Origin of the sequence: Micromonospora sp. NPDC023814, assembly GCF_040639595.1 — a bacterium.
In the GTDB taxonomy this organism is placed as follows: domain Bacteria; phylum Actinomycetota; class Actinomycetes; order Mycobacteriales; family Micromonosporaceae; genus Micromonospora.
Genome location: NZ_JBFAAF010000023.1, coordinates 16,146 through 73,816, shown reverse-complemented (window position 1 = coordinate 73,816; position 57,671 = coordinate 16,146). Strand labels below are relative to the sequence as shown.

Below are 57,671 nucleotides of genomic sequence, written 5' to 3'. Positions count from 1 at the left end.
CACCAGGCGCGGAACGACCCGGTTGTAGATCGCCCGGTTACCGTCGATCTTCTCGACGTGATCCATGCCCAGGCCCGCGCCGGGACGCCACCACTGCTGGCGGCTGCGATCCTTCGCCGGTTCCACCACCCCGTCCGCGATGCTCGGCGCGGGCGCGCCCATGGCGTCCAGCAACGCGACCATCCGCTGGCTGAGGGTCCGCTTCTTCTCGCTACCCGCGTCAGGCTTCGCCACCTCGGCCTGCATGCGCTCGACCAGTTTCGGGTTGGGAACGAACAACCGCTGCCCATCGGCGCGGCGCAGGTTGTACACGTCCACGGCGGCCAGCAACGCGTCGGCGGAACCGCCGTCCACCACCACGTTGTCGATCCTGGACGTCACCTCACCGTCGCTGGTCACCACCACGTTGAGCTTCGGGGCGAAATCGAAACCGACGGCCTGCAGCAGACCACCGAGCCGCTTCGACGACGTGATCAGAGCCCGGTGATTACGGCCCGCCTCCTGGCCCCGATGCCTCCGATGACGTATCCCGAACCCGAAGCGAAGACCACGGGGAATCTTGATCTGGCCGAAGAGCCCGCCACCGGCCCGCCGCCCCCGGTCCGCGCCGGCCATACTACGCGCAATGTTTCCCCGGATGTCGTCGAACCGCAGCTCGTTACTCATGTCGACCTCGCTGCGCTTGATCAGCGAGGTGATCTGCGCATCGGTCAACGTGAGGTTCAGACTGCGGCCACCACGCACCTCGTTGATGCGGAACATCCGCTGAATGTCGTCGCCCGAGTACCGGAGCTTGTCCAACTTGATCGCGAGATCAGTGTTGTTCAGCTTGCCCTCGACGACCGGCCCCCAGAAGGCGAAATCGTCCGGCGACAACTGCTGACGCAGCACTGTCATCACCCGCGCGACCAGATCCAACCTGGTGACAGCGAAGTCAAGCTTCTCCAGCGGAAACTCGGAAGGATCGCTGATCTGTTTGGGCACCAGGTAGTCCGGGTCCACCAGATGCGGATGGGCATTCGGCCCGGTGGTCGCCGGGTCCGACGGGCCGCCATTGTTCCGCAGCGTCTCGTCATGCGGCAGCAACGCCTGCGCCACCAGATACGGCAACGTGTCACGGCGGACCTCCCCCTCGGCGGTGGTGAACGTGAAGTCCCGCCACCTGCCGGTCGCACGGTCCTGCACCCGGGCCACCCACGCCACATCCACCTCGACCCGGCCACCGTCCTCCTTCATCCGCAGAAACTGGTACCGCGCCGGATTGTTGGACACGAACGACCGGGAACCCCACTGACGTGAGTGCAACGCCAGCCCGCCGACCTCGCCCTTCACCCCCACGCCGGCCTGATAACCCCCCAAGAACTCACCAAGGAACAAACTCCCGTCAAACCGAGAGCCACCCGCCTCCCGGTAGGCGAACCAACGCAACTCCGCCTTGCCCGCCGCAAGAGTGCTCCCGTCCTTGCCCCGCTTGACCCAGTTCCCCGCACCGCTGACCGGCTTATCCACCGGCACCGGCCACAACCGGACATCAAACGAACCATCAGCCGTCTCCAGCGCGATCCCCTCATCGAACGCCTTCCCCAACGACGACTTCAGCTTCTGCTCCACCACCCCCGCACTGATCGAACCCTTCGACGCCGGCGTGATCCGATTCAACCAGCCCGCCACATCCGGCACGAACGACGAAATATCCAACACATTATGGAACGACGTGATCAATTGACTACGCTCGGCGATTTCCTGCGGCATGTGACCAGGCAACGACGGCCGATACGACGCCGCCCCCTGATGATCGGCCGGCGACTTCCAACCCGCCGTCGCCAACTCGATCAACGTGCGCTCGTAGTGCACCCTGTCCCGGGCCGCCTTGTAGGCGGCGACAGCCGCCCTGCCCCCGACCAACCGGGCGACGGAACCCGCCGCGCCACCGACCACCCGGACAGCCGAACCCGCCGCCCCGCCGACAGTCCGGGCGGCAGAACCCGCCGGGCCACTGACGGCCCGGGCGGCAGAACCGGCCGCGCCCCCGACGGCGTTGGCGACCGTACCCGCCGCGGCCTCGGCCGCCCGGAAACCCGCCTCCACCTCAGCCCTCACCCGAGCTCTGACCGACGTGTCAGCCTCGGCAGCCGGCGCCTCGGACTCCCGCCCCCGCTCGTCCGGCGTCGCAGACTGGTACCCGTCCGACTCCGCCAACGACGCGGGCCGCGAGCCCTCCACGACCACCGGCGCCGGCGCCGACTGCGACGACGGCGCAGGCGCCGACTCGGTCCTGACCGGCGCACCGACCCCCGCGCTCGATTCCCGCCACCAGTTCCGGACAGTCACCGCATCGACCAGGCCCCCGGACAACGCCGCCACCGTCGCCTCGTCGTGCAGATAGCCGTCGAGGGCCACCTCACCCCGCAGCCCCTCCACCCAGGGCCGCACATATGTTTCCGCCTCCGGCCCCAGCCGTCCGTTCTCATCCAGACGCAGGGACACCCAGGACGGCAGGCGCTGGCTGTTCAGGAAATCGCGGAAACTGGTGGGCCCCCTACCATCGGCAGACGGCCGCCACCCCACCACCTCCGGCGACGGAGCCGCCAACATCGCCGCCAACCGCTCAATGTTCTGCGCATCCGTCCGGGTGTCATTCAGGAACTGCTGCGTCATCCACCGGTAATCAGCGAACCCGGAATCCTCCGTGAACCACCGGTTCCGATAATCCGCGAAATACTTACGGCGCACCCGCACCAACTTTTCGATCTGCCCGTCAGGAACCTTCCGACCAGAATCGGTGGTGTTCAACAACTCCCGGACCCGCGACTGCTCATTCCGCCGTTCCGCCGGCGAATCCGCCATCCCCTCCCACTTCTCCGCCCTACGCTGGAACAGCGTCACCACCTGGCGATAACCACCATCCAACCAATGCCAACGCGCACCACCACCCGCGAACTCCGACTTACCGAACGAACGCTGAACCTGACGACGCGCCCACGCCTGGAACGCGTGCGACTGCTCCCACTTCCGCCGCGCCCCCGACTTGTCCGCCACCAACCGCAACACGTCCATCGACAACGGCGCCGAATCGCCAACCCCCAACTTCACCTCGACCACACGACGCAAAGCCGGCACACCCAACGGCCCCAACGGCCGCACACCCCGGAAATCCTTCCGATACTGCCGGTGCGCCAACTGCACCACCGTGTCCAGAACCCGCGCATCATCCGGACCCGTGACCGTCAACCCCGCCTGCCGCGCCAGCCACCGCACCTCCAACACGCGCTCCGCCCACGGCACATACGACGACGGCGCCTCCTCCGCCCCCGCCGGACTCCGCAACCCCGACACATACTCGTCAACAAACTGGTCAGGAGTCTTCACCCCCGCCGCAGAACCCGCCTCCGGGCCGGTGTCCTCCCCCGCCACCCGGCCGTCCACGGACCTCACCGGCCCCAACACCGTGCCGAGAGTGCGGAATCCCGCCGCCCACAACAGCCCATCGCGATCCACCGACCGCTTCGCCGCGTTCAGCCGATCCACATAGCCGTCAAGCACCGCCACCTGCTCAGCGGTAACCGACTCGACCCCACCATCCACATACTCACGAACCAGCGGCAGGAACGCACCAAGACGATTCGACCCATCCCCCGACGCGCCCCTGCCCGCCCCCATCTGGACCACCGTGGCAAGCCAAGAATCATCCAACAACCCAACGAGCGAACCGCCAACCCCCTTCGTCAACTCCTGGCGAAGCCCATCCACACTCGCCCGCACCGCCGGATCGAACTCACCCCCACGCCAGTGATGCACCCGCGGCGCCCACTCCGCATCACCCAACAACAGTTCCAGGTTCGCTTTATACGCTGCCCGCACCTCATCACGAGCAGCCTCAAGCCCCTCCACCCCACGACTGATCTGAAAATCAAGAGCCGCCAACTCCGACTTCAAATCAACAAGCTCAGAGAACACCTCCTCCGGCGACCGAGGCGCAGACGGCGCAGGCAGCGTCACGGGCGCAGGCGAATGCGGGACGGCCGGCTCATCCTGCGGCAGCGGCGTCCGCGACGCCTGGTCAAAAGCCTCCCGCGACGAGTCGGGCTCCGCCGTCCGCTGCGACCCAGACGGCGCGCCGGCCAGATCCTCGGCGTCGACCGGACTGCCGGGGTCAGCCGGAGGGGGCCATTCCTCCGGTACGGCATCCAGCGTGGGCGAGTAGTCGGATCCGTCCGGGCTCGAATTCGGGTCCTCGGGAAGCGGGCCGAGCTCGGCGTCGGTCGGGTTCAGTGCGGTGTTGCGCCGGGTCGGGGGCACGAGAATGCTGGCGATCGAGCCGGTCAGGCTGCCCGCCGGGCCCGTGTTCATGCTCGAGAGGCTGGCCGCGAGATCGGCGACCGAGGATTCGCTGTCCGACTCCTCCTGTTTGTTCTGCGCGTACTCGAGCACGGCCAGCATCTGGTCCAGCCGGGCCAACGGGTTGTCGACGGTCTGGCTCTCCCACGCCATCGTCATTTTCCTGGTGAGGCTCTCCGGGCTCTCCATGACCTCGGGCTGGTTCGCGTCCGACACCACGAAGATGTAGTTGCTGTCCTTCCGTTCGAGCGGCGGGAGCTCGGGAAGCGAATCCTGCAGACCGATCCGGTTGTACTCCTCCCGGCGGTAGGTGAGCTGTTCGTAGAGCCGTTGCTGGTGCTCGTCGAACGTTTTCGAGGTCTTGCCCTTTTCGAGCTTCGGGACCCGCTCGTCGTAGGACCCCTGGGAACGGACGACGTACTCGCCCGCCCTCTCGATCTTGTTCTCGCCGACGAACTCCCACGCGACGACACGCAGGCCCTCGATTTCGCGCCGGTCGACCTTCTCGAAGAGAATCTTCGCCTCGGTGTTGTGCAGGACGCTCGGTATCATCACCCCCCGGTACACGTGGGCGTCGATCATCCCGTCGGTGACGGCCACGAGCTGGTGGGAGAACTGTTCCCACATCCGGTTGAACCCGGGCGGGTAATTGAAGAAGCTGCCGGTGCCGAGCATGATGTTGTCGAAGATCTGCCCACCGGGCGTCGCCTCGAGCATCCGGTTGCCGCTCTGCTCGGTGATCCGTTCGGCGACGGCGGGGCCGATCTTGCCCCAGAGGGCGAGCTTCGACCGGAAGTATTGCACGGCTTCTGGGAACTGGACGTCGAAGTCGGTGTCGTGCTGGTGCTCGAACCACCACTTGGCCCGGACGGAGAAAGCGTGGTTGTCCGCCATCAACTGCGCGAACGGGGCGACCCGGTCAGACCCGAACCGCTTGACGACCTCGGCGTCGATCTCGTCGTTGGTCCTGCCCGCAGCCTTCAGCCGGAGCTCGAACTCCATCTGTTCCTTGAAGCCCTGGTAGGCGGCTCTCAGTTCGGGGTTGTTCCACAGCTTGTCGTAGCGGGACATGCGGAACTCGATCTTGCGCCAGTCTTCCTCGGCCCTCCCGAAGTCGATCGTCGAGCCCTGCGGGGGCCCGGCAACCCCGCCCATCGCGGCCAGATCCTCATGCTCCGCAACGGTCGTGGTCGCGGCGTCCCCCACCCTCGACGGCGGTCGTGGGGTGCCCACGCCGTCGGTGGTCGCCACGAACCGCAACCGGCCAGGCTCAGCCGGCCCCCAAGCCAGCCCACCCCGCTGACCGTCGAGGAACACCACCTTCCCGTCATAGGTGCGCATCACGTTCACGGCATGGGAAACCGTGTCGCCCTCACCAGTCGTCACCAGCACACCCCGGGCGCCGGGCTCCGCCGCGGCCATGACCTCCGCCACCGCGTCGTAGTCGGCCACCTCCACCAACGGCCGACCCGCGTACCGCTGCAACCACGCCACCGGCAACATCTTCTCGGGCGGCACCTGCCAACCCACTGCGTCCGCCAACGACATGTCAGTACCGATCGCCGTCAAGATGCAGTTGGTCTCGTAACCGTCAACGTCAACGTCAACGCCACCAGGGCGCTGGTTCACATCGCCCAACCAGGGGAACCAGATCGACACATCAGCCGGCGACATCTGACTCGGTAGCAGCACATCCCCGCGCCCCGACACACCAGCCACATCCGGTGGGGAGTCCGACCCGACCGATTCAGGGCCGTTTTCCGCGGCAACCGGCCCAGCCGGCACGTCGGACAACCCCGCCGGCCCGGCAGCACCATCGGACACGGACCACAACTGCACCGTCGAGTTCGCGGCGCCGCCGGCCATCCCCCACCGGCCCGGCCCCACCTGCCACGACGTCAGCGCCAGCAACCCGGCGGGGGCTTCCACCGTCTCGATCAACTCGCCGCTGTCCGCGTTCCAGATCCGTACCGTCCCCTCCGCGCTGGCCGCGGCCACCAGCCGACCCGTCCCCGCCTGCCACGACGTCACCGTCGCCCACTTCGTGCCGTCGGTGGTTCCCAAGGTCCGCAGCAACTCGCCGCTGTCCGCGTTCCAGATCTGCACCGTCCCGTCGACTCCGGCGGAGGCCACCAGCGGCCCCGACTCCGACGGCCACGACGTCAACGCGTACACCGAGCCGTCGTGGCGGGTGAACCTTGCGGTCTCCACACCACGGTTCGCGTCCCAGACCAGCACCAGCCCGTCGCCGTCGGCAGAGACCAGCAGCGGGCCCGACGCCCCCTGCAACGACGTCATTGCCAACACCGGGCCCTCGTGGCCGGGCAGCCTCCGCTCCACACCGCTGGCCGCGTCCCAGATCCGCACCGACCCGTCCATGCTGGCGAAGGCCACGAGGCGGTCCGGCCCCGCCTGCCACGACGCCACCGCCGACACCGAGCGGTCGTCGTCCTCCAACCTCTGCCGCTCCACACCGCTGGCCGCGTCCCAGATCAGCACCGTCCCGTCATTGCCGCCGGAGGCCACCAGCCGCTCCGCCCCCGCCTGCCACGACGTCACCGCCGCCACACCGCCGTCGTGGCCCTCGAACGTCACGAGCGGCTGACCGCTGGCCACGTCCCAGATCCGCACCGACCCGTCCTCGCTGGCGGAGGCCACCCGTGGGCCCGGCTCCCCCTGCCACGACGTCACCGCCCACACCATGTCGTCGTGGCCGGTCAGCGGACCCCGCTCATCCGGCACAACGGACATCTGTCCATCGGACACGGACCACAACTGCACCGTCGAGTTCGCGGCGCCGCCGGCCATCCCCCACCGGCCCGGCCCCACCTGCCACGACGTCAGCGCCAGCAACCCGGCGGGGGCTTCCACCGTCTCGATCAACTCGCCGCTGTCCGCGTTCCAGATCCGTACCGTCCCCTCCACGCTGGCCGCGGCCACCAGCCGACCCGTCCCCGCCTGCCACGACGTCACCGTCGCCAACATCGTGCCGTCGGTGGTTCCCAAGGTCCGCAGCAACTCGCCGCTGCCCGCGTTCCAGATCTGCACCGTCCCGTCATTGCCGGCGGAGGCCACCAGCGGCCCCGACTCCGACGGCCACGACGTCAACGCGAACACCGGGCCCTCGTGGCCGGTGAACCTTGCGGTCTCCACACCACCGTTCGCGTCCCAGACCAGCACCAGCCCGCCGTCGTCGGCAGAGACCAGCAGCGGGCCCGACGCCCCCTGCAACGACGTCACCGCCAACACCGAGCCCTCGTGGCCGGCCAGCCTCCGCTCCACACCGCTGGCCGCGTCCCAGATCCGCACCGACCCGTCCATGCCGCCGGAGGCCACGAGGCGGTCCGGCCCCGACTGCCACGACGCCACCGCCGACACCGAGCGGTCGTGGCCCTCCAACCTCCGCCGCTCCACACCGCTGGCCGCGTCCCAGATCCGCACAGTCCCGTCATTACCGGCGGAGGCCACCAGCCGCTCCGACCCCGCCTGCCAAAACGCCACCCCCATCACACCGCCGTCGTGGCCCTCGAGCGTCACAAGCTGCTGACCGCTGGACACGTCCCAGATCCGCACCGACCCGTCCTCGCTGGCGGAGGCCACCCGTGGGCCCGACTCCCCCTGCCACGACGTCACCGCCCACACCGGGCCGTCGTGGCCGGTCAGCGGACCCCGCTCATCCGGCACAACGGACGCCTGTGGTGTGCCGGCATCGGTTCGCGCCTGTTCGAGGTGCCGGTCCAGTTCCGCGGCCGCTGTCTCGACCTGGCCGAGCCGGTCCCTCAACCCCCCAAACTCGGTCGCGGGCAACGAATCGACGTAGGCGTCCACGGTGCGCGGCATCCGCGCACGGCTGAGATCCTGCATCGCCCCGAGGTACCGGTCGGACAGCCCCGTCAGCGAGCTGTCGTCCTGACGAAGTTCGCGCACCCGCTGCAACACTCGGTCAGCGGCGCCCATACGTGTCGCGTGGCCGGCGGCGAGAGCCCTCCACCGGCGGATCAGATCCGCACGCGCAGCAGCGACCCCGACGTCGGAAACGGACACCGCCTGCTCACCCGACCCGACCGCCACCGCTTGGCCGCCGGGCTCGGTCGGCCTCCCGCCGAAGGTGGCCGCACCATCCCCGGCCCGCCCCGGCACCGCCGGCCCCACCGGCAACGACGAGATCTGCTCCTCCAACCACTGCCGCGCCAGGCCGAACGCGCTCACCGCGGAGAACAACTCCGCCCGCCACCGCTCGGACACATCCGGCACCCGCCCCGCCACGCCCACCCACCCACGCGTGTGCCCGACCAGCCGCTCGCCCAACGCCACCAACTGATCCACCCGCTCACCCACCCGGCGATGCTCCTGCGCCCCCACCGCCGGATCAGTCACCGTCACATCGGGAAGCGCCGCCACCAACTCCTCGCGCCGGGCCACCCAACTCCGAGCCGCCCCACCCGGCCCTTCCACCGCCTCCGCGATCCCCACCAACTCCGCCCGCACACGAGCCCAACCCTCGGCCTCGACCTGATCCCGCGGCTCCCGAAGGCCGCCAACCGCCGGCTCGCCGATGGCCAGCTCACCCATCCGCACCGGCCACAGGTCATCCTCAGCCACATGCGCCAACACCACCGTCGACGTCCACCCACCGAACCCGTGCACCACCACGTACACCGGCTCCCGCAACCCCGACCCCGCCGGCGGCAACGCGGCATTCAGGAAAGTGTCGAAGATCGATGACACGACCGCCCCGGGGTGCACCGGATGCGGCCCCGGCACACCCACCACCAACACCCGCGCACCATCCGGCACCCACCCCTGTCCCACATCCGGCGCCCCCGCCAGACTTCCCCCCGCACGCGCCGCCGCAGTCTCTCCGGCAAGCAACCCCGCCGGCCGCACCTGCGTCACCCGCAAACCACGCTCCGACGGCACAGTCGGAAGGAACACCCAATCCCGGAAGTACGAGAATGCCGGCTGCCCCAACCGCCCCCAATCCATATTCAGCGGCAGGAGGTACGGCCCATGCTCGGCGGGCAATTGGGCATCCACCCGACGCCGCCGATACGCAAGATCAGCCCCCGGAAGGTTCGGATGCGCCTGGAACTCCCACCACAACGGCCCACCCGGGAACGTCTCCCGGCCCGAGAAATCGAAAGCTTTCAGACCCGGCGGAACAACCCCCGAATCCGCCACATACTGCCAACGGGCCGCCACCGCCCCCGACTGGCCCATCGCCGCCCGGAACTCCGCAATCGCGACCAACGTCCGTGACTCCACCGCCGTCCGTGACTCAATAACGGGAGCAAACGGCAACGGGTCAGCCGGCAACGCACTGTACGGCGACAGCTCGATCACCGCCGCCTCAGGCACATTCACGTCCGATCTCAGGTCACCGAGAAGCAACCGCACCACGAGATCCAGCGCGTCCTCATGCCCACCGTCCTCGTACGCCAACACCACCCGCCAGACCGCATCACCCGCAGGCCGTTCCTGCCCCGTCCTCGCCGCCCACGCCTCGGCATCCGTCACCGCCTGCTCCCGCGCAAGACGCTCCACATCAACCCCAGCGCCCACACCATCGGGATGCAGCACCACCCACCCGTCACCCGACGCCACCGACCACTCCGCCGCCTCGGGAACGTCGTCAGACCCCCGGGACAGAATCGGCCCGAGCGAGGCCATCACGTCCGGAAGACCCAACGAGGACGCCGGCCTCGACGCGAACAACCTCTCCTCCGAATAGACATCCGAACCCAAGGCAGGGGAATCAGGCCCCGTCCGGAACTCCTCCTCCGGCGCCGTCCCGTCCATCCCGGCCAGATCCGCTTCTTCCGGGACGGTCCTGGTCGCGGCGTCTGCCACCCTCGACGGCGGTCGTGGGGTGCCCACGCCGTCGGTGGTCGCCACGAACCGCAACCGGCCGGGCTCGGCCGGCCCCCGGGCCAGTTCGCCCCGCTGACCGTCGAGGAACACGACCTTCCCGTCATAGGTGCGCATCACGTTCACGGCATGGGAAATCTCGTCCCCCTCACCGGTCGTCACCAGCACACCCCGGGCGCCGGGCTCCGCCGCGGCCATGACCTCCGCCACCGCGTCGTAGTCGGCCACCTCCACCAACGGCCGACCCGCGTACCGCTGCAACCACGCCACCGGCAACATCTTCTCGGGCGGCACCTGCCAACCCACTCCGCCCGCCAACGACATGTCAGTACCGATCGCCGTCAAGATGCAGTTGGTCTCGTAACCGTCAACGTCAACGTCAACGCCACCAGGGCGCTGGTTCACATCGCCCAACCAGGGGAACCAGATCGACACATCAGCCGGCGACATCTGACTCGGCAGCAGCACATCCCCGCGCCCAGACACACCAGCCACATCCGGTGGGGTTGGCTGCCGGTGTCGGTTCAGGTCCTCCACCAGGGCGGCCACGGCCGTGGCGAAGTCGTGCCGCGACTCGATCTCCGCCTCGTGCAGGATCTCCAGCCGGGAGTTCACGTCGGGCCGGCCCCGGTGGGCGGCCAGGTCGTCCTGGACGCGCTGCGGCAGCCGCCGCACGGCGTCGTCGAGGGTCTCCGGGCGGCCGGTGATGTCCAGCCGCACCACCTCTCCACCCGGGTAGGCGAGGTACGGCGGCTCGGCGCTGGTGCCGCCGTCGACCCGTAGTTCGACCTTGACCGCCAGGGTCGCGGCGAGGTCCCGGGCCAGTTGTACCCGGTCCCGTTCGTGTACGGCGGTCTCGTCCGCCGGGGCGGTCGCGGCGTTGTCGGCCTGCCGGGTCGGGTCGGTGCTCAGCACCACGCGCGCCGGGACCGTGCCGCCGTGCAGGGTGCGTACCGTGCGTTCCAGTTCCAGGATGACGGACCGGCCCTGGCCGGAGCGGGCGATCTCGGCCAGCGCCGTGTCCACGTCCACGACCGGGGTGCCGCGCGGGACCGGCGGGACCGGCAACGCCATCGCGTCCACCTCCTGTTGCGCCGCGTCCCGGGCGGCCTCGCGGGCGGTCCTGGCCACGTCGAGCATCCGTACCGTGTTGGTGTGCACCTGCGCCGAGACGTCGCGGGCCCGGAACTCCTCGCTCGCGGTCTCGACCTGTCGGCGCAGGTCCGGCAACTCCGCGCGAACCCGGTCGAGATCCGCTCCGGCGTCCCGGAGGTCGCCGGTGGCCTTCTCCAGCGCCGTCCGGGCCGCGTCCAGTTCCCGCCGCGCCTGGTCGAGCTCTGCCCGGGCGGCGGCCAGCCGTGACTCGTCCTGGCTGGTGGCGGGGTCGTCGACGGTCTGCCGGGCTGCTGACTCCAGCCTCTCCCGTCGCGTCACCTCCGCTTCGAGTTCCGGCATCGCCCGGTCGAGGTGGTCGATGTTCGCCGCGAGCCGGGCCCGTTCGCCTTCGGCCCGGGTGACGGCGGTCCTGGCGGCGTCGAGCGACGCCTCCGCGGCGTCCCGGGCACCGTGGGCGACGGCCTCGTCCCGGCGGGCCTGGTGGAGGTCGTCGACGGTGCGCTGGAGTTCCTGGGTGGCCTGCTGGAGGCGCTCCCGCGTCACCTGCCGCACCCGGGCCACCTCGGCGTCCGAAGCGTCCGAAGCGTCCGGGCCCGGATCGGGATCCGGTGCCGTGGTGAACAGCCGGTCGGCGAGGTGACCCAGTGCCGGCCCACGGGTGCCGGTGGCGTTGTCAGCGAGGTGGCGGATCGTCTCGGCCCACTGTTGCCGCTGCGGCGCGGAGAGGGTCTGACGCGCGACCCGCACCAACGTGGTGACGGCGGCGTCGGCGATGTTCAGGCCGGCGAGCGCGTCGGCGGTCAGGTGCAGGATCGCCGCGTCCACGGCGTCGACCGGACCGTCGAGGGTGGCCGCCAGGTAGCCGAGGGCCGACACAGCGGCCGGGTCGGCCACGTCCGGCCGGGCCAGCAGGTTGGTCAGCAACTCCTGCCGCCCGGTCGGCGCTCCCGGCAGCGGGGCCGGGGTCCCGGCCGCTGCCGACGCCGGTGGGGTGGGGCCGAGCAGGTACCGGTATCCGTCGTCGAGGTGGCCGTAGCGGGCCAGGGTGAGCAGCGCGTCGCGGGCGGCGAGGTCGACGTCGTGGGGCAGTCCCGCCCGGCGGATCTGAAGGGCGCTGTGCGCCCGGTCGGAGAGCAGGTCCGCCCCGTGGCTGTCGAGGAAGGCGCGGGAGTCGTCCCAGTTGTCGATGGCGAGCCACTTGTCGAGGGCGGCGGTGACCGGGGGCATCGGATGGTGCACGACGTCGGCCGGCGGCAGTGAAGTGTCCGCCGTGCCGGCCCAGGTGGCGGCTGGTGGGGGCAGCGCCGGGATCAGGTCAGCGGCGGTGGAGACGTCCCGCCACGCGTGGGCCAGGTCGGTCGCGGTCGTCCCGGACGCGGTCACCGCGGCGTCGAGCGGGGCGGCGTGCGGGGCGGCGTCGTCCGAGGTCAGACGCTTGAGCAGCCTGGCGACGGGAAGGTACCGCCCCCGTTCGTTGACGTCGAGAACGTGGCGTAGGGTCGCCGCGTCGCGGCCGGCTGCCGTGGGCAGCTCTGCCAGGGCTTGCAGGGTGTCCGGCCAGTTCTGCGGGGGGTTGATGGTCTCCACGGCGGAGGCGATGGCCCGGAAGGTGTCCAGTGCGCCGACGGCCGGGTCGAGGATGTCGGCCACGGCCCGCAGGATGCCGGCGTCGGAGACGGCCTCCGGCTCCGGCCGGGGTCGGGTCACCCGGGGGTCGGCATCGACGAGGTCCGCCAGGGCCCGCAGCCCGGCCGGGGCGGCCGGGTCGGTCGGCACCACGGCGGCCACCGCGCCCGCGAGCACGCGGTGCCGGGCCGCCGCGTCGGCGGTGTCGAGGTAGTCGTACGCGGCGGTCAGTTGTCCGGCACGGATGGCGTCGAGCAGGGCACGGTGCCGGTCGAGGACCGGATCGCCGGCGGGTGCCGGGGTCGTCTCGGTCCGGGTCGCGTCGGGCCGGGCCGGCGCGGTCGGGGGTGCCGCCGGCCGGGCCTGCTGCTGGTCCTGCGTCAGCCGCGTCGCGGTCGGGTCGGCGCGCAGCACCGAGAGGTTGGCTTCCGCGAACTGCCGGGACGCCGCCCAGTCGCCGTCCTGGAGCAGCCAGCTCGTCAGCACGTCGGGCTCCACGAGGGTGACGGGCTTCGGCGTGGCGATTTCGCTGACCACCGGGAGTGCGGCGAGGGTCACCGCCTCCTGGAACTGCGCGGCGGTGAGGGTCCGCTCGTCCGTCCCGAGGGCGAGCGGGTCGTAGAGCCGGTAGGTGCCGTCGGCGTCGACACGCGCCGCGAAGGCACCCTGGGGGCGGGTGATCCACAGTCGGGTGCCGGGGCGCAGCGTGGCGGGCACCTCGGGTAGTGGCCCGGTGGTGGTCCATCCCGGCGGCAGGACGGGAGCCAGCAGCCGCCGCGCCTGACCGGCCCGCGTCTGCGGGCTGTCGGTGTCGTGCCGGGAGACGTGCGCCCCGAGCGGGTTCGCCGATCGGGTGGGCAGGCCCTCGGTGATCCACTCACGGGCCAGGTCGTCGGCGTCGGCGCGGGCCTGCCGGATGTGCGTCTCCAGCTCCGGACCCAGCTCCGCGGCCGCGTCCATCTGCACCGGGGTACGTTCCAGCAGCCCGCGGTAGATCTCGCGTTGCTGCGACGCGCCAATCGCGGCACTGAAGGCCCGCAACTTCAGATCCCGGTCGAGCCCGTGGATCACCTCGGGGGCCGTGACCGGGGCGAACGTGCCGTCCGGGCGCTCCCGCAGTTCGACGATCCAGCCCTGCGGGTCGATCCGGTACCGGCTGGCCGTGCCCTGGTCGTCGGTGACGGTCAGGTCGAGGTGGGTCTTCAGCTCAAACGCCACCACCCGGGCCACGGTGCGCGGGTCCTGGGCGAGCAGCTCCACCTGCTCCGGTGGGGTGACCGACGCGGGGCCCGGCGGCAGCACCGCCTGTACCCGCTCGACGATCTGGGGGATCCGCTCGGCGAACTGCCGCACGTCGGCGGCGGACAGCGCGGCACCGACCGCGAGGTTCTTCCAGGCGGTCAGCTCGGCGAGGTCGGCGGCGGCCTGCTGCGCGGCGTTGAGCCGCTGGAGGTGACCCACCGCCCAGTCCAGTACCACCTCGTACCGGAGGCGGGTCTGCTCGGCGGCACTGGCGGTGAGCCGGAGCGGGCTGACCGGGTCGTAGTGGTTGCCGAGCTGGTCACGGATCAGCAGAGCCACGTGCTGGGGCGCCTGGCCGGGGTCGAAGGTGCCGGCGTCGATGACCCGGCCGGCCACCGGGGCGGCGGCCATGCCCGCCGGGGTCGCGCGTTGTAGCAGACCCTCCAGGCCGATCGTGGGGGCGTCTGCCGCTGGTGCGGGCCAGCCGGCCGGGTTGTTCGCCTTCCAGTCGTACCGTTCGGAGAGCGCGCGCTGGAGCTTGTGTACCTCGCCGGCGTACATCTCGTAGAACCCGTCGCCGCTCATCCAACCGGTGCCGGGGGCGTCGTCGGCCTCGAACCGCTCCGGTCCGATCGGCGCCAGGCCGGCGTCGCGGTGGAACGCGCTGTGCCAGTGCGGGACCGCGACGAAACGGGCCTGGGTGCGGATCCGGACCAGGTACGTCACCCCCTGCATCTTGAGGTGGTTCTCGAGCCGCTTGGTGTCGTCGAAGGTGGCGCTGTGGCTGGCCGGCGCGGTCCGGTTCGCGCCGGTGGAGATCTTGCCGGCGACCGTCTTGTCCTCCTGCACGCCGATGTTCGTCGTCCCGAACGGGGGCAAACCGTAGGACATCTCCGCGTCGAGGTTGGGCCGCCACCGGTTGCGCGACTGGGTGGCCGAGGTGGTGGACGCGAACTTGGCGTATCGGCCGGTGCCGGTGGTGGTGAGCCTGCTGATGATCTCCAGCGAGTGCAGCTTGACGTACATCCGCATGGCGACCCGGTTGTTGGACGCGCCGGCGACGAACAGGTGCGAGCCGAGCAGGTATCCGCCGTCGCCCAGCCCGCCGGAGAGGTGGTTGTCGACGTTGAGCCGGGACAGCAGGCCGTCGAGCGCCACGCTGCCCCGGTAGGCCGGGTCGTTGGCGTGCGAGCCGAGCACGTTGCCCATGAGGTGCCGGGCGGCCGGGTAGAGGTCGTCGACCAGGGCGCCGCTGACGTAGGCGTCGCCGGGCAGCGACGGCAGCGCGCGCAGGTCCAGTTGCGGCGACCGGGGCACGGGGGTGGCCTCGGCCAGCCCCCGGGGCACCTTGAAGTCGATCCGCCCCTCGTAGTGACGGGTCAGCACCGGCTCCACCGGCGCGAGGGAGACCCAGTCGGCGAAACCGGCGGGCGCGTGGTGCAACGCCCAGTCCGCCGCGTCGTTCAGGGCCGTCATCACGTGGTTCACCACGTAGCTCGGCTGCCAGCCGTGCATGTGCACCCGGCTGAACTTCAGGGTGAGGCCGATGAGGGCCCTGGCCAGGTAATGCCCCGTCCAGTCGTAGACGGTCCGTTCCCGGACGACCTGCGCGGCGCCCTTGACGCCGCGCCCCCCGCCCGGCGCGAACGACAGCGACCCGGCGGTGGACACCGGGACGCCGTCGATCGAGAAGCCGAACTTGGCCGGCATGAGGTTCCAGCCCAGCGCCTGCCCGATGATACGAGCGGTCGCGCCGTAGGCGTGCTCGTAGTTCTCGATGCCGTAGTCGGCAACCCAGTCGGTGTACCAGGGACTGTCTCCCAGGGTGGCCGAGATTTCCAGCTTGAACATCTGGGCCGCCACCGGGTTGCGCTGGTCGACCAGGTAGAACGACACGCCGTTGTAGCGGTGCAGCATGTCGGCGAACACGATGTTGGCGCGTTGGCCGGCGAGCGTGGACTGGAGCGTTTCGAGGCCGCCGGGCAGCGCGCCGACCACCGACTCGTCGGGCGAGACCATCAGGACGCCCCAACTGGTCCCCGCCCCCGGCCAGTTGTCGTGGCTGGCGCCGAGCAGCCCGGGCCGGCCGGCGTCCACCAGCTCCCGGACGGCGTCCAGCACGGTCGTGGTGGGGCGTGGCCCGCCGTCGGCCGGTGCCGGCCCGGTGAACAGCGTCACCTCGTCGACGCCCGCGTGGCCCAGCGTCCGGTCACCGGTACGGGTCAGGTAGGGCGGCATGGTCAGCGCGCTGAACGGGTTGACGTTCGGGTCCAGGGTGATCCCGAAGTCGGTGGTGAACTGCGCGCGGCGGCGCGGGTCGAGCACCGCGCCGCGCTGGGCCAGGTCCACGTGCCGGTCGGCGAGCGTGTGCGCCCACGTCTGGACCCGGTGCTGGATCAGGTACGTGCCGAGGTCGGGCAGACCGGCGGCGGTGCGGCTGGCGGCGCGGTCGGCCAGTTCGCCACGCCACCGGCTGAGCAGCCCCGCCACGGTGTTGCCGCTGAGCACCAACTCGCCGCGGGACCACCGGCCCATCGCGTCGAGCAGCTGCACATCGCTGATCGGCAGCTTTCCGGCCGCGTACTGCGCCAGGGCCTCCGCCTCGGGCAGGATGAACTGCATCATGCGGCCCCGCAGGTCGGCTCCGGGTGGCACGCTGACCCGGCTGACGACGAACCCGACCTGCTTGTGGATGCCGGCGCGGACGTTGATGTCGTATTCCGCCTCGAAGGCGTACCCCCGGCCGAAGGCCAGCTTGAGCATCTCCAGGCCGCCGACGCGCTTGGTCTCCGCCGACTCGCTCTCGCTGAACCGCACGCCCGCCGACTCGCCGAAGCTGAACTTCAGCGGACCGAAGTCGTGGCCGAGGCCGATGTTGGGCAGGTTGAACACCTTCGCGAACGACCGGTTGGCGACGTTGACGGTCTCGGCCAGGTACAGCTCGATCAGGCCGGTGACGTACTGGTCCGGGGTGGCTCCGACGAACCGCGCCCCCCGGATACGGGGCACCTTGACCGAGAGCGCCGCTCTGGTGTTCGCCACGAAGCCCGGCTCGACCAGGGTGGTCGCGCCGTACTGGCCGAGCACGGCCTCCTTGAACCGCGACTGGAAGGTGATGTGGTTGGTCAGACTGGCCACCGGCCCGGTCATCGGCTGGCCGGCCTGGGTCAGCTCCCGCGGCAACTGGTCCTGCGCCGCGGCGTGCAGGCCGTGCGCGTCGACGAAGTACACGATGCCCTGGTTGAGCACCGACGGTTCGGTGTCGCCGGGGGCCACCTCGCTGAAGGTGGCCGGGTCGGTGTTGAACTTCAGCAGCGCGGCGTGCACGTTGGCGCGGATCAGCTCCGGCGAGACGATCGGGGTGGCCCGGTCGCTGATTTGGACCACGAAGCCCAGGTCGTACGGCAGGTTGACGAACATCACCCGGCTGCTGGTCTCCTTCAGCTCCGGCCGGTTGACCACCCGGGTCACCCGCTCGGCGGCGCCGACGTTGCGGCTCACCGACCCGCCGAGGAGTCCGACGGACCGGAGCTCCTTGACGCTCGGCGGCATCGCGGTGTTCGCCCCGGCCTCCGCCAACCAGCCCTGGTTGCCGCTCGCGCCCTGGCCGGCGATGCCGAGCGACATCCCGAGGGTGACCGTGCTCACCTCGTCGCTGAGCCGTTCGAAGTGCACCGAGTTGCCATCCGCGTCGACGTCCGCGGAGATCCGGGGGATCGCGTAGACGGTCACATCGGCGGTACGCATCACCCCGTTGCGCCAACTGTGCAGGGTGAGCGGCATTCCCGCTTTCGGGGCGGGCGCGTCCGGGTCGTCGACGAGCGTGGCGCCGTCCTGGCCGAGCGGGTCGAAGTGCGACTCCAGGCCGTCGCCGCTCACCATCTTGATGAGCAGGTCCAGATTGTCGATCGCGGCGTCGGTGTCGCGGTGGACGACCTCGTCGTAGGCGTCCCGCACCCCGTCGACCATCCGACCCAGCAGCGGCCGTTCCTCGAGGGGCGTACCGGGATCCGGGGTCGCCGGCCGGCTCTGCTTCCCGTGCGCCCACGGCCGGTCCGGGTCCGCCGGGAGGAAACCCTCGTCGGCCAGCACCCGCATGAGACCGGCCCGGAGCTGCCGCACCGCCGGCTTGTCGATCCTCGGCAGGGACTGACCCAGCAGGCCCCGCCCCTGAAGGACGTGCCGGGGCAGCACGTTACCGCCGGTGTCCTCCGGGTGCACACCGGTGTTGCGCAGCCGCTGCCGCCACTGGTCGTGCGGCACCGACCGGGGTCCTCCGCCTGCCGGCACCACCGCCAGGTCACCGTCCGCAAGACCGGGCATGGGATCGGGGGCGAAGGCGTCCGCGTCGACGCTGAACCCGTAGTCGAAAGCGTCCGGCTCGGACATCCGGAGCACCGCCGACCCGCTCACCACCGGCGTCGGATGCGGCCACTCACGCGGCCGGCGGGAGGTGATTACCTCGGCGTGCCACTCGAACGGCACCTCATGGCCGACCGTCTGACCGGTGTACCGGCCGACCACGACGTTCAGCGACGCCACCGTGACGCCACCACCGTCGTTGCTGGTCCAGCTCATTCCCCCACGGGCGGATAGACCGAGCTTGGCGTTCTCCTTGTACACCTGTGGATCGTCGAGACGCCTGGCCAAGGGCAGGTCTACCGCGCCACCGAGGGACAGCCCGGCGGACTGCTGGAGGGTGAACTCGCCGCCCTGCCCCACGATGCCGGTACGCACCTGCTCGATGTGGGCCTTGTCGCTGCTGGCGCCCACCCGCGTGGAGCCGCCGCCGAGGCCCACCTGCACGGAGCCGCCGAGACGACGGCCGTAGACCCGGATGCTGGCAGCCGCGTGCCCGTCGTCGTGCAACGTGAACGCGTAGCCCCGGGTCAGCGCGCCGGCGTCGCCGTCCGTCTCCGGCGTCCGCCGGTTGTTCACCGCCTCGTCGAAGTGGGTCTCCAGGTTCCACAGCTTGCGCTGCAACTCGTTGCGCATCGGACTTTCGATGGACATGTCGAAGCCGTCGGCGCGCAGCCGGTCGATGACGAGGTCGTACAGCTCGTTCAGGCCGGTGATGTTGCTGGCGGAGAAGAGCTCCGGGACCCGCGTCAGGTTGTCCCGCATGTGCTCGGGCAGGTCGGCGACCACCTGCTCGCCGGCGTTCTCCAGCAGGTGATCGGGGATCGCCACCACCAGCCGGGCCGGTTCCTGCCCGTCCGGCGGCTCCGGCACCTCCACCGCCTGCCACGGCTGTTCGTCGCCGCGCGCCTCGATCAACCACCCCGGCTTGTACGAGTAGAACGTCGAATCCGCGCGGGTGTCGAACACCCGACCCTTCTCCGCGTCGATCAGGTAGGCGGACTTCTGGTCCACCTTGTTGAGGGTGGCGTTGAAGCGGGGCCCCCAGTGGGTCGTCGGGCCGAGCGGCACGTCGACGTTGAAGTCACCCCGCAACCGCACCGCCCGCGTCGGGGTCCCGTCCGACTGGCTGTGCGCACCGGTCTGGAAAACACCCTGGGTGAACTGGTTGGCGTGGAAACGGCCGTTCTCACTCGTCAGGCCCTCGGTGTCGTCCAGCGACGGCCCGGACGCCTCCGTGTCGAACGAACCCGCCGGGTTCGACACCAACTGCGGGTCCTCCGGCCGCAGGCGGGCCCGCACCTCCATGCCACCCAGCGTGAACACGTACCCGTCTTCGGAGACCACCTGCGGGTAGTTGTTGAGCAGCCGCTCATGCAACTGTTCCCATTCGTTGTCCCCCACGGTGACGCCCCGCCGGGTCGCCTCCGCGCGCAGCCCCTGCTCGATGCGGTCCAGGTCCGGCAACGCCGCCTTGGGATCGCCCAGTGCGAGCGCCCGCCGGTCCGGGTTGGCCGGCCGCGCCGGGGCCTGCGCAGACGACCCGTCGGGATCGGGTGCGGCCGGTCCGGCGCTGGCCTCGTTGCCGAAGACCCGCACATCCCGGTCGGCCTCAGGAACACCGGACAGCAGCCGGGTGGCCGCGTCGGCCACCTCGCGCGGGATGGGACCACCCCGGGACTGGACAACCACGGCCACCCCGGTCGCGGGGGCCGCCAGGGCATCGGGGGACAGCGTGTCCGGGCTGGTGCCGTTCTGCGCGAACAGGACGACCCCCCGGTGCTCCCGGACCCTCCAACCCCGGTACACCTCGAACCCACCGGCGGCAGCCGGTCGCAGGCCCAGCGGCCCCGGCTGCCGAGGCGGTGCCGGACGCAGCGGCACCCGCCAGGCGTGCGCGGCGGCCGGGAAGGTCTCCTGCCCCCGGGCGTCGATCGGGATCAGCTCGTCGGCGCCGGCGGGCTGCCGGCCCACCACGGAGACCGGCAGGACCAGCTCCAGCAGGCCGCTGAACCGCTCCCGCAACCGGTCCGCCACCTGCGCGGCGCCCACGGCACCGGGCGGCGTGCCCGGGGTGCCGGCGGCCGGGGGCGCCACGAACACCTGGAGCGAACCGGCGCCCGGGGGAAGTGCCTGGCTCACGGCCTCCACGACGGCGACCGGGTCGCTGACCGACCCGTCCAACACCAGCCGGGGCCGGTCCGGGGTGGTCAGGTCAGACCAGTGCAGTGTCGTGGCACCGGCCGGCGGCCGTGGACCGGTGTGGGCGAGCACCCCACCCGGGACGTGGCTCAGCTGGACCCCGGCCGGCAGGCCGGACACCTCCGACGGGACGAGAGTACGTCGGTCCAGCCCCATCCCGGAGGTGATGAGGTGCGTCGGTGGCGCGGCCGGCATGCCCCCGAAGATCCGACCGACCCGGTCGCGTACCCGCTCGGGCAGCGGAGCCGCCCTCCAGCCCAGGAACACCGCCGGCTCGGCCAGCCAGCCACCGGTGCCCGGCAGCAATCGCCGCGCCCGGTCAAGTTCGGTCTCCGGCCCGATCCACAGGTGGCTGCCGCCGTCCCAGACCACCCAACCGTCACCGAGCCCGTACACGCCGGGCGACCGCTCGGTCAGCCCGTACGGGGCGGGCCGGAGCGGTGCGCCGGCGACCTCGGGCAGGAACAGATACCGCTCGGGCCGCCCACTGAAGAACGTCACCTCGCCGTTGGCGTCCAACGGGACGACCCGCGGACTGGGCGTCGGCCGGTCCCGCAGCGCCGACCGCGGCACCGACAACATGGCCTGCGGCCCCAGCCCCTGCGCGGTGACCTCCAGCGCCCGGGCCACGCTGACCGGCTGGTCCTGCGGCCAGTGCAGGACAGCCATGGTGGCATCCTGCGCCCGCAACCCCGCCAGCGCGGCACCGAGACGGTCCGGGTCGAGCACCGAGGAGTGCAACAGAATGGCCGGACCGGGACCGGTCGGGGCCAACACCCGCGAGCTGATCGGGCCGGGCGCGGTGTCCCTGTCGTGCAGCAGCACACCGCCCACCGCGCGCTGGAGCCGCAGGTTGTCCGGCAGCCCCTCGGCCATCACGACCAGCGGCGCGTCCGCGGACGCACTGGCCGACTGGACGACCTGTTGTTGACCGTCGTCGGCGGCCGGGGCCGGCGGTTGCGGGGTCGGCGCGAGCTGCTGCGGGGGTACGGCCGGCGGCTCGACCGCCGCAGGGGTTTCCGGCACCAACGCGTCGAAGTGGACGCCTGGCCGCTCCGGGTCGGCCGCCACGCGGGCCAGACTGACCGGATCGCCCCCGGCCGGGCCGTACCCGCCCGCCGGCCGCACCCCGTCCGGGGCGACCTGGGAAATCTGCATCCCGGCACCGGTCGCGTGCGCCAGCAACGGTGCCAGGAACTGGCCGGCCGGGGTGGCCGACAGGTTCGCCCAGTCAGTCACGGCCGCCTTCACCGCGGCCAGTTCCCCGGGGTCGAGCTGGCGACCGGGGTCGGTCAACAGCTCGAACAGGTGACGGCCGGCGTCCGCCGGATTCGCCCGCATCTCGTCGAGACGTGCCCGAGCGGTGTCCGGGTCCAGGAGACCGGCATCCACGAGTTCATCGACGCGCCGCAGCGCCTGGTCGGGGCTCAGCGCCGCCACGTCCCGCTCGTACTGCGGCCGGAAGGCGAGCCGCTGCGCGGTCACGTCCGCCGGCAACCGCCCCGCGTTCTCCGCCAGATAGTCCGACACGTGGTTTCGCAACAGCTCGGTGACCCGACCAAGCTCGGACCCCTGCGGCACACCGGTACGAACCGATTCGGCGACAGCGGCCCGCACCCCGGCCGGATCGGAGAGGAACTCCCGCAGGTCCGCCGGCAGCCGCGCGTCCAGCGCGGTGCGGACCAGGGCCGGTTCGGAGGCGACGAACGAGGACAACAGGTCGAGGCCGTCGCGGGGCACGCCGAGCGGGACCAGAGCCGGCCGGGGTGCGACCGTGGGAGCGACGTACGAAGCGTCCATCTCGCGGATCTGCGGCTCCCAGTCCGTGGGTAGCGCCGGTGTTTTCATGTCCAGCGCGTTCAGATCCGGGTCCGCGTCTTGGAATCCCTGATCAACGAACGCGGGGCCGGTGCCAGGCGCATCGTCCATCTCCGCCGGGTCGGACGGCTGCCAGGGGAAGCCGGACGGTTCGGGGGAGGTGGCGTCTGCCTGCATCGCCTGGGACGGGCCGCGTGGCGTGGTGGTGGAGGCGAGCAGGATGGCGCTGGGGTCGATGCTGGTCGTGGTGGTCGGCTGCGGGTGTGCGGTGGTGCGGTCGGGAAGAAGGTCGGCGATCGTGGTGGGTCGCCCGGTGCTGTCGAACGCGGCGAGTCGGGTGCTCGATGCGAACAGGTGCCGGAACCACGCGTCGCGTGCCGGATCGGTCGGTTCGGGTCGGTCCTCGGCGCCGGGCACCAGGCCGTCGCGCACCTTGATCGTCGGTGGTCCAGGTGGTTGTGGCTCGCTGTGGAGGGCGAACACGTGTTGTGGTTCGTTGGGCGGTGCGGCCCTGACCACGACCATCGATCCCGGTGCCGCTCGCAGCGCGGCGAGTACGTCCTCCGATCTGACTCCGCCGGGGTGGGCGACGCTCTCGTCTGTCGCGCCGAGGATGTCCAGGAGTTGCGGCCAGCTCCGCGTGGGTGCGGGTCGGCCGTCGGGTCCGATGATTCGGTCGTCGAGTACCGCCCGTTTGCCCGGCCGTCCGTACGCGGTGGTGTAGGCGTCGAGGGTGGCCTGCACGCACCACCACCACGGGTCGTGGCTGTTGTCGGGGCCCACCGGTGTCTGCTCGACCCAGTCGGCGACCCGCCGCGCGGACTCGGCCGCCGCGACGGGCTGCCCCGTTGCCGCGACCGCCGGCTCCGGTGCCGTGCTGGCCGGCTCGCGGCGTCCGCCCGGGTCACCACCGACCGACTCGTCCAGCGAGGACACATTGCTGAACGAATCCCTGCCGCCGACATCGCGCCCGACCGGGTCGCCACTGACCGAATCCCCGTCGATGACGTCGCGTTTGACCGGGTCGCGGCTGATCGGCTCGTCCAGCGAGGAGAGGTCGCTGACCGTCATGGTCTCGTCGCGGTCGGTCCGACCGTCCTGCGAGGAGAGATCGCTGACCGTCATGGTTTCGTCGCGGTCGGTCCGACCGTCCTGCGAGGAGAGGTCACTGACCGTCGTGGTGTCGGTGAAGCTGCTGTCGCGGCTGAAGATGCCGTCGCTGGGGACGGAGAGTTCACTGACCGACGTCTGGTCGCTGGCGTCGTGGTGACTCGGCGTGCCGTCGGTGCGGGGGGCCGCGCCACCCGGCACCGTACTGCGGACGCCGGCCGCATCCGGCGTGCCCGAAGTGCCCGGCGCACCCGGCGTGCCGGGCGTGGCCGGCACTCCCGACGTGCCGGGCGTGGCCGGCACTCCCGACGTGCTGGACGTGGCCGGCGCGCTGGGCATACCCGCCGTGCCGGGGGTGTCGGTGGCCTGGGCGAGTACCTGGTGGTATCCGTCGACCCAGTCCTGTCGGAAGGATCCGGCGAGGGGGTCGTGGTTGCCCGGCTCGACGCCGTACTTCTCGGCCAGGGCGGTGAACTGGGATTCCGCCAGGCTGGTCGCTGCTGCGGTGTGCTGCTCCGGGGTCACCGGCACCGTCGGCACGTCGGTGCGCCGGTTTGCCGGTTTGTCCGTGCCGGCTGGGGTGGCGTCCGGTGCGGTGGTGTCGGGGATGACCGCCGCCGTGAAGCGGGCGGGCAGGTCGGTGACCACCTGCCGGACCACGTCCGCCACGGCGTTGACCTGCGCGACGCCCGGACCGGCCACCCCAGCCGACGGCACGGTGGACGGCATGGTGAGTGGTGTGGTGGGTAGCGGATTGGTGCCGAGGATCGCGTCCAGGCTCCGGTCCACGTGGGCCCGCACCGCCGCGCGCACGGCGTCCGACGGCACCGCCGCCGCCCCGGCGGCCCCCGGCACGCCCGCGCCACCCGGCACGCCCGGGGCCCCCGGCGTACCGACGACCGCCGGCAGGGCAGCACCGCCCGGCACGCCACCCGCCCCCGGCACACCAGCGGTTCCCGGCACCTGAACGGCCCCGGGCAGGACCAGTCCGCCCGGCAGGGTGGCGGGCGTCGATGTGCCGGTGGCGAGGTACTGGTCGATGTGGTGCTGGGTGGCCAGATGCACGGCCGAGCGCAACGCCTGCCGGTCGAACTCCGCCGGCAGCGCGGCGACGACCTGCTCCGGCCGTACCGCCGCCGGGATCTGCCCGCCGGTGGTGACCGACTGTGCGAGGGCTTCGGTGATACGGGCGACGGCCTGGTCCCGGACACCGAGCAGGTACTGCTCGGTGAGCGCGGTGGCGGGCAGACCGATCCGGGACAGGAAAGCGGGAACGGCCGGGTCGTTCTGCCGGGCGTCGGCCCACTCGGTGAAGACCTGCTCGACGGGCACGGGAAGCCCAGCCAGGAACTGCCGCGCCTGCCCGGTCCCGGCCAGCAGCCCACCGTAGTGGTCCACCAGCTCCCGCTGGAACCGCTGCCACTGCTCCACCACCGGCGCGCCAGCGGTGGTGACCCACTCCGGCACCGGCACCGCCGGCACCGCCGGCACCGCCGGCACCGCCGGCGCGGCCGGCGCGGGCAGGTTCGGCACGGACCACGACGGCACCGGCAGGTCCGGCACCGACCACGACGGCACGGACAGGTCCGGCGGCGACCACGCCGGTACGGGCGGCACCGGTTCAGGCGCCACTGGTGCCGGTGCCGACAGCGACGGTGCCGGCACCAGCGGGACGGGCACCGGCGCCGGCCCGCCGGAGCCCGCACCCGCCGGATCGCCGACCTCCGGCTGATACGCGGACGGGTCCGGGGTGACCGGGATGGGCGGCGGCACCGGCGCGACCGGCCTACCGTCCGCGGTGAAGCCGGTGCCACCGGGCATGTTCCACCGGGGCCGGGTCGGGTTGAACCCCAAACCGACCGCCACGCGACGCGCAGCGGCCCCGGCTGCGGTCCCGGCCAGCTCATTTGCCGCCGACAACCCCCCGGACGCCGCGGCCAGAGCAAGACCACCGGGGTCGTAGGTCCCGTCGACCATGTAGCTGACGACGATCTCGCCGCCCACCTCCAGGCCGACCTCCGACACCGGCACCATCCACAGACGAGTCAACAGGTCACGCGTGGCATCCGACACCCCGAGGTACGCCAGACCACCACCCACCGCACCGGCGAACCGGCCCATCGCCGGCCCGGCCGCCGTGGTGACACCCGCCACCGCCAACCCGTACAACGCCTGCTTACCGACCTGCGCCCAGTCGATCCCCGGCATCAGACCATCAGCCAGCATGCTGATCTGCGCCAACAACGACGACCCCGGCATGAACAACATCTGGATCGCCGTGCTGCTCGCCGCCGCCCGCACCATCGACGACCGCAGGATCGTCTGGATGATCGTCCGAACCTTCACGATGTGCGCCGCCGCCTCCACCGGCAGGAAGAACGCCATCGCGAACGCGACCGCCAACTCGGTCATCATGAAGATGAACATGACCAGCGCCTGACGATCCGTCAGCTCCATCTGGTTGAGGAAGCCCCGCATCGCCTGGGCCAGGTTGACCTTCAGATCGGCGACCTGGTCCAGCATCTCCACGAACGGAGCGGTCTGCGCCACGAACCGGTCGTAGACCTCACCCTCCCCCGCCGCCCGAACCGCCTTGATCGCCTGGATCAGATCCGGAACCAACAGGGTCCGCGCCCGATCCGCCAGCACCTTCAACCAGTTCAGGTCGTACGCCAACATCGGCAGATTCGACCGGTGCAACCGCATCCCGGTGAAATTTTCCAGGGCCTGCTTCGCCGACTCATTGAGCCCAACGGAAGGAACGGCGACCTCACCCATCGCGCAACGCCTCCGTTCCCTGCCCCTGGTCGCTCAGTGCGAATCACTCAGCGGTGCAGACCACCGCCCCCGCCCTCGGCCATCTCGTCTCCGCGGATCAACCCCGCGCGCCACCGCTCATGTCCGGGACCATTTCGTTGATGGTGGCCTCGGTGTTCTCCCCGACACGGAAAACGTTGTGCAACTTCTCGCCCTGGAATCCGGCCGCCTGAGCCAGCTTGGCGTACGCCATGAGCACGATGCCCGCGAGCACTTGCTGCACGGCCGCGACGGCCTGCAGGCTCAGTTCGTCGTCCGCGGGGACGCCGGCCGCCCACCGGCACTCGGCGATCTGGCGCACCGGGTCCACCGTGCTGATCAGGTGGTCCTTGAACTGGAGCACCGCCGGCACATTCTGGAGCAGAATATCCCCGTGGTGCTCGATCCGTTGCCCGCTCATGACGCCGCCGGCCCGGTCCGCCGGTCGGCACCGCCGGAAACCATGCTGGCGATGCCCTCGACAAGTTCCTCGATGCTCCCGGCCGACTGCGCGGCGTCGTCGAGGCCGGTGAGGTGACGCGTCAGCTCGGCGGTGCCGGCCATCGTCTTGCGCTGGGCCTTCTCGCGGGCGGTACGTGCCGTCGTCACGATCAGGTCGGCCAGCTCGGCTGGCGCGAGTCGCCGGTAGGCGTCCCCGTTGAAAGTGATCCGGGTCAGCTCGCCGTGGCCACCCACGGTCACCGACAGCAGCTTCTTCTTGTCCTCCACGGTGGTCTGCGCCCGGGCCACGCGCCGGCGTACCCGGTCGGCCGCCTCGTCGACGTCCTTCAGGGCCGCCCGCATCTCGGCCAACAGTTCCTCGTCGCCCAACATGCTCATCCGACTACCTCCTCTTCTATCCCACGGCTGACCTGCGGCCTGGGTTCACTTCGGTGCAACAGTGTTTAACGGCCCCGGTACCGGCGGCGTTCATCCTGGCTGCCGGGGCGCTCGTCGACCGGCAGGCCGAACTCGTCGTCCTCGACCCGGGTGTCCCGACCGCGCCGGCCGATCACCGCGGGCGCACAGTCGGGGTCGGTGCCCCAGACCTTCTCGTCCTCCTTCAACCAGGTGCTGCGCTGGCGATCACGGTCCTGCCCTTGATGTGGTGCGCCACCCATGCCCGGCATCATCGGAGGCATGAACGGCATCCCACCGCCCGGCATCCCACCGCCCGGCATACCGCCCCCGCCGGGCTGCGGGAGACCAGCACCGGCACCCGGGCCTGTATTCAGGTTGGTCCCGACCGGGCCTCCGACGGGCACCCCCAGCTTGTCCGGGTTCAGCGCCCCGGGCGAGCCGGATACGCCCGGCACCGCCGACAGACCCCCGGTGCCGACCTGCACCCCGGGAACGTGCGGGAAGCTGGCCGAGCCGGGTCTCGTGACGTCGCCGAGTGCCGGAGGGGCGGTGCTCCCGGTCATACCCGGCTTCGGCGACACGTCCTTACCGTCGACCGTGGTCGGGAACGCACTCCGGTCAATCGGTGCCGACGGCCCGGTGTCGGGCCACGGCAACCTGCCCGCGTCCAGGCCCGGCACGGACCCACCCCCGCCGGAACTCCCCGACGGGTTGGGCGGCAGCCCGAGTTTCGCCCGCTCTTCCGGCGACAGCGGGACATCGTCCAGCAGGCCGCCGCGTTGCAGCGCGTCGAGCTGATCCGGATTGAGCTGACCGAGATTCGTCGCACCGCCCGGCGACAGACCGTTCTTCCGCAGGTGGTCAGCCTGCTCAGCGGTCAGCGGCACGTCGTCCAGCAGCCCCGCCCCGTCCAGCCGCTGCAACTGGGACGGCGTCAGGTCACCCAACGACTGCGGCCCGTTCAGGCCGAGCTTCGCCCGCTGGTCGTTGGTGAGGGGGGTCTCGTCCAGCAGCCCGCCGCGATCCAACGCGTCGAGCTGATCCGGGCTGAGCTGACCGAGATTCGTCGCACCGCCCGGCGACAGACCGTTCTTCCGCAGGTAGTCAGCCTGCTCAGCCGTCAGCGGCACATCGTCCAGCAGCCCGGCCTTGTCCAGTTGCTCCAACTGGGACGGCGTCAGGTCACCCAACGACTGCGGCCCGGACGGCTTGCGGTTGATCCCGAGATTGCTGGTCGGCAGGGAACTGCCCGCGCCACCACCGGTGAACGGATTCTCCAGGCCACCGCCGGCAGACGGGGTGACCGGTTTGGGGGCCGGAATGGGGGGAAGGCCGCTCGCGCCACCGCCGCCAACCACAGCATCCAAGCCGCCATTGGCGAACGGATTACCCGCGCCACCGCCCTCGGACGGCATGCCCGACTTGACCTTCAGGTCGGTGGGAAGGCCGCCGCCGGCGCCACCACCGAACGGATTCTCCGCGCCGCCACCAAAGGAACCATCCAAGCCATTGGCGAACGGATTACCCGCACCACCGCCGGCGCCCGAGTTGGGCATCATGCTGGCGGGAAGGTCGCCGCCGGCGCCACCACCGAAGGAACCACCCAAGCCATTGGCGAACGGATTACCCGCGCCACCACCCTCGGACGGCATGCCCGACTTGACCTTCAGGTCGGTGGGAAGGCCGCCGCCGGCGCCACCACCGAACGGATTCTCCGCGCCACCGCCAAAGGCACCACCCAAGCCATTGGCGAACGGATTACCCGCACCACCACCGGCGCCCGAGTTGGGCATCATGCTGGCGGGCATGAAAGCACCGCCACCGGTGCCGTTGGCGAACGGGTTACCCACGCCGCCGCCGTTGGGGAACGGGTTGCCGAAGTTGGCTCCCACGTTCGCGAACGGGTTACCCACGTTCGCGAACGGATTGCCCATGTTCGCGAAGGGGTTACCCACGTTCGCGAACGGATTGCCCATGTTCGCGAAGGGGTTACCCATGTTCGCGAACGGGTTGCCCCAGTTGGCGAAGGGGTTACCCATGTTCCCGAACGGGTTGTTGGCGAAGCCGCCGTTGGGCATCCCCACGTCGTTGGGCATCGGGTTCGGTGGCACCGGCTTCGGGTCGGTGATGCTCATCGGGTTGCGCGCCTCGGCGAACACCGACACCAACTTCTTCGCCGCGAGTATCGCCGGCTCGAAGGTCTTGAGGGCGTTGTCGGCCCACATCTGGCGCAGATGCCGGTCCAGCTTGTTCCACTCGGGGATGCTGAACGCGTCGAACGGGTGGTACTTCACCCACGCGGGCGGCGTCCACGTGACGATACCCGCGTCCGAGCCACCGTACTTGGTGCCACGGTATTCCGATCCCGCTTCGTCCCCGGTCTCGGCGTACTGCTGACCCAGGTCCCAGGCGTTCGACTGGCCGTCGTGCAGGTCGCCGTACTCGAGCGTGCTCTCGTTGAACATCTGGGCGATGACCCGGTACGGGTGCTGCCAGATGCCGGCCGGGTGGATCGAGGACCACTTCTCGAAGGTGTCGGCCACCGCCGTGATGAAGTCCCTCATGGCCTGCTCGACCTGGGCCAGCGAGGTGTCCCACTGCTTGGCCTGGGGCATGATGTCCGCGAGGTACTTGTTCGCCTCCTGCACCCGGTGCCGCCAGGCTGATTCGGCGGAGCCCTTGAAGTCGGGGCTCTTGGCGTTCACCGACTTGACCTGATCGGTCAGCTCGCTCGAGATCCCCAGCGCGTGGGTGGTCAGGTTGGCCAGGATCTCGCGGACCGACCCGATCGAGTCCGGGTCGAACGCCTTGTTCGGCCCGGCCACCTTGGGCAGGTCGGCGATCATCCGCTCCCACGCGTTGCCGAGCGAGACGACCGGGTTGCCGTCGGGGTTGGTCGAGTTCCCCGGGTCGGTGGTGTTGCGCTCCTGCTTCTGGGTGTCGTCCCGGCTGGTCACGCCCACCCACACCGTCACCCGGGTGATGTGCTTGTACACCCCTTTCTGCTTCCACCGGTAGAAGGTGACCGCGTCCTTGTTGTACTCCGGCATCCACCCGCCCTGCACGTTTGACTTGAGGGTGCTCGTCTGGGTGATCAGCCAGTAACCGGGGCCCTTGATGGTCCGCGGTCGGAAGTTGTCGTTGATGGAAGCCTTTTCCCCGCCCTCTCCACCGCCGAGCACCAGCCCCAGAATGCTCGCCAGGGCATCCTCGAACGTCGCGGTGTTCGCCATGACTAACCCCCGGCTTTGGGCATGAAGTACTCGAACTGCTCGGCGCTCAGCGTGCTCGTCTGCTCGACGGCGTCGGAGTCGGCCAGCAGGAACTTGATGCCGTGCTCCAGGTTGTTGAGCTCGGTTCGCGCGCCCTTGAGCCGGTTGGCCAGGCCGGCCCGGACGACTTCGATCGCCCCCGTCAGATCCTCCGCCTCGGTGAAGCCCTTCGGGCCGAGGCGCAGCTTGAACTGCTTCGTGATGTCGACGGTGGAATCCGGCAGGGAGCCGTACGGGTAGTTCTTGCCGTACATCAGGTCGATCTCGTCGACCTGCTTGGTGTAGGTGCCGTGCAGCTTCCGCAGGTAGCTCTCGTTGATGACGATGTTCTTCATCGTGTCTTTCCTCTCTCGATGGAGACGGGTCAGCGGGACTCGGCTGTCCGCACCCGACGAAAACCGAGGTCGGGGTGAGTCCGTGGACGGCGGCGGGTCAGACGCACCGGTCCACCCGACGGTGCGGTGGACCGGTACGTCTGACCCGGTATCGGCTCGGCAGGATTGCCGTCCCGGCCTCGTGCGGCGTCAGGTTCGGCGGGGTGCTAGCTGAAGATGGCCGCGCCCCGGTTGTCGCCGTGCTGGTAGTTCATGTTGATCTCCTGAAGGCGCGCCTGCCCCACGGACAGGGCCACCCTCATCTCCTGCTGGCCCTGGTTCCACAGCGCCTGGGCGGCCTTGTAGGCCTCCGGCGCCTGACCGTTGTTGGCCTCGGTGAACCTACCCACCGAGACCTGGAGGGTCGCCAGCGACTGGTCAAGCTGGCGGGTCTCCCTGGCCATTTCGTCGGCGACGTTCTGAACCGCGCCGGGGTTGATGCTGTAGTTGGCCATTCTCGGCCTCCTTGTCGTTCGTCGGTCCGGGTTTCGTCGGCCCGGTTTCTACAGGTGAGGGCTCGGCGGTCAGCCGCGGGCCCAGCCACCGGACAGCAGGGCGCTGTCGTCTTCGGTCGTGGTGGTCAGCTGCGCGTACTGCTGCATGTTGTCGTTGAGCATGTCCAGGCCCTGCTGGACCTTCATGAACCCGTTCAGCCACTGCTGGACGGCCTGCTGGAACCGCGGCGCGGCCGCGTCGCTCTGCCACTGGGCGGACAGGTTGTTGCTGGCGGCCGTGACGTTGTTGTGGCTGTCCTTGGCCTCGGCCTGCGCATGGCCGAACGCCATGACCATGTTCTTGATGGTCGCCTCATCGGCGACAATTCCCTGCCTGTTGATTGGCATGACTCTCCTTGTCTTCTATCGGTCGTGTTGTTGCGATAGGTGGGACGTGTGCTCGTATCCGCCTCGTCCGCCCGGAGGGGCGGGCCGCTCGGCGGGACGTTCGGGTACCCCGCGGCCTCACCTCCCTTCCGGCCGGACCAACGCCGGCCCGGGAGGCAACATCGCGACCAGCGCGGTGGGCATGACCACCGCCTGGTTGAGGGAGTAGCCCAGGGTGGTGACGTCGCCGCCCATGATCGGGTAGGCGACCCCCCGCTCGTTGACCAGCAGGCCCTGCTGCCGCCACCGGTCGGTGTCGGCGTCAGCCGGGGGCATCAGCAGCGCTCCCCCGCCCGACGGCACCCGTACCGTCAAGGCGGTCTTCCCGCCGCTGCCGCCGGTCGGCATGCCGGTCCCACTGGCCACGACGACCGTCGGCTTCTCGCCGACCTGGCCCGCGTACTCCACGCAGACCACGGCGTCCTCGGGCATGGACGGTGGTGCCGGAGGGGTGGCCGGCAGCGTGGTCAGCGGGCGCACCGGGCTGCGCTGGCCGGCGACGGCCAGATCGGCCGCGCTGATGGCGGTCTCCGTGGCCGCGCCCGGCGTGGCCCGCCGCAACCGGTACTCGGTCTCGGTCAGCGGGGCCAGCCCGTCGGCGGTCATCAGGTAGTGACCGACCGTGCCGTTGCCCATGTCCACGGCGAACATCTGGCCGATCGACGTCGGCCGGCCGGCCACCTTCGGGCCTGCGCTGCCGGCCCGAGCCACCTTCGGCGGGCCGACCGTGCCGCCCAGCGGGATCGACTCCAGCCAGGCGGTCGCCACCGGTACCGGAGCGAGCAGCCCCAGCCCCAGCACGTCGGCCATCCACGGCTGGGGAAGGAGCAGCCGCCGCCCGCCCCACAGCAGGTAGGTCTTGCCGCCCGCGGTGACCGGCAGCGCCTGCCCCTCGCCGAGCGGATCGGGGGCCGCCGGCACGTCGACGTCGAGCACGACCCGGCCGGTGTCCCGGCTACAGGCCCGCCACACGCCCTGGTTGACCCGGTTGGCCGCGGGGAGCACCTGCGGCCCGGCCGGGATGCCCACCGCGGGGCCCTGCGGCACCTTGGCGAGTTTGGCCGAGGACACGGTGACCGGGGTGAGTCGACCGCCGGCCAGCAGCGTGGCCGTCGCCACGTCGTTGACCATGCGCAGCTGGCCGTCGACCAGCACGTACCGCGCCCCGGTCGAGGCGTCCACCACCAACATCCGTGGCTGCTGCCAACTGGTCGAGCCCGATCCCGGCAACAGCGCCCAGATCGCGACCCCGGCCAGCAGCAGGATCCCGAACACGAGACCGGCGAGTGTGCCGGTGCGGTCCCGGCGGGTCGGGGACTCGGCGGTCTCCGGCTCGGCCCGCACCAGCGCGCCGGTCACCCGGGTCATCATGTACCGCTGGGCGTCCACCTGGTCACGACGCGACGACATGTCAGCCCACCCGCGCCCGGATCACGTCGATCAGGCCGGTGATGACCACGACGGTCGGCCCGAGGGCGGCCACCATCGCGGTGTGCGCCAGGTCGCCCATCCGACCCCAGATCGGGTTGAACCGCCGGCCGACCGGGATCCGCGCGGCCACGCCGCACGCCACCGCCAGGAGCAGGCAGCAGCCGATGGCCAGTTGGGCGGCGAGTGGACTCCGGTCCGTGGGCGCGGTCAGGCACCAGGTCGCCACGGCGACCAACGCCGGACCGGCCAGCGCCACCCGGTGCCAGATGCTCGTCATCGGTCGGGTGACCAGGATCTGGGCGACGGCGGCCAGCCAGGCGGCCAGCGGTGCGGCCCAGCCGGGCGCCGCCGCCAGCCACACCATCGCAGTCCCGGAGACCAGTCCGAGCGCCGCGTACAGGGCGGTCATGAACTGGTCGGCGGCGGCGGCCCGGGTGAGCACCCCGGCGGCCGGTTCCGGGTCGATGTCCTTCTGGAGGTCCGCCGGCTCGACGGGCATCTCCGGCAGGGCGAACCCGGCGAGTTTGAAGGCGGCCCACGGTACCGCCGGACGCAGCGCCGTGGTGACGACCACCGTGATCGCGGCGATCGTGGTCCAGTCCAGCGTGGCCCTGGTGTGCAGGGCGACCGCGGCGACGACCAGCAGCCATGCCGCCAGCAGGCCGACGGTGACCTGCCGCCAGCCGGTGCGTGGGAAGACGAACGCGGCCACCAGCAAGGCGGCGACGGTGCCGGCGGTGGCACCCAGGAAGATCAACCGGGGTACGGGGGCACCGGCGACCGCCTCCAGCACGGCGACCACCGTACCGACCACGCTGGCGGCCCCCAGGATGCCGGCCGTGGCCCGGTCCGCCAGCTTGCGTACCACCGCGAAGCCCGCGACGAAGCACATCGCCGCCATCGCCGCGAGCAGCGCCGGGTTCCGGGACGCGGCCGGCCACATCCGCGCGGCGGCCAGCCAGGCGGTCAGCCAGGCGCCCAACAGCAGCAGGGCGGTGACCCGCGTGGTCTGCGGACGCCACAGCCCGGACCGCTTGCGGATGCCGGCCGAGACGCCGTCGACCAGGTCGTCGTAGGCCAGCGGCGGAATCTGGTCGGTACGCGGGCGTACGTGCACGACCTCGCCGTCGAGCAGATCGAGGTCACCGACGGTGCGCGACTCGTCGAAGGCCGGTCCGCCCAGCCGCTGCACGATCCAGCCACTGTGCTCCAGCCCACGATCGGCGAGGTCCGGTCCCAGCGCGCTCAACAGGGCCGGCATCATGTCAGCCAACGGGATGTGGGTGGGCAGACTCACGTCGACCTGGCTGGTCGGTCCGACGACCAGCAGTCGGCAGAGTTCCCCGCGCTCGGCGCTCATATCCCGAACACGTGTGCATGGTCACGGGAGTTCACAAGTTTTTTCTGTCCGTCCCGGATGTTGCCTGCGGGCGGCGGGCAGCACCCGGGCCGGGACCGTGCGACAGCCCGGCAGCGTCCGGTTTCGGCAGCTGGACGCCGCCGGAGCCAGGTCATTCACCGTCGGTCCGTCCGAGTGGGGCGAACGGCTTCTGGACAACCATGCCGCTCCTGAATTCGCCGGGATGACCGGTGACCCACCGCGTGCGAGGGGGAAGGGGCTATTCGCCGGGATGACCCCAGACCCACCGCGTGTCAGGGGGAAGGGGCTCTCCGGGATCACCGAGGATCCACCACTGCCTTGGAGGGGTAAGGGGCTCTTCGCAGCTGGCCGGCGTGGCCCAATTGCCGGCCTGCATAGCGTTGTCGTCTTCGGTCGTGGTGGTCAGGCGCGCGTACTGCTGCATGTTCAGGTTGAGCATGTCCAGTCCCTGCTGGACCTTCTGGAAGCCGGCCAGCCAGTTGTTGACGGCCTCCTGGAACTTCGGCGCGGCCGCGTCGCTCGACCACGAGCGGGTCAGCGCCTGGTTGGCGGCCACGACGTTCGAGTGGCTGTCCCTGGCCTCGATCTGGGCCTGAGCGAACGCCTTGACCATGCCGGTGATGGTCGCCTCGTCGGCGACGATCGAGTCCAGTTTGATGCCGGGCACGACGTATCCGGCCTGTGCCTCTGCCATGACTCTCCTTGTCTGTCATCCGGCGCGCGTCGCCGGAAGGGGGTGACGTGAGCGCTCAGGCCGGACGTCTTCCGCTGGGCCGGCGCCGACCCAGCGGAAGACGTCCATCTGGCAGTCACCCTCTGTAAAGCACCCGCGACAGACCGGGGACAGGCTGTTCCCGGGCCCAACTGCCGGCCTGCATGGCGCTGTCGTCCTCGGTCGTCGTGGTCAGTTGCGCGTACTGCTGCATGTTCAGGTTGAGCATGTCCAGGCCCTGCTGGACCTTCCGGAAGCCGGCCAGCCACTGCTTAACGGCCTGAAGGAACTGCGGCGGGCCGTGTCGCTCGACCACGAGCGGATCAGCGCCTCGGTTGCGGCCACGACGTTCGAGTGGCTGTCCCTGGCCTCGATCTGGGCCTGAGCGAACGCCTTGACCATGCCGGTGATGGTCGCCTCGTCGGCAACGATCGAGTCCAGTTTGATGCCGGGCACGACGTATCCGGCCTGTGTCTCTGCCATGACTCTCCTTATTCGTCATCCGGCGCGCGTCGCCGGAAGGTGGATGATGTGGCCGCCTGTGCCACGTTCGCCTGGTGGGTCGGGCCACGACGGCGGATCGGTTGGGCACCCGGCGGCCTCATCGCCCTTCCGGCCGGACCAGTCCCGGCCCGGCGGGCAGCAGCCGGGCCGGGACCGTGCGCTCGCCGAGGAACCAGTACTCCCGGCCGGCGCCCTGCGGTCCGGCTCCCTCAACATCGCCGGAGTGGGCACCGGAACCGAACCAGGTGGCCGGTGTCGCGGCACGATCCAGCAGCGCCTCCGCCTCGGGCGGCAGTACCACCACGTCGAGGGTCTGGTCCTGGTTGCGTCGCCGGTCGGTGACCGACGTGACCGGGCCGAGGTCGGTGGAGAGGTGCCCGAACGCGAGCAGCAGCGCGGTCCACGCGGTGTCCGGCTCGGGCAGCCCGCGTACCAGTGGAGCGACCGTGGTGAGGCAGAGGTCCCCGGAACGCGACAGGTGCTGCCAGCGCAGCAGGTCCACGCAGGCGACCAGGGTCGGCAGCGGGTCCGGATCGGGACAGGCGACGGGCGGTTGGCCGTCGACCGGCGGCAGCCAGCTCAGCTCGCTGTGCCCGCGTACCGCCGGCGCCGGCTTGACCAGGTCGGCCGCGCCGATGCCCAGCCGGGCCAGCAGCCAGTGGTGCACCCGCCCGGTACGCATGGCGGTGACCGCCCAGGTCCAGGAGGCCGGCTCCCCCCGCCACCCGGACGCCCCCGCGACCGGCGGGTCGGACCCGGCCCCCGGGTCCGAGGTGGGCGATGGATCCGAGCCGGCCGGTGGGTCCGAGTCGGCCGGTGGGTCCGAGCCGGCCGGTTGGGGGGCGTCGGCGGCGTACAGGTCGCGCGGGTCGCGCAGGTAGTTGTACCGCGCGCCCTCCAGCCACAACGCCAGCGCGGGATGCCCCGCCGGGGCCAGGATGACGTCGTTGAGGACGATCTCGTCGGTGAGCGCGTGCAGCGTGAACCCGTACGTCGACGCGGCGACCCGGTCGAACAGCTCCGGCAGCCGGGCCGGCCCGTCCGCCTCCGGCGGCCCGTGCCACCGGCCACGGAACAGCCGGTACCCACCACCCGGCGGGCCCTCGGTGCCCTGACTTACCGGGCTTCCGGTTGCCTCGTCCGCCGGACTGCCGGCCCCCTCGTCCGCCGGGCTGTCGGCCCGCTCGTGCGGCCCGAGCGCGGCGTCCGGGAGGAAGTGCAGGTCGCCGTCGGCGTACAGGCCGCCGAACCGGTGCACCACCTCGACCCGCAGGTGGTCGCTGGCCGCCGCGAAACCCTGCGGCAGCCCCCGGTTCAGCTCCAGGGCGTACGGGCTGTGCAGGGTCATCGGCGCGTTCGCGGGAAACAGTTCGGCCACGCTCACCAGGTGGATGCCGTGGCTGTCGGCCCAGGTCAGCAGGGCGCGTACCGGGGCCAGCGGATCGGGTCGGCCGGCCGGAGCGGGCGGGGTGGCGCGGGCCGCGTCGAAGCGGGCCCGTGGGATGTCCGTCCACAGCACGAAGTCGACCTGGCCGGCGTAGCTGTCGGCCGCCGCGCCGTAGTTGGTCCAGAAGCCGTTCGACTCGGGCAGCGGCCGGCCGAGCCAGATGCCGTGCACGACGTGCGGGATGGTGGTGATGTCGGGAAGCGGTGGCGCGTGCTCCGGTTGGCCCCAGAGCCGGGCGGCCCCGTCGCGCCGGAACGTGCTGACCCGGCCGGCGTCGGCGGCGAGGGCCGCCGGCTCCAGGTCGGCAGCACTGGGGGCCGGTCGCGTCATGCTCACCCGCCGCAACAGCGGCGCGACCAGGTGCGGGGCGAGACGGCGTAGGTCGGTGCCGGCGAGGAACTCCGGTGCCGGCGACAGCCGGCGGGAGCCGAAGACATCGCCGCCGATCCAGCGGCGCGCCAGGCTCTCCTCGGCCGCCCAGGTGTACAGGGCGGGGTAGGTCATCCGACGGAGCCAGTCCAGCAGCCCCGTGTCGCAGGGCCAGGCGGTCGGCGAGGCGGACGGTCCGGGCAGGCAGGCCAGAGCCCGCAGCCGCCGGGCCAGTTCCTCGGCCGCCGCGTACCTCGCAGCGGGCTCGACCGGCCCGGCCGCCGCGTATTCCGCAGCGTGCCCGGCGGCCTCAGCGGGCCCGCCCGCCGCAGCCGGCTCGGCGGTGCGGGCCGGTGGGGTGGGCGTACGGCGCGGGCGGGTGGCGGTGCGGGTCATCGGTCGGCCCCCGCGGGCACCACGGGCCCGGGTACCAGTGCCGTCTGGATCAACCGGCCGCCGCGCCGGGTGCACAGCAGTGCCCGACCCGGGGGCAGCGGACGCGGCCTGATGTTACCCAGCAGCGGACCCTCCGTCGGCGGGCAGGACAGCGCCACGTCCGGAGTGTTCAGTTCCTGGATACGCCGCAGCAGCGGGTCCATCGACAACCGCATCGCCCCGGCCGCGGCCCGCGCGACGACCACGTGCAGCCCGATGTCGCCGCCCTGGGGCAGCAACGGGATCAGGTGGGCCAACGGGTTGTCGGGCCCGGCGAGCAGTTCGTAGTCGTCGACCAGGACGTACAGTGCGGGGCCGGACCACCAGTCGCGGGCGCGTAGCTGCTCGGGGGTGATGTCGGGGCCGGGAACCCGGGGCCGGAGGCCGGCCAGCGCCTCGGCGGCGGTGTCCCGGGTGCTGTCCGCCGAGACCGAGTAGCCGAGCCGGTACTCGGCCGGTACGTCGTCGAAGAGCTGCCGCCGGTAGTCGACGGCCATGATGCGCGCCTGGGCCGGAGTGTGGCTGGCGACGATCGAGTGGGCGATGAGGCGCAGCATGTTCGTCTTGCCGCTCTCGGTGTCCCCCAGCACCGTCAGGTGCGGCATCAGCCGGAAGTCGTGCCACACCGGCGCAAGCTGGTCCTCGTCCACACCGAGCGCGATGCGGGCCCCCTGCGGCGCCGGCAGCTCGGCCATCGGCAGCGAGGCCGGCAGGGTGCGTACCGCGGCGGCGCGTTCCCCGGTCCAGTTGTCCGCCACCGCGGACACCAGGTGCTCGGTGGCCGCGGCGAGCCCCTCGGCCGACTGGACGCCGTCGATGCGCGGCAGCGCGCCGAGGAAGTGCAGCTTCGCGTCGGTCAGCCCGTGGCCGGGGCGACGGGGCACCTGGGCCGCCGCCCGCAGGTCGATCCCGGACTCCACCGGGTCGCCCAGGCGCAGTTCGAGGCGGGTTCCGACCTTGTCCCGCATCGACATGTGCAGCTCCGACCAGCGGCCCATGGTGATCATCACGTGCACCCCGTAGTTCAGGCCACGGGCCGCGATGTCCCGGGCCATCTCCTCGGCCGGCTCGAACTCCTGGCGCAGCACGAACCACCCGTCCACGACCAGGAACACGTCGCCGAACCGGTCCTCCGGGATGCGCCCGTCGGCCTGCGCCTGCCGGTAGGCGTCCCGGCCGTGGATGCCCAGCTCCGCGCAGCGCCGTTCCCGCTCGACGAGGATCGAGCGGACCTCGGCCACCGTGCGGCCCACCCGCTCCGGTTGGTGCCGGCCGGCGACCCCGCCGACGTGCGGCAGGCCGGTCAACCCGGTCAGCGAACCGCCGCCGAAGTCGAGGCAGTAGAACTGCACCTGTCGCGGCGAGTGGGTCAGGGCCAGCCCGCACACCAGCGACCGCAGCAGGGTGCTCTTGCCGCTCTGCGGTCCGCCGGCCACGCCCACGTGCCCACCGACCCCGGACAGGTCCACCACGAGCAGGTCGCGCATCTGCTCGAACGGCTTGTCGATGAGGCCGACCGGCACCCGCAGGTACCCCTGGCCGGCGTCGATCGGACGCAGCCCGTGCTCGGGGTCGGGCAGCAGCGGCGGCAGCACGTCGTCCAGGGTCGGCGCGTCCTCCAGCGGCGCCATCCACACCTGGTGTGCCGGCGGACCCTGGTCGACCAGCCGGTCCACCAGCGCGTGCAGCACGATCGTGCCGGTGTCGGTCGACTCGTCCGGCGCCGGCTCCGAGGGCGGGCGCGGCGCCGGGACGGCGGGCGCGGCGGCCCCGGCGGTGAACGGGACCACCTGGCTGGCGATCACCTCGCGGTGCAGCCCGGTGCTGCGAACCCGGTGCGGGCCGGACACGTACGCGGCCCGGAACCGGGTGATGCTGGTGACGCTGGAGCGCAGGTATCCGTTGCCCGGATCGCCCGGCAGCTCGTACGCGTCGGGTACGCCGATGACGGCCCGCGACTCCATCGCCGAGAAGGTCCGCAGCCCGATCCGGTACGACAGGTGGCCCTCCAACTGGTGGATGCGCCCGTCCTCCAGGCGCTGCGAGGCCAGCAGCAGGTGCACCGCGAGCGAACGGCCGAGCCGACCGATCATCACGAACAGCTGGATGAACTCGGGGTTGGCCGCGATCAGCTCGCTGAACTCGTCCACCACCACGAACAGGGTGGGCAGCGGGTCGAGTTCGGCGCCCTGGGCGCGGGCCTTCTCGTAGTCGCGCGCCGAGGTGAAGTTGCCGGCGCTGCGCAGCAGTTCCTGGCGGCGTACCAGTTCCCCCTGGAGGGTGGTCTGCATCCGGTCGACCAGCGCGGCCTCGTCGGCCAGGTTGGTGATGAGCGCGGAGACGTGCGGCAGCCGGTCCAGCCCGACGAAGGTGGCGCCGCCCTTGAAGTCCACCAGCACGAAGTTGAGAGTCTCCGAGGAGTGCGTGGCGGCCAGGGCCAGCACCAGGGTGCGCAGCAGCTCGCTCTTGCCCGAGCCGGTGGCGCCGATCAGCATGCCGTGCGGCCCCATCCCGCCCTCGGCGGACTCCTTGATGTCCAGCTCGATCGGGGAGCCGTCGGCGGCCACCCCGATGGGCACCCGCAGCCGGTCGGCGGGCGAGCGGGCCTCCCACCGGGCGCGCGGGTCGAAGGTGTCCAGGTCGGGGATGTCCAGCAGGTCGGGCAGGTCGAGGACGGCGTTGAGCCCGCTGGCCGGCTGCTCGCCGGTGACCTTGGTGGCGTGCCGGGCCATGATCCGGGCCAGCGTCCGCAGCCGGGGCACATCCAGGTGGTCGGGTGCGGCGAGCCGGGTACGCACCTCCCGGCCCACGTGGTCCTTCTCGATCATGTCCACGTCGGTGGCGGACACCTCCAGGTTGAGCACGTTGTCCCCGTCGGCGAGGCCACTGCCGTCGAAGTCGACGAGGACGGCGTTGCGGTACCCGGAGACGGTCAGCCGGGCGCCCGGCGGGATGACGCCGCCGTCGCAGACCACCACGACGAACGGTTCCTCACGGGAGGGCTGGGCGTCGCCGTCGTACCGGGAGCGGCCCGCGAACTCCGCGCCCAGCAGCCGCTCCACCTCTTCCAGGGTGGGGCCGAGGAGGCGTACCGGCCCGGCCACGTCGACGTCGGTGGCGTGCTTGGCGTGCGGCAGCCACTTGGCCCACTCCCACTGTCCGGCCTGCTCGGTGCCGACGCAGAGGGCCAGCCGCAGCTCGTCCGGGGCGTGGAAGGTGGCCAACTGGGCGAGCATGGCGCGCACCATGCCCCGCGCCACGTCCCGGTCGCCACTGATCCGCACGTGCGCGAAGCCGGGCAGGCACAGCGCGACGGGCTGGTCGGGCACGGTCGTGTACGCCTTGATGAACCGGCGCAGCGCCTTGGCGCACACCGGTTCCAGGTCCTCCACCGGCTTGGTGTCCAGCGGAGTCATCCGCACCGCGAGCCGCTGGGCGCCGGTGCCGACCCGGATCTCGCCGAAGTCCGGATGCGTCGGCCGGCGCTCCCACAGCCGACTGGTCATCGCCAGCGACCACAGCGACTCCGGGTCGGGGTGCCGCCAGGCCAGCGCGTCCCGCTGCTCCGCCGCGTACTGGCGGATCTGCGCCCTGGTCTGCGACAGGTAGCGGAAGTAGTCACGCCGGTCGCCGTTGATCTGCTGCTTGCGGTTGCCGTTGTTCATCGTCATCTGGAACACGGCCATGGCCAGCATGCCGCCGCCCATCATGACCAGCATGACCAGGCCCATCGGGCCTCTGAGCGAGTTGCTCATCATCATGAACATGAACCCGCCGGTCATCAGCAGGCTCGGCAGGATCATGCCAAGCGAGCGGAACCCGGCGGGCTGGACCTCCGGAACGACCGGGGGCTCCTGCAGGGTGATCTCGCCGTGCGGTAGCTCGGGTCCGTTGCGGCGGGCCGGCCGCCGGAAAGGTCTGGTGCTCACATCCGTTACACGGCTGCGAGCCGGAAAAAGTTGACCGGGATCGGGATCGATACTTTCCGCACCGCGAGATCCGCGAGACGCCGCCCGCCGGCTGGGGCGAGCCGGCGGGCGGCGACGGTCAGAACGACCGTCTCCGCAGGGGCGTTCCCGCCGACCCCGGCCGATCGTACGACCGCAGCCGCTCCGGCGTCGCATCCGCGCTGTCCATCGCCGGGAGCACCGGCATGTCCGGCATCCCCTGCAGGTCGACGCCGACGGCGAAGGGCACCCCGCCCACGCCCTCCTCCGGCGCACCCCCCGACGCCGGCCGGGTGAGCAGCAGCTTCAGGTCGTCGTGTGCACGGTCACCACTCCAGAACACGTCCTTCGTCGCGATCAACCGCTGGAACTCGTTGCCGCACCGGACGATGGCCCCCGCCTCCACCGAGACGTTCGGCCGCCAGACGCCGTCCCCACGGTTGTGTTCGAACCGCAGCCGCCAGCGCCGCCCGCTCGCCGACGCCGACATCCCGGCCCCCAGTTCGAGCGTCTTCTGCACGTCGCCGGAGAACACCAGCCGCTGCGCGAAGAGGGACTCCTTGCTCACCACGGTGATCTGCCACGTACCGCTCATACTCACTGCCGACATCTTTCGGGCACCTTCTCTCGTCGCCACGGAGGCGGGTCAGGCGGCCAGGGCTGCCCGCACGTCGGCGGCGAACAACTGGCGCATGTCGTCGACGGTCGGCGCGGCGGTGCCGCGCAACCGGTTGGCCTGCTTGGTGATGGTGCGTTCGAGCAGCTGGCGGGCGTACCGGCCGTTGCCGAAGCTCTCGTCCCGGGTCAGGCTGTCGAAGTGCTCGGACAGCACCGGGAGGCAGTCGTTGCTGAAGTCGAAGCCGCTGTCCCGGGCCAGCGTCTGCACGATGGACACCAGTTCCGAGGCGGTGTACGACTCGAACGGGACCTGCCGGCTGAACCGGGAGGCCAGGCCCACGTTGTTGGCCAGGAACCGGCGCATGTCCCCGGTGTACCCGGCCACGATCACCACGATGTCGTCCCGATGGTCCTCCATCAGCTTCACCAGCGTGTCGATGGCCTCCCGACCGAAGTCGTTGCCCTGGCCGGCCAGCGCGTACGCCTCGTCGATGAAGAGCACGCCGCCGCGCGCCCGGTTGAACACGTCGGTGGTCTTGACGGCGGTGTGCCCGACGTACTCGCCGACCATGTCGGCCCGGGAGACCTCGACGAGCTGCCCGGTGCGTAGCACACCCATCGCGTTGAGCAGCTGCCCGTACAGTCGGGCCACGCTGGTCTTGCCGGTGCCGGGCGCCCCGGCGAAGACCATGTGCCGGGAGATCGTCGGCGCGGGCAGGCCGGCTCGGGTCCGGGCCTCGGTGGAGGCGATCAGGTCGATGACGTCGCTCACCTCGCGCTTGACCGCGTCCAGGCCGACCATCGCGTTCAGCTTGCCGAGCAGGTCCTGCACGGCCTGCGCCACGCCGGCCGCCGCCGACGGCGCGGCCGCCTGTTCGCCCAGGTCCTCCGGCAGCAGCCGGGCCAGGTCGAGATCCGAGGCCTGTGGGTTGGTCGACAGCCGGTACGCCTGACGTCCCAGCATGTCCTCGAAGATCTGCCGCGCCACCCGGGCGTTGCCGAAGGTCTCGTTGCGGGGCATGTCGCTGAAGTGGCGGACCAGGGCCTGCCGGGTCTCGTACTCCAGCGCGTAGTGGTGGGCGCGGCAGAGCCGCTCGACGATCTCGGCCAGTTCGTCGTCGGCGTAGCTGTCGAACTGGATGGTACGGGCGAAGCGGGACTCCAGACCCGGGTTGGCGGCCAGGAAGGTACGCATGTTCGGGGTGTAGCCGGCGACCACCACGACCACCTCGTCGCGGTGGTCCTCCATCAGCTTGACCAGGGTGTCGATGGCCTCTCGACCGAAGTCGTGGCCGCCACCGCCCCCGCCGGTCGAGAGCGTGTACGCCTCGTCGATGAACAGCACCCCGCCCAGGGCCTCCTCGAAGCGGGCCGTGGTCTTCACCGCGGTGCCGCCGACGTGCTCGGCGACCAGGTCACTGCGGGACACCTCGACCAGCTGCCCGCTGGAGAGCACCCCGAGGGTGGCCAGGATCCGGGCGAAGATGCGGGCCACGGTGGTCTTACCGGTGCCGGGCGGCCCGGCGAAGACCAGGTGCCGGGACATGGGCGGTACGTGCAGCCCGGCCTCCCGGCGACGCTTGGCGATCTGGTTGAGCCCGACCAGGGTGGCCACCTCGTGCTTGACGCCGGCCAGGCCGACCAGCCCGTCCAGTTCACGTAGCAGCGCGGCCACCGGGCCCTCCGCCTCCGCGCCGCCGCCCGGCGTGCCAGCACCGGAACCATCGGCACCGGGACCACCGGCACCGGGACCACCGGCACCGGGGCCGCCGGCGGCGGGTACCGCCGGAGCGGGTGACCCGACGTCGGACGGCGCGGGGCCCGACGGGCGGGCACCGGACGGCTTCCCCGGCGGGGCGACGTCCGAGCCGGTGCCTCCGGGCGGGGCGGGAACGGACTTCGGGGCGTCGGCCCCCTTTGGCTCCGGCCGCCCGGCCCCGGGGGGCGGGAGGGAGACCGGGCGTCCGTTGTGGCCGGTGTCCACGCCGGACAGCTCGACCGCGGCGGTCGGGCTCGGCGCGTCCACGGCGACGCCGCCGTTGCCGCGCACCACCCCGCCGTGGAGCCGCACCGGCGCGTCGGTCTCCACCACGACACCCGGGCCCTGGTTACCCACGATCTCGCAGTCCGTCGCGGTGACGGAGCTGCCGGCACCGGCCCGGATCCCCGGGCCACGACTGCTGCTGATCCGGCTGCGGGACAGGGTGGTCGCGCTGGGGCCGCCGGTCAGCACGCCCGCCCCGCCCGACTCCTCCACGGCCATCGAGGACAGGGTCGGCCGGGCGTTCCCGGCCACCTCCACGCCGACCCGGCAGCCGGTGATGCGGGAGTTGGACAGCAGGGTGGACGCGCTGTCGGCGAGCTTCGCCCCGACGGTCCGCGCCCCGGTGACCTGGCCGTTGGAGAACCGGCCGGCTCCACCGGTCGCGTGCAGGCCGTACCGGACGCCCTCGATGGTCAGGCTGTGCAGTTGCGGTTCGGCTTCCTGCTCGATCGCCACGCCGATGGGGACGTCACGTACCCCGACCCCGTCCAGCCGCGCCCTCGACCGGCCGGTCAGGAACACGCCAGCGTCGGCGCAGTCCGCCACGGCACCGCCGGTGAGGTGCGGCTTCGCCGTGCCGTTGACCACCACCCCGGCCGCGCCGCAGTCGCGCACCTCGCAGTTGGTCAGCGTCGGCGCGGAGGTGTCCCGGCAGTCGAGGCCGTGGCCTCGGGCCCGGATGACGCGCGTGTCGGAGAGCGCGGGCGCCGCCTGCCCCATGGTCACCACGGCGTGCACCCGGGCGTCCCGGATCTCGCAGCGCTCCAGCACCGGGGTTGCCCGGTCGCTGACGAGCAGCCCGACCTCGCCACCGGACACCGTGGTCCCGGTCAGGTGCGGCCGGGCGGTCTGCTGCGCGACGACGGCGTACTGGCCGACCTCGTCGATGCGGCAGTCCTCCAGGCGCGGGGCGCTCGCGCCCACCGCCAGGAGCGCCGCCTCCGCGACCCCGGTGAACGTGCAGTCCCGGAACACCGGGGCGCTCGACCCGGCCGTCATGATCGCGCACTTGGCGATGCCGTTGAGCCGTACGCGGGTGTACTCGCCCGCGCCGGCCTCGTGGACGACACCCGCCCCGCCGGAGTTGCCGATCGTGCCGCCACGCATCTCCACGGTGCCACCGCGTACGTGGATCGCGGCCGCCGCCGTGGCATCGACGGTGCACGCCTCGAGGCGGACCCGGCCGGCCGCCACCTGGAGCAGCGGCATCCGCTCGTCGCCGCCCCGGATGGCGATGTCCTGGATCAGGATCTCGCCCCCGGCGGCCAGGATGGCCCCGCCCGGGGGCACCTCGATGGTGACGGTGCCCGGTCCGTCCTCGGCGACCAGCACGACGTTCCGGCGGAACAGCGGCGCCTCGCGGTACACGCCGGGGCGTACCGCGACGGTGTCGCCGGGCGCCGCCGACTCCAGTGCCCGGGAGATGTCGGTGAGGCATCCGGTGTCCCTGGCCGACACCGACAGCACGCTGGTGGTCACGGGTTCGCTCCTTGCTGACTGTCGCCGCCGGGGGTGTTGCCGCCGGAAATGGTTCCGGCGTGGGGCGGGCCGGGCCGGGCCGGGCCGCCGGGGTCGGACCGGAGGAGGCCGGGGACCGTCTCCTCGTACATCACGCGCCGCCCGGTCCGGGTTCGAGGGCGAACGGGCGGTCGCCGGCCGCGAAGCCGAGGGGCCACGGCAGCGGCGCGGGCGCCGCGCGCTGCGGCTGGGCGGCGAGCGCGTCGCGCAGCTTGCCGGCCACCCGCTCGTCGAGTCCGACGTCGCGGTGCCCGGAGACGATCTCCCGCAGCAGTACGTACGGCGCACCGTCCGGCCCCTCGTCGATGCCGAGCACCGCGAAACGGGAACCGGCGACGAACATGGCCCGCCCGGCCCGTACGCCCGCCCCGTCCGCGATACCCAGTTGGTCCAGCCGCCGCGCGGTGGCCGACCAGATCGCGTACCGGCCCGCGTCGCCCTCGGTGCCGGCGTGGCAGGACACCGTGGTGAACGCCGGCTCCACCAGCAGTTCCCCGGGGCGGTACCGGGTGACGTCCAGGCCGGCGGGTGGCGCAGCGAAGACGGGTCCCCCGACGGCCGGCAGTTGCTCCAGCCCGGCGCAGGCACACCGGGCCAGCAACTGGACGTCCGCGTCGGGCGTACCCCCACCGCGCAGCGCGCCGTTGACCCGCTCGCCCACCCCGTCGAGCAGAGCCAGCACCGTGACCAGCCCGGCCATCACGTCGTGCGCGCCGACCGCGCTGCGCAGTCCCGGGTGCAGCGACAGCGCCCGGGCCACTGTCCGGGAGTGGGCCTGGAACTTCCAGCCCAGCACGGTACGGAGCCGCTCCCGGTCCGCCTCGTCGGTGCGGGCCCGTACCCCGAACCACGCCGCCCCCCGGTTGGCGGGTGACGCCGGCGGACCGACGGCCGCGCCGTGCGCCGGGGCACTGGCGCCCTCCTGGCCGGTTGTCCGGGTTTGCGTGGTGTCCGGGGCGGTCACCGGCGTATCCGTGGTGTCCGGGGCGGTCACCGGCGCATCCGTGGTGTCCGGCGTGACCGCAGTCAAAGTGACCGCAGCCAAAGTGGCCGCGGTCGGGGCGGACGCGGTCGGGGCGGACGCGGTCGGGGCGGACGCGGTCGGGGTGGCGGCATCCGGGTCGGCGATCAGCGGCCGGCGGGTGTCCAGCTCCAGCAGGGGCACGTCGAATTCCGCCAACGCCATGCGCTGGACGCCGAGGTCGGGCCGGGGCATCTCGATCACCGGAAGCGCAAGGCTCTGCACCTCGAACGCCGCCGGCGTGGGCAGATCGGTCCCGGATTCGGGTGCCGCAGCGGGTGACGGGGCGTCCGCCGGGTCAACCGGCGACGGGGCGGTCCCCGGATCGGTGGTCGCGGACGACGGCACCGGGGACGGCGGCTGCCGGTCGCGGACGGGCACCCGGCCGGTCGGGGCGGGGCGGACGCGTACCCGCCCCAGCGGGGGCAGCACGTTGCCCGCCGGCTCCGGTTCGTCCCCGCCGCCCGGACGCCAGCACCAGAACAGCCCGTTCGCGGAGGCGCGCCCGAAGGTGAAGCGGATCCCGGAGTCCGAGGCGTAGACCGGCGCCCCCAGGTCGGCCGCGAGCTGGTGCAGCACCGGTCCGACCCCGTCGGCCGACGCGGACCGCTGGGTGACCAGCAGCACCGGCCGGCCGCGCCAGCGGGGGCAGTGCCAGATCGCCCGGGCCAGGTCGGCGGCGGCCACCGGCCGGCCGTCCAGCCGGAAGCCGGACGGGCCGGCCTCGACCGCGAGCGCGAACCAACCCGCCGGACCGGGGGTGACCGATCCCGGTGCCTCCCACGGCCCCGGATCGAGCACCGGCACCCGCGCACCGGCGTCCGGCAGGATGCGCGCCACGGCGGCGCCCACCGCCTGCGACGCCTGGCGCAGGTACCGCGCCACGTGCTTCCCGACCGGTTCGCCCTGGGCCTGCTGCGACACCTTCCAGGACGACGGCAGGGGTGCCCGCTGCCGCAGGGCGAGCATTTCGGTCACGGCGACACCGGCCGGGGCGTACCGGCCTCCGGCCTTGCCTCGGGTGTCACGTCCGGCAGCTCCGGGTGGGCCGGCGCCAGCCCGTCGGGCGACGGGAGGTCGGACGAGGGGGGGTCAGCCGGTGCCACCGGGTCGTCGTCGGCACCGGACGGCGACCAGACGACCGCCTCGGCGTCCGGTCGGCACAGGTGCACCAGGGCGCGGTGCACGGAAATCTCGTCCAGGGGCTCGACGGGCCCGTCCCCGGTCAGGTGCGCGACCAACTGCGGGTCCGGCGCCAGGCCGTAGTGTTCCAGGTAGTAACCGACCGCCTCGCTCCACAGCCAGGTCCCGTCGGTACGCAGGTGCATCGGCACCACGTCGCCCCGGTCCGGGGTCAGGATGTCGGGCATCGCGGCGCTGCTCCACGCGATGACCACCCCGTCGCCCAGTGCGGCGAGCAGGGCGTCGCGTTCCCCGGCATCGGAGACCACCGACCGGTTGGTGGCGAACCACGGGCCGCGTTCCGGATCGACGCCGTCGAAGAGTCGGGCGGTGGTCACCGGCGCGGGCGGTCGCGCCGCCCACAGCAGGGAGCCGGACGAGCGGGCCAGGGTCTGGTAGTACGGCGCGTCCACCCCGGCCCAGCAGACCTCCACCTGGGCCTCGTCGTCCCCGGCCTCGACCATGACCTGTCGTAGCTCGGCGCTGGCGGCCGGAAGGGAGCCCATGTCGTCGTCGACGCTGACCACGACCACCCGTAGCGGGTCCTGCCAGGGGCGGGCGGTGGACGGCATCCGCCACGCCCGCCACACCGCGCGTACCGCCGGCATCGCCGACGCCGCGGCCAGCAACGCCCGGTCGACCGGATCGAGGGAGTCGACCGGATCGGCGGTGCGGTCCTGCGGGAGCACCATCGACGCCAGCTCCTCCTGCGTGGTCGGCAGGTCGGACAGGAACTGCCACGGTGCCGGCGGGCGCTCCCCGCGCAGCTCCTCCAGGGCCATCCCGAGGTCGAGGTCCCCGTCGCTGAGCGCCAGTTCCTCGCGCAGCGCCGCGATCTCGTCGGCGTCCAGTTGCAGCGGCTGGGAGACCGCCTCGAAGGCGACCGCCTGTACGACGTCCAGCCGCCGGCCGGCGGCCAGCGCGTCCCGCGCGTCGGTCAGCACCCGGTCCGGCAGCGAGCCGGCCAACCGCAGCAGCAACGCGTGCATCGACTCGTCACGTTGACCGTCAGGTTCGCCGTCCCGTGTCACCTCCGGTGCCACGTCCAGGTCCGTGTCCACGCGCCCTCCTTCGCCGTTCCAGGGTTCATCTGTGGCACGCCCAGCGCGCCAGCAGGGTTCACGCCTGCCACAGCCCGGATTCTCCTACTTGTGTCGCCACCACGACACCGTGCTGGTCCGGTCTTCCTTACGGAACTCCGTGCTGACCTGGCGGCCGTGCACGATCATCCCTGCGTACCAGGTGCGGGCCACGTAGTTGAACGGCCCCATGTCGAGTGGGCCGGCCTCCCGGGCGTTGGTGACGCAGAACTCGAACAGGTCCCGGCAGAACTCCAGCACCGTCTCCCGTCGGCCGCCGACGAGCCCGGCGTTGAGCAGCTGGGCACCCCGGTTGTCGGACAGGAACTGCACCAGCTTGGCGCTGCCGCCGTGCTGGTACACCATCCACGGGATGCACAGCGGCGCCGGCTCGTCGCCCACGTACAGGCGGTCGTCCATCTCCGGGAACGGATCGCGCAGCATCTCCACGTCGGTGCCGTCGACGCACCACACCTGCTCGATCTCGGGGTGCTCGCGCAGGTATCGCCAGCAGCACAGCCAGCGGTGGAAGTATGGCGACCCGCCTTCCCCGCCCGGTGTCACGCGCACGTGCGTGACCAGGTCGGTGTCCGGCACGTCGTCGAAACAGTCGTGCAGCACCACCAACCGCTGCCCGTGCCGCTCGACGGAGCTGCTCAGCTCCGCCAGGTCGGCGTAGTTCGGGTTCCAGGCGACGCCGCGCTGCGGGTCGGCCTGCGCCGTGAGGTACGTGGTCAGCACCACGTTCCGCGTCGCCGCCGCACCGACCGGGACGGTGCGGAACTCGCGGTACTCGGTCGAGGTGTAGCTGGCCTCCGACCGGGTCTTGAGATTGCGCACCAGGGTGAAGCGCTCGATGTCGGACACGCTGGAGCCGACCCTGGTGCGTTCGTCGCAACTGAAGATGAGGTCTCCGCTGCCGACCACGTCGGCGAACCGGAACGAGGTCAGGCCGGCGTTGTAGATCCGGTTGGAGAGGTCCAGGTGCTCGTACCCCCACCGGCCGTACCGGGTGTCGTACCCGCCCACCCGGTCCAGCACCCGCCGCTCCAGGTAGAGCATGCAGCCGCGCGGATGGGTGTACGCCCGGAGCTCCGCGTCCCGGTAGATCTCCATCGAGTCGGTCAGCCGGCCAATCGGGGTGTCGGTGAACATGTACATCAGATGCGGCTCGGAACTCTCGATGTACGGCCGTTCCCAGCCGTCCACAATCGGCCAGCAGTCGTCGTCGAACAGGAACAGGTGCGTACAGCCCCGCTCCACCAGCAGCTCCAGACACTTGTTCTTGGCCCGGGCGATACCGACGTTGGTGTCGAAACGGAACGTCGCCTCCTCCACCGGCTCGTCGCTGGCGTCGTCGACCACGACGATCGCGGCGCCGCTCGGCGCGTACTTGCGGATCGCCTCCAGGGCGGTACGCAGCACGACGCCCCGGTTGTGCGTCGTGACCCCGATGCCCACCGTCGGGAAGTCCGTCTCCTCCATGCCCACCTCTTCGGTCGGGGCGCCACGGCGCCGTCGCTCGGGCCGCCGCCGCCCGGCGTGGTACCGGTCGTCGCGGCGGTGCCGGACGACCACGCGCCACCTGCCCGTACCGCCGCCGGGTGCGAGGGCGTCCACGTGGGTCACGGCACCACGGCACCGTCGGGTTCACCGGGCGTTCCGCGAGCCGTCGCCCGGCGCGACGTAGCCGCAGGTCCCGGGCGGGGCGTAGGGATAACCCTCCCCAACCCGCGGGGTGGCACCCCCCAGGAACAGGGGCCGCACCATGTCGAGCGACCGGCCCGCGGCGGCACTGTCTTGGGCATGGGCGAACGGGCACAGAGCAGGCGGCAGAACAACGCGCTGGAGAGCGATTCCCGCCTCCGTGAACTGATGGACACCTACCAGCAGCCGCTGCTGCGGTACGCGCAGCGGCTGACCGACGGCGACACCGGGCGCGCCGAGGACGTGGTGCAGGAGGCGTTCCTGCGGGCGTGGCGGCACCTGGACCAGCTCACCGCCGATCGGGGGTCGGTGCTGGGCTGGCTGCGCCGGGTGGTGCACAACCTGGTGATGGACGGGTACCGGATGAAGAAGGCCCGGCCGACCGAGGTGGAGATCGAGAACGCCGCCGAGGTGTCCACGGCGGACCCGATGGCCGGCGTGGTGGACTCCCTGCTGGTCGAGCAGGTGCTGCGCGGGCTGTGGCCGGAACACCGGGCCGCGCTGGTGGAGACGTACCTGAACGGCCGGACCGCGGCCGAGATCAGCGCGACGCTCGGGGTGCCGGTCGGCACGGTCAAGAGCCGGTTGCACTACGCGCTGCGGGCGGCCCGCAAGGCGACCTCCGGCCACCTGCTCTGCGCCGCGTGAGCCGCTGGACGCGACCGTGGCGGACGGCCGTCGCGGTGCGCGAGCCGGGCCAGCCGGCCCGACCGGAGCCGCCTACAGTGAGGGGCATGCGCCGCTCGACGCAGCACACCGACGGGCCGTCCCCGGGCCCGCCGGACGACGTGGCCCGGGTGATCGACGCGGTGCACGGCCTGCCGGGTCGTCCGCTGCCGGGAGTGCAGGCCGAAGCCCTGGCCCGGGCGCTGGGCGGGTGCCTGGGGGCCACCACGGTCACCATCGCCCTGTGGCTGCCCCTGCCGGCGGGCCACGACGCCGACGCGCCGGCCGAACACACGGTCGAGGAGTACCGCTGGCCCGCCGCCGACGCCGAGGCGGCGGTACCCGCGGCGGAGACGACGCCGGTGCGGCTGTGCGACGGTGCGCAGGTCCTGGCCGACCTCGTGGTCGAGCCGCCGGCGGCGGCCGAGCGGCTGCGCCGGTGGCCCGAGCTGCACGCGGTGACCCGCCTGCTGGTCAGCGACATCCAGGCCCAGCTGATCACCGCCGGCGCCGAGCGGCTGATCGGTGAGAGCACCCTGCTGCTGGCCGACACCCGGCTGCGGGCCGCGGGCGAGATGGAACACCAGCGGTACCAACTGGAGCGCGACCTGCACGACGGCGCCCAGCACCACATGGTCGCGTTGCAGATGTCACTGGCCATGGTGGAACACCAGCTCGACGCCGGCAACGCCGCCGAGGCGGGCCAGCACCTCACCCGGCTGCGGGAGCTGCTGGACAGCACCGAGGAGGTGCTGCACACCACCGCGTCCGGCCTGCTGGCGCCGTTGGCCGACCACGGTCTGGTGGCCGCGTTGACGGCCCGGCTGGAGGCGCTCGACACGGTAACCCTGGACATCGACCCGGAACTGATCGGTTATCGGTTCCTGCCCGAGGTGGAGGCCGCCGTCTACCTGGCCTGCCTGGAGGCGGTCAGCAACGCGCACAAGCACGCCCCGGGCGCCGCGGTCACGTTGACGCTACGTACCTCCCGCCGGGGCCTCAGCTTCGAGGTGGCCGACACCGGGCCGGGCTTCGACACCGAGGGCCGGATGCCGCTGCGCCAGCTCGCCGCCCGCCTGGCCCAGGTCGAAGGCACGCTGACGGTGCGGTCGAGCCCGACCACCGGCACCCGGGTCAGCGGGCTCGTGACGCTCTGAGCCGTCCCGCCGGCACCGCCGACCGCGCACCCACGCCGGTCACTCGACGCCGCCGGTGAGCAGCCGCTCGCACGTCCGTACCAGCAGCGCGCACGCACTGCGCCCGGCCAGTCCCGTGTCCGGCGTCAGGGCCTGGGCCCGCCAGAACGCCAGTGCCCGGTTCGCGGCCCGGGTCACCTCCCCCGGGCCCGCGTCACCGGCCAGGCCGAACCGGGACCGCGCGTCCGGACCGTGCGCGCCGAGCAGGCGCACCGCGTCGTCGTGCCCGCGCGGCAGCCGGATCCGCCCGCCCTGCAACGCCTGCAACAGGTCCAGCTCGGGTATCTCGTGCGCGCCCGCGACGGCCGCCTCCACCGCCCGGGCGAACTGGTCGTCCAACTGCCCCGCGGTCAGGCAGGCCACCAGTGCGCGCAGCGCCCACCGGGCGGCCAGCACCCCGGTCCGGGCGCATACCTGGGTGCGCAGCGCCGCCTCGACCTCGGTGGCGCCGTCCGGGGCCGCACGCCAGTCCACGACCGCGTCGCACGTCGACCCCGGTTCCGGCGGTGATCCGGCCGTCGCGGCGGTGCCCGCGCACCGCGCGCAGATCACCACCGGAGGGACCCCCTCCCCGTACGGCGACGGCAGGGCGGTCAGGAACTCCGACTCCGCCGCGCTGGGCGGCCCGGACAGCACCAGCACGACCGCGTCGGGGGGCCCGTCGGCAGTTCCCGTCCAGCGGCGCAGCCGGGCCGCGAGGTCGGCGTCGACGTCGTCGCGGTGGTGCAGCAGCCGCAGCCCGCGCAGCGCGTCCACCGGCCCCTCCACCAGGATCCGCTCCACCCCGGCCGCCGCGCCCGGCCACGCGGCACCGGACCAGTCGGACAGCCGGACGGGCCGCCACGGTGGTGCCCCGCGAGCCGGGTCCAGCGTGATCCGCGGGTACGGCTGGTACTGGTAGCCGGTCGGCGGGACCACCCCGGCCGGTGGCTCCCACCGGGCGGTACCGGCCGACCCGCGCAGCGCCGACAGCAGTTCGGACGCCGGGGCCCCGACCACCGCCACCCTGGCCCTACCGTCCTGCCGGTCGACCGCGACCCGTAACGGCGGGCTGTCCACCGACGCCTCCCGGCTGGTCACGAGCAGGGTCAGCAGGCGACGCACGGAAACACCGGCCAACAGCTCGGGTGCGGCGGCGTCGGCCTCGCCCGGCTGCGGCACGGCCGACTGCGGCACGGCCGACTGCGGCTCGGCGGTAGGCGCGGGCTCCGGCCAGTCGCCGCCGAGCCGCTCCGGCAACAGGATGTCCACCACGGTCGGCTCGTCCCGGCCGGCCCGCTCCACCCGCAGCCGGCCGCCCAGCGCGGCCAGCCGCCGGGAGTCGTCCCGCAGCGCCACGGCGACCTCGGCCGGCTCGGTGCCGGCCCGCTGCGCGCGGATCGTCAGCACGCCGCCGGACCGGCCCAGTTCCAGGGTCAGCGGCTGCTCGCCGCCGCTGGCGCCCAGCGCCGCCGCCGCGGACGCGCCCGCCTGGTACAGCCCGGACTCGACCTCCCAGCCCTGGCGTCGGCCCAGTTCGCCGCTGAACACCACCGGCACGGGCAGCGTCGCGGTGACCTCCTCCAGCGCCGCGCGCACGCCGGTACTGCGCAGCACCTGCGGGTACACCCCACGGACGACGGACCGGAACTGCTCGATCATCTCGCCCAGCCCGGCCCGGATGCCACCGACGATCGCCGTGGCCTCCGGGGAGCCGGCGCGCAGCGCCCGCTGCAGGTCCGTGGTGCGGTCCAGGATCGCCTGTAGCTGCCGGCCGGGTGTCGCGGTCACCGCGGTGGCGAGCCGGTCGCGCTCCACCGCCTGCACCGTGAGCAGCTCCAGCCTGGTCGCGCCGACCCGCTGTACCGCCTGGTCGACCCGGGCCCGCACGGCGATGCACGCCGCGCGGTGGCGGGCCTGGCGCAGCAGCAGGCCGACGCAGACCGCCGTCTCGCCCAGCGACGCCGTCCCGGCCAGCGAATACCGGGGATCCTCCGGGTGTGCCAGCACCAGCACCCCGTACCGGACCCCGCCGTCGGTCACGTCCGCCGTCGCGACCACCCCGGCCGCGTCCAGCAGCAGGTCCGGGTCGGCTACCGGGTTCGGCAGCGCACCCCGCCCCCAGCGCCGGGACTGCCAGGCGACGGCGGGTGCCCAGGGTGGGCCGCTGGTGCCGGGTGCCGTCTCCGCCGGCAGCCACAGGGCCGCATAGCGCGCCGTGTGCGCCTGGGCGAGTTCCCGCAGCAGCGTGCGCAGAACCGGCCGGTACCCGCCCAGCGGGTCCTGCGGCCCGGCCGGCGCGGGCAGCGCACCCGAGGACGCCAGCTGGACCAGGGCGCTGAACGACCCGCCCGGACGGGACGGATGCGCCCGCTCGCCGCCGGTGGCCCGAAGCACGGCTCTAGTCCGCCATCTGGTTCGAGCGCGTGTACGCGAGCACCGCCAGGACCCGGCGGTGGTGCGCTGCCGACTCGGCCGGCAGGTTCAGCTTGGTGAAGATGCTGGCGATCCGCTTCTCGACCGTCTTGACGGACAGGAACAGCTCGGCCGCGATCCCGGAGTTCGACCGTCCTTCCGCCATGAGTCGCAGCACGGCACGCTCCTGCTCGGTGAGATCGGCCAGCAGGCTACGCACCGGGGGGCTCGGCCGGTCCACCAGGTTGGCGGCCAGCACCGGCTCGATCACGATCTCACCGGCGGCGATGCGCACCAGCGTGTCGGCGAGCACGGCCACCCCGGCCACCTGGTCCTTGAGCCGATACCCGATCCGCTCGGTGCCGATCTCCAGCAGCCGGAACAGGTAGTGCGCCTCGGCGTGCTGGGACAGCAGCAGCAGCCCGACGTCGGGGAACCTCGCCCGTACCCGCTGGGCGGTGTCCAGTCCGCCGTCCGCACCCGGCGGCATCCGGATGTCCATGATGGCCACGTCGACCGGGGTACGGGCCATCAACTCCAGCAGCCGGTCGCCGTCCTCCACGCAGCCAACCACCTCGTGCCCCGCGGCGGACAGCAGCAGTTGCAACCCCTCTCGAAACAGCGCGCCGTCGTCGGCCACCGCAACGTCCATAGCTCGCCTCCCGATGTCAACGCCGACGAATTGTTACACCCGAAATCGGCGGCGTATCGTGATGGCTCGTTGTGATCTGCTTCGAGGTCGCCTACGTATGTCAACTATGACATCCAGCATCGTAGCGGCTGTGGGATCGGCGAGGGGAAACTAAGTATGTACGGGGTAGGTATCGACCTGGGTACCAGCTTCACCGCCGCAGCGACCGCCTCCGCCTGGGCCCTGGACATGGCGCCGCTGGCTGGGCAGGCGGTCGTCACCCCGTCGGTCGCCTGCGTTGACGAAAAGGGCGCGCTGCTGACCGGTGAGGCGGCCGACCGCCTCGGCCTGCAGAACCCGAGCCGGGCGGCGCGGGAGTTCAAGCGCCGACTCGGTGACCCCACCCCGGTGATCCTGGACGGGGCACCGTACTCCCCCACCGCCCTGATGGCCGCCCAGCTCCGATCCGTGGTGGACACCGTCAGCCAGGTGCAGGGCGGCCCGCCCGACCGGATCGTGCTGACCCACCCGGCGGTGTGGGGCCCGTACCGGCGTGAACAGTTCGCCGCCATCCCGCACCTGGCCGGCCTGCCCCGCCCGCAGGCCGAGCCGGGGTCCGTGGCCGGGGCGGACGGCCCGACCGTCATCACCACCACGGAGCCGGTGGCCGCGGCCACCTACTACTGCTCCACCCAGCCGCTGCCCCCGGATGGTCTGCTCGCGGTCTACGACCTGGGCGGGGGCACATTCGACAGCGCGGTGGTGCGCAACGGCCGAGACGGCCTGGAGATCATCGGCACCCCTGAGGGCATCGAATGGCTCGGCGGCGCCGACTTCGACCAGGCGATCATGGACCACGTCGACCGCCAGCTGGACGGTGCGATCACCGCGCTGGACCCGAACGATCCCGGCACCGCCTCGATCCTGGCCACCCTGCAACGCGACTGCATGCACGCGAAGGAGGCGCTGTCCACCCGCGAGCAGGCGGACATCACCGTGCCGCTACCCGGCTCGGCCCGGCACGTGACCGTGACTCGGAAAGCGTTCGAGCAGATGATCACGTCGTCCGTGGAGACCACCATGGAGACGTTCCGGCGGACCCTGACCGCCGCCGGCATCACCCTGCAGGACCTCACCGCCGTGCTGCTGGTCGGCGGATCGTCCCAGATCCCCCTGGTCACCCAATTGCTGCGGGACACACTGCGGCGGCCGATCATGATCAACACCCATCCGAAACACGCGGTCGCGCTGGGTGCCGCGATGCTCAGCACCGACATCCACACGGCACAAGGCGCCCAAGCGCCCCGACGGTCCAAGCGCGCAGCGCCGGCCACCACCGCGATCCCGACCGGCGCTGCACCCACGGCCGCCGGACATGACAGCGGCACGCCGGCCACCACCGCGGTCCTGACCGGCACTGCACCCACAGCGGCCGGACATGACAGCGGCACGCCGGCCACCACCGCGGTCCTGACCGGCACTGCACCCACAGCGGCCGGACATGACAGCGGCACGCCGGCCACCAC

Annotated in this window: 24 protein-coding genes (1 of these 24 only partly in view); 3 read left to right on the top strand and 21 right to left on the bottom strand. The window is 71.9% G+C overall.

Annotation, left to right across the window (positions count from 1 at the left end):
• The 19 genes from AB0G14_RS15025 to AB0G14_RS14935 all read right to left on the bottom strand — a co-directional run.
• Positions 1–26,457 carry the 5' portion of a toxin glutamine deamidase domain-containing protein gene (locus tag AB0G14_RS15025; RefSeq protein WP_357697538.1) on the bottom strand. It extends 14,919 nt beyond the left edge of the window, so 26,457 of the gene's 41,376 nt are visible here — the first part of the coding sequence; it begins with the start codon at positions 26,455–26,457; the stop codon falls past the left edge of the window.
• Between the two features lie 97 nt (positions 26,458–26,554).
• Positions 26,555–26,896 carry a hypothetical protein gene (locus AB0G14_RS15020; protein WP_357697536.1) on the bottom strand — a complete coding sequence of 114 codons (342 nt, stop codon included), beginning with the start codon at positions 26,894–26,896 and terminating at the stop codon, positions 26,555–26,557.
• Complete coding sequence (locus tag AB0G14_RS15015) at positions 26,893–27,315, bottom strand: YbaB/EbfC family nucleoid-associated protein (protein WP_285789051.1); 423 nt, start codon at positions 27,313–27,315, stop codon at positions 26,893–26,895. Before AB0G14_RS15015 ends, AB0G14_RS15020 begins: the two co-directional genes overlap by 4 nt.
• A gap of 65 nt (positions 27,316–27,380) precedes the next feature.
• Positions 27,381–30,569, bottom strand: coding sequence for a hypothetical protein (locus tag AB0G14_RS15010; protein ID WP_357697533.1), 3,189 nt, complete (start codon positions 30,567–30,569; stop codon positions 27,381–27,383).
• A 2-nt stretch (positions 30,570–30,571) separates the two neighbouring features.
• Positions 30,572–30,943: a hypothetical protein gene (locus AB0G14_RS15005; protein ID WP_357697531.1), complete on the bottom strand. Its 372-nt coding sequence runs from the start codon at positions 30,941–30,943 to the stop codon at positions 30,572–30,574.
• A gap of 206 nt (positions 30,944–31,149) precedes the next feature.
• Positions 31,150–31,437, bottom strand: coding sequence for a WXG100 family type VII secretion target (locus AB0G14_RS15000; protein WP_357697529.1), 288 nt, complete (start codon positions 31,435–31,437; stop codon positions 31,150–31,152).
• 69 nt (positions 31,438–31,506) lie between these two features.
• The gene (locus tag AB0G14_RS14995; protein ID WP_357697527.1) at positions 31,507–31,824 is read right to left on the bottom strand and encodes a WXG100 family type VII secretion target; all 318 of its coding nucleotides are present in this window, start codon (positions 31,822–31,824) and stop codon (positions 31,507–31,509) included.
• A gap of 117 nt (positions 31,825–31,941) precedes the next feature.
• On the bottom strand, positions 31,942–33,273 hold the full coding sequence (eccB, locus tag AB0G14_RS14990) for a type VII secretion protein EccB (protein WP_357697525.1): 1,332 nt from the start codon (positions 33,271–33,273) through the stop codon (positions 31,942–31,944).
• A 1-nt stretch (position 33,274) separates the two neighbouring features.
• Positions 33,275–34,654, bottom strand: a complete 1,380-nt coding sequence (gene eccD, locus AB0G14_RS14985) for a type VII secretion integral membrane protein EccD (RefSeq protein ID WP_357697523.1) — start codon at positions 34,652–34,654, stop codon at positions 33,275–33,277.
• 259 nt (positions 34,655–34,913) lie between these two features.
• Positions 34,914–35,369 (bottom strand): WXG100 family type VII secretion target, encoded by a 456-nt coding sequence (locus tag AB0G14_RS14980; RefSeq protein ID WP_357697521.1) that lies wholly within the window; start codon positions 35,367–35,369, stop codon positions 34,914–34,916.
• A 115-nt stretch (positions 35,370–35,484) separates the two neighbouring features.
• The gene (locus tag AB0G14_RS14975; protein WP_357697519.1) at positions 35,485–35,616 is read right to left on the bottom strand and encodes a hypothetical protein; all 132 of its coding nucleotides are present in this window, start codon (positions 35,614–35,616) and stop codon (positions 35,485–35,487) included.
• A complete protein-coding gene (locus AB0G14_RS14970) occupies positions 35,604–35,870 on the bottom strand; it encodes a hypothetical protein (protein WP_357697517.1) in 267 nt (88 codons plus the stop codon). Before AB0G14_RS14970 ends, AB0G14_RS14975 begins: the two co-directional genes overlap by 13 nt.
• A gap of 118 nt (positions 35,871–35,988) precedes the next feature.
• Entirely contained in the window at positions 35,989–38,103 is a 2,115-nt protein-coding gene (locus AB0G14_RS14965; protein ID WP_357697515.1) for a hypothetical protein, read from the bottom strand.
• Positions 38,100–42,071: a type VII secretion protein EccCa gene (eccCa, locus tag AB0G14_RS14960; protein WP_357697513.1), complete on the bottom strand. Its 3,972-nt coding sequence runs from the start codon at positions 42,069–42,071 to the stop codon at positions 38,100–38,102. Before eccCa ends, AB0G14_RS14965 begins: the two co-directional genes overlap by 4 nt.
• A gap of 118 nt (positions 42,072–42,189) precedes the next feature.
• Complete coding sequence (locus AB0G14_RS14955) at positions 42,190–42,699, bottom strand: hypothetical protein (protein ID WP_357697511.1); 510 nt, start codon at positions 42,697–42,699, stop codon at positions 42,190–42,192.
• A gap of 36 nt (positions 42,700–42,735) precedes the next feature.
• Positions 42,736–46,230 carry an AAA family ATPase gene (locus AB0G14_RS14950; RefSeq protein ID WP_357697509.1) on the bottom strand — a complete coding sequence of 1,165 codons (3,495 nt, stop codon included), beginning with the start codon at positions 46,228–46,230 and terminating at the stop codon, positions 42,736–42,738.
• A 130-nt stretch (positions 46,231–46,360) separates the two neighbouring features.
• Positions 46,361–48,268 carry a hypothetical protein gene (locus tag AB0G14_RS14945; protein ID WP_357697507.1) on the bottom strand — a complete coding sequence of 636 codons (1,908 nt, stop codon included), beginning with the start codon at positions 48,266–48,268 and terminating at the stop codon, positions 46,361–46,363.
• Positions 48,265–49,533 (bottom strand): hypothetical protein, encoded by a 1,269-nt coding sequence (locus AB0G14_RS14940; RefSeq protein ID WP_357697505.1) that lies wholly within the window; start codon positions 49,531–49,533, stop codon positions 48,265–48,267. The genes AB0G14_RS14945 and AB0G14_RS14940 overlap by 4 nt, the downstream gene beginning before the upstream one ends.
• A gap of 84 nt (positions 49,534–49,617) precedes the next feature.
• Positions 49,618–51,180: a galactosyltransferase-related protein gene (locus tag AB0G14_RS14935; protein ID WP_357697503.1), complete on the bottom strand. Its 1,563-nt coding sequence runs from the start codon at positions 51,178–51,180 to the stop codon at positions 49,618–49,620.
• 177 nt (positions 51,181–51,357) lie between these two features.
• On the opposite strand from AB0G14_RS14935, the gene AB0G14_RS14930 reads away from it, so the two are divergent.
• Together AB0G14_RS14930 and AB0G14_RS14925 are read left to right on the top strand one after the other, a co-directional pair.
• A complete protein-coding gene (locus AB0G14_RS14930; RefSeq protein ID WP_357697501.1) occupies positions 51,358–51,906 on the top strand; it encodes a sigma-70 family RNA polymerase sigma factor in 549 nt (182 codons plus the stop codon).
• Positions 51,907–51,992: 86 nt separating this feature from the next.
• Positions 51,993–53,081 (top strand): ATP-binding protein, encoded by a 1,089-nt coding sequence (locus tag AB0G14_RS14925; protein WP_357697499.1) that lies wholly within the window; start codon positions 51,993–51,995, stop codon positions 53,079–53,081.
• 39 nt (positions 53,082–53,120) lie between these two features.
• Here AB0G14_RS14925 and AB0G14_RS14920 read toward each other — a convergent pair whose 3' ends face one another.
• The gene (locus tag AB0G14_RS14920) at positions 53,121–55,496 is read right to left on the bottom strand and encodes a hypothetical protein (RefSeq protein WP_357697497.1); all 2,376 of its coding nucleotides are present in this window, start codon (positions 55,494–55,496) and stop codon (positions 53,121–53,123) included.
• 4 nt (positions 55,497–55,500) lie between these two features.
• Positions 55,501–56,166, bottom strand: a complete 666-nt coding sequence (locus AB0G14_RS14915; protein ID WP_357697495.1) for a response regulator transcription factor — start codon at positions 56,164–56,166, stop codon at positions 55,501–55,503.
• Positions 56,167–56,322: 156 nt separating this feature from the next.
• Between AB0G14_RS14915 and AB0G14_RS14910 the strand changes: the two genes are divergently transcribed.
• The coding region (locus tag AB0G14_RS14910) for an Hsp70 family protein (protein WP_357697493.1) at positions 56,323–57,671 on the top strand (1,349 nt) is incomplete at its 3' end.

Coding starts and splice junctions, on each gene's coding strand:
- eccD (WP_357697523.1), bottom strand. CDS start 34,654: ATGAGCGCCGAGCGCGGGGAACTCTGCCGACTGCTGGTCGTCGGACCG.
- AB0G14_RS15010 (WP_357697533.1), bottom strand. CDS start 30,569: ATGGCGAACACCGCGACGTTCGAGGATGCCCTGGCGAGCATTCTGGGG.
- AB0G14_RS15000 (WP_357697529.1), bottom strand. CDS start 31,437: ATGGCCAACTACAGCATCAACCCCGGCGCGGTTCAGAACGTCGCCGAC.
- AB0G14_RS14915 (WP_357697495.1), bottom strand. CDS start 56,166: ATGGACGTTGCGGTGGCCGACGACGGCGCGCTGTTTCGAGAGGGGTTG.
- AB0G14_RS14965 (WP_357697515.1), bottom strand. CDS start 38,103: ATGACCCGCACCGCCACCCGCCCGCGCCGTACGCCCACCCCACCGGCC.
- AB0G14_RS15020 (WP_357697536.1), bottom strand. CDS start 26,896: ATGAGCGGGCAACGGATCGAGCACCACGGGGATATTCTGCTCCAGAAT.
- AB0G14_RS14955 (WP_357697511.1), bottom strand. CDS start 42,699: ATGTCGGCAGTGAGTATGAGCGGTACGTGGCAGATCACCGTGGTGAGC.
- AB0G14_RS14970 (WP_357697517.1), bottom strand. CDS start 35,870: ATGGCAGAGACACAGGCCGGATACGTCGTGCCCGGCATCAAACTGGAC.
- AB0G14_RS15015 (WP_285789051.1), bottom strand. CDS start 27,315: ATGAGCATGTTGGGCGACGAGGAACTGTTGGCCGAGATGCGGGCGGCC.
- AB0G14_RS14995 (WP_357697527.1), bottom strand. CDS start 31,824: ATGCCAATCAACAGGCAGGGAATTGTCGCCGATGAGGCGACCATCAAG.
- eccB (WP_357697525.1), bottom strand. CDS start 33,273: ATGTCGTCGCGTCGTGACCAGGTGGACGCCCAGCGGTACATGATGACC.
- AB0G14_RS14975 (WP_357697519.1), bottom strand. CDS start 35,616: ATGCTCAACCTGAACATGCAGCAGTACGCGCAACTGACCACGACGACC.
- AB0G14_RS15005 (WP_357697531.1), bottom strand. CDS start 30,943: ATGAAGAACATCGTCATCAACGAGAGCTACCTGCGGAAGCTGCACGGC.
- AB0G14_RS14930 (WP_357697501.1), top strand. CDS start 51,358: ATGGGCGAACGGGCACAGAGCAGGCGGCAGAACAACGCGCTGGAGAGC.
- AB0G14_RS14980 (WP_357697521.1), bottom strand. CDS start 35,369: ATGGCAGAGGCACAGGCCGGATACGTCGTGCCCGGCATCAAACTGGAC.
- AB0G14_RS14925 (WP_357697499.1), top strand. CDS start 51,993: ATGCGCCGCTCGACGCAGCACACCGACGGGCCGTCCCCGGGCCCGCCG.